Origin of the sequence: Parashewanella tropica, from assembly GCF_004358445.1 — a bacterium.
GTDB classification, from domain to species: Bacteria; Pseudomonadota; Gammaproteobacteria; order Enterobacterales; family Shewanellaceae; genus Parashewanella; species Parashewanella tropica.
This window is the reverse complement of sequence record NZ_CP037951.1, coordinates 643,318-700,988: the sequence shown is the minus strand read 5'-3', so window position 1 is coordinate 700,988 and position 57,671 is coordinate 643,318. Positions and strand designations below refer to the sequence as shown.

The 57,671-nt window shown below is 41.7% G+C and carries 46 protein-coding genes (2 of these 46 only partly in view); 32 read left to right on the top strand and 14 right to left on the bottom strand.

The genetic code is table 11. The annotated features are described in order from the left end of the window. The 4 genes from E2H97_RS02920 to E2H97_RS02905 all read right to left on the bottom strand — a co-directional run. Nucleotides 1-382, bottom strand: the 5' portion of a protein-coding gene (locus tag E2H97_RS02920) for an RDD family protein (protein WP_133405743.1). It extends 125 nt beyond the left edge of the window; only the first 382 of its 507 coding nucleotides appear in the window; the start codon lies at nucleotides 380-382; its stop codon lies beyond the left edge, outside the window. Beyond that, a complete protein-coding gene (locus tag E2H97_RS02915) occupies nucleotides 383-637 on the bottom strand; it encodes a DUF2960 domain-containing protein (RefSeq protein ID WP_133405742.1) in 255 nt (84 codons plus the stop codon). It lies immediately after the preceding gene. 116 nt (nucleotides 638-753) lie between these two features. Next, complete coding sequence (locus E2H97_RS02910; RefSeq protein WP_170308234.1) at nucleotides 754-2,277, bottom strand: hypothetical protein; 1,524 nt, start codon at nucleotides 2,275-2,277, stop codon at nucleotides 754-756. Between the two features lie 183 nt (nucleotides 2,278-2,460). After that, nucleotides 2,461-3,936, bottom strand: a complete 1,476-nt coding sequence (locus E2H97_RS02905; protein WP_133405740.1) for an NAD(P)H-hydrate dehydratase — start codon at nucleotides 3,934-3,936, stop codon at nucleotides 2,461-2,463. Between the two features lie 56 nt (nucleotides 3,937-3,992). On the opposite strand from E2H97_RS02905, the gene E2H97_RS18770 reads away from it, so the two are divergent. From E2H97_RS18770 to E2H97_RS02845, 13 genes are all read left to right on the top strand, one after another. Continuing rightward, a complete protein-coding gene (locus E2H97_RS18770) occupies nucleotides 3,993-4,157 on the top strand; it encodes a hypothetical protein (RefSeq protein ID WP_170308233.1) in 165 nt (54 codons plus the stop codon). Then, a complete protein-coding gene (locus E2H97_RS02900; RefSeq protein WP_133405739.1) occupies nucleotides 4,121-5,140 on the top strand; it encodes a formimidoylglutamase in 1,020 nt (339 codons plus the stop codon). The genes E2H97_RS18770 and E2H97_RS02900 overlap by 37 nt, the downstream gene beginning before the upstream one ends. Before the next feature lie 101 nt (nucleotides 5,141-5,241). Next, entirely contained in the window at nucleotides 5,242-5,997 is a 756-nt protein-coding gene (ubiE, locus tag E2H97_RS02895; protein WP_133405738.1) for a bifunctional demethylmenaquinone methyltransferase/2-methoxy-6-polyprenyl-1,4-benzoquinol methylase UbiE, read from the top strand. Then, the gene (locus tag E2H97_RS02890; protein ID WP_133405737.1) at nucleotides 5,997-6,614 is read left to right on the top strand and encodes a ubiquinone biosynthesis accessory factor UbiJ; all 618 of its coding nucleotides are present in this window, start codon (nucleotides 5,997-5,999) and stop codon (nucleotides 6,612-6,614) included. Before ubiE ends, E2H97_RS02890 begins: the two co-directional genes overlap by 1 nt. Then, nucleotides 6,614-8,254: a ubiquinone biosynthesis regulatory protein kinase UbiB gene (gene ubiB, locus E2H97_RS02885; RefSeq protein WP_133405736.1), complete on the top strand. Its 1,641-nt coding sequence runs from the start codon at nucleotides 6,614-6,616 to the stop codon at nucleotides 8,252-8,254. The genes E2H97_RS02890 and ubiB overlap by 1 nt, the downstream gene beginning before the upstream one ends. Before the next feature lie 29 nt (nucleotides 8,255-8,283). Continuing rightward, the gene (gene tatA / locus E2H97_RS02880; RefSeq protein WP_133405735.1) at nucleotides 8,284-8,517 is read left to right on the top strand and encodes a Sec-independent protein translocase subunit TatA; all 234 of its coding nucleotides are present in this window, start codon (nucleotides 8,284-8,286) and stop codon (nucleotides 8,515-8,517) included. Nucleotides 8,518-8,523: 6 nt separating this feature from the next. Continuing rightward, on the top strand, nucleotides 8,524-8,943 hold the full coding sequence (gene tatB, locus E2H97_RS02875; RefSeq protein WP_133405734.1) for a Sec-independent protein translocase protein TatB: 420 nt from the start codon (nucleotides 8,524-8,526) through the stop codon (nucleotides 8,941-8,943). A gap of 3 nt (nucleotides 8,944-8,946) precedes the next feature. Then, nucleotides 8,947-9,720, top strand: a complete 774-nt coding sequence (gene tatC, locus E2H97_RS02870; protein WP_133405733.1) for a twin-arginine translocase subunit TatC — start codon at nucleotides 8,947-8,949, stop codon at nucleotides 9,718-9,720. Nucleotides 9,721-9,829: 109 nt separating this feature from the next. Then, nucleotides 9,830-10,315, top strand: coding sequence for a hypothetical protein (locus tag E2H97_RS02865; RefSeq protein ID WP_133405732.1), 486 nt, complete (start codon nucleotides 9,830-9,832; stop codon nucleotides 10,313-10,315). Between the two features lie 3 nt (nucleotides 10,316-10,318). Next, the gene (locus E2H97_RS02860; RefSeq protein ID WP_133405731.1) at nucleotides 10,319-11,119 is read left to right on the top strand and encodes a TatD family hydrolase; all 801 of its coding nucleotides are present in this window, start codon (nucleotides 10,319-10,321) and stop codon (nucleotides 11,117-11,119) included. Continuing rightward, nucleotides 11,119-13,002 (top strand): diguanylate cyclase, encoded by a 1,884-nt coding sequence (locus E2H97_RS02855; RefSeq protein ID WP_133405730.1) that lies wholly within the window; start codon nucleotides 11,119-11,121, stop codon nucleotides 13,000-13,002. Before E2H97_RS02860 ends, E2H97_RS02855 begins: the two co-directional genes overlap by 1 nt. A gap of 9 nt (nucleotides 13,003-13,011) precedes the next feature. Continuing rightward, nucleotides 13,012-14,025 carry a porphobilinogen synthase gene (gene hemB, locus E2H97_RS02850; RefSeq protein WP_133405729.1) on the top strand — a complete coding sequence of 338 codons (1,014 nt, stop codon included), beginning with the start codon at nucleotides 13,012-13,014 and terminating at the stop codon, nucleotides 14,023-14,025. Between the two features lie 136 nt (nucleotides 14,026-14,161). After that, nucleotides 14,162-15,262 carry a hypothetical protein gene (locus E2H97_RS02845; protein WP_133405728.1) on the top strand — a complete coding sequence of 367 codons (1,101 nt, stop codon included), beginning with the start codon at nucleotides 14,162-14,164 and terminating at the stop codon, nucleotides 15,260-15,262. A 189-nt stretch (nucleotides 15,263-15,451) separates the two neighbouring features. Here E2H97_RS02845 and metK read toward each other — a convergent pair whose 3' ends face one another. Continuing rightward, entirely contained in the window at nucleotides 15,452-16,603 is a 1,152-nt protein-coding gene (metK, locus tag E2H97_RS02840; RefSeq protein ID WP_133405727.1) for a methionine adenosyltransferase, read from the bottom strand. Nucleotides 16,604-16,845: 242 nt separating this feature from the next. On the opposite strand from metK, the gene E2H97_RS02835 reads away from it, so the two are divergent. Continuing rightward, a complete protein-coding gene (locus E2H97_RS02835; protein WP_133405726.1) occupies nucleotides 16,846-20,370 on the top strand; it encodes a hypothetical protein in 3,525 nt (1,174 codons plus the stop codon). A gap of 18 nt (nucleotides 20,371-20,388) precedes the next feature. On the opposite strand, the gene E2H97_RS02830 is transcribed toward E2H97_RS02835, so the two are convergent. Then, nucleotides 20,389-21,756 carry a serine/threonine-protein kinase gene (locus tag E2H97_RS02830; RefSeq protein ID WP_133405725.1) on the bottom strand — a complete coding sequence of 456 codons (1,368 nt, stop codon included), beginning with the start codon at nucleotides 21,754-21,756 and terminating at the stop codon, nucleotides 20,389-20,391. A gap of 207 nt (nucleotides 21,757-21,963) precedes the next feature. On the opposite strand from E2H97_RS02830, the gene tkt reads away from it, so the two are divergent. After that, complete coding sequence (gene tkt, locus E2H97_RS02825) at nucleotides 21,964-23,958, top strand: transketolase (RefSeq protein ID WP_133405724.1); 1,995 nt, start codon at nucleotides 21,964-21,966, stop codon at nucleotides 23,956-23,958. Between the two features lie 75 nt (nucleotides 23,959-24,033). On the opposite strand, the gene E2H97_RS02820 is transcribed toward tkt, so the two are convergent. Next, nucleotides 24,034-25,653: a hypothetical protein gene (locus E2H97_RS02820; RefSeq protein ID WP_133405723.1), complete on the bottom strand. Its 1,620-nt coding sequence runs from the start codon at nucleotides 25,651-25,653 to the stop codon at nucleotides 24,034-24,036. 232 nt (nucleotides 25,654-25,885) lie between these two features. On the opposite strand from E2H97_RS02820, the gene epd reads away from it, so the two are divergent. The 6 genes from epd (at nucleotide 25,886) to E2H97_RS02790 (ending at nucleotide 32,839) form a co-directional block, all read left to right on the top strand. Beyond that, on the top strand, nucleotides 25,886-26,908 hold the full coding sequence (gene epd, locus E2H97_RS02815) for an erythrose-4-phosphate dehydrogenase (RefSeq protein ID WP_133405722.1): 1,023 nt from the start codon (nucleotides 25,886-25,888) through the stop codon (nucleotides 26,906-26,908). 29 nt (nucleotides 26,909-26,937) lie between these two features. Further along, entirely contained in the window at nucleotides 26,938-28,113 is a 1,176-nt protein-coding gene (locus E2H97_RS02810) for a phosphoglycerate kinase (protein WP_133405721.1), read from the top strand. 213 nt (nucleotides 28,114-28,326) lie between these two features. Then, entirely contained in the window at nucleotides 28,327-29,394 is a 1,068-nt protein-coding gene (gene fba, locus E2H97_RS02805; RefSeq protein WP_133405720.1) for a class II fructose-bisphosphate aldolase, read from the top strand. A gap of 185 nt (nucleotides 29,395-29,579) precedes the next feature. Continuing rightward, nucleotides 29,580-30,959: a hypothetical protein gene (locus tag E2H97_RS02800; RefSeq protein WP_133405719.1), complete on the top strand. Its 1,380-nt coding sequence runs from the start codon at nucleotides 29,580-29,582 to the stop codon at nucleotides 30,957-30,959. A 192-nt stretch (nucleotides 30,960-31,151) separates the two neighbouring features. Next, on the top strand, nucleotides 31,152-31,961 hold the full coding sequence (locus tag E2H97_RS02795; protein WP_133405718.1) for an ion transporter: 810 nt from the start codon (nucleotides 31,152-31,154) through the stop codon (nucleotides 31,959-31,961). Between the two features lie 131 nt (nucleotides 31,962-32,092). Further along, a complete protein-coding gene (locus E2H97_RS02790; protein ID WP_133405717.1) occupies nucleotides 32,093-32,839 on the top strand; it encodes a DUF481 domain-containing protein in 747 nt (248 codons plus the stop codon). A 62-nt stretch (nucleotides 32,840-32,901) separates the two neighbouring features. On the opposite strand, the gene E2H97_RS02785 is transcribed toward E2H97_RS02790, so the two are convergent. From E2H97_RS02785 to E2H97_RS02770, 4 genes are all read right to left on the bottom strand, one after another. Further along, entirely contained in the window at nucleotides 32,902-34,164 is a 1,263-nt protein-coding gene (locus E2H97_RS02785; RefSeq protein ID WP_133405716.1) for an alkaline phosphatase, read from the bottom strand. Nucleotides 34,165-34,174: 10 nt separating this feature from the next. Continuing rightward, the gene (gshB, locus tag E2H97_RS02780; protein ID WP_133405715.1) at nucleotides 34,175-35,125 is read right to left on the bottom strand and encodes a glutathione synthase; all 951 of its coding nucleotides are present in this window, start codon (nucleotides 35,123-35,125) and stop codon (nucleotides 34,175-34,177) included. A gap of 70 nt (nucleotides 35,126-35,195) precedes the next feature. After that, nucleotides 35,196-35,924 (bottom strand): 16S rRNA (uracil(1498)-N(3))-methyltransferase, encoded by a 729-nt coding sequence (gene rsmE, locus E2H97_RS02775; RefSeq protein ID WP_133405714.1) that lies wholly within the window; start codon nucleotides 35,922-35,924, stop codon nucleotides 35,196-35,198. Nucleotides 35,925-36,227: 303 nt separating this feature from the next. Then, entirely contained in the window at nucleotides 36,228-36,953 is a 726-nt protein-coding gene (locus E2H97_RS02770) for an endonuclease (protein ID WP_133405713.1), read from the bottom strand. Nucleotides 36,954-37,614: 661 nt separating this feature from the next. Here E2H97_RS02770 and E2H97_RS02765 point away from each other — a divergent pair. From E2H97_RS02765 to E2H97_RS02750, 4 genes are all read left to right on the top strand, one after another. Beyond that, a complete protein-coding gene (locus E2H97_RS02765; RefSeq protein ID WP_133405712.1) occupies nucleotides 37,615-38,667 on the top strand; it encodes a TonB-dependent receptor in 1,053 nt (350 codons plus the stop codon). A gap of 33 nt (nucleotides 38,668-38,700) precedes the next feature. After that, a complete protein-coding gene (locus E2H97_RS02760) occupies nucleotides 38,701-41,916 on the top strand; it encodes an ExeM/NucH family extracellular endonuclease (RefSeq protein WP_133405711.1) in 3,216 nt (1,071 codons plus the stop codon). 70 nt (nucleotides 41,917-41,986) lie between these two features. Then, nucleotides 41,987-42,676: a lamin tail domain-containing protein gene (locus E2H97_RS18970; protein WP_246029046.1), complete on the top strand. Its 690-nt coding sequence runs from the start codon at nucleotides 41,987-41,989 to the stop codon at nucleotides 42,674-42,676. Continuing rightward, nucleotides 42,616-44,049 carry an endonuclease I family protein gene (locus E2H97_RS02750; protein ID WP_246029083.1) on the top strand — a complete coding sequence of 478 codons (1,434 nt, stop codon included), beginning with the start codon at nucleotides 42,616-42,618 and terminating at the stop codon, nucleotides 44,047-44,049. Before E2H97_RS18970 ends, E2H97_RS02750 begins: the two co-directional genes overlap by 61 nt. Nucleotides 44,050-44,361: 312 nt before the next feature. Here E2H97_RS02750 and E2H97_RS02745 read toward each other — a convergent pair whose 3' ends face one another. After that, nucleotides 44,362-45,384 carry an IS110 family RNA-guided transposase gene (locus E2H97_RS02745; protein WP_133405709.1) on the bottom strand — a complete coding sequence of 341 codons (1,023 nt, stop codon included), beginning with the start codon at nucleotides 45,382-45,384 and terminating at the stop codon, nucleotides 44,362-44,364. 203 nt (nucleotides 45,385-45,587) lie between these two features. Next, nucleotides 45,588-47,099 carry a leucyl aminopeptidase gene (gene pepA / locus E2H97_RS02740; protein ID WP_133405708.1) on the bottom strand — a complete coding sequence of 504 codons (1,512 nt, stop codon included), beginning with the start codon at nucleotides 47,097-47,099 and terminating at the stop codon, nucleotides 45,588-45,590. 233 nt (nucleotides 47,100-47,332) lie between these two features. Here pepA and lptF point away from each other — a divergent pair, with 233 nt between their 5' ends. The 6 genes from lptF to E2H97_RS02710 all read left to right on the top strand — a co-directional run bounded on the left by lptF (nucleotide 47,333) and on the right by E2H97_RS02710 (nucleotide 57,118). Continuing rightward, nucleotides 47,333-48,445: an LPS export ABC transporter permease LptF gene (gene lptF, locus E2H97_RS02735; RefSeq protein WP_133405707.1), complete on the top strand. Its 1,113-nt coding sequence runs from the start codon at nucleotides 47,333-47,335 to the stop codon at nucleotides 48,443-48,445. After that, on the top strand, nucleotides 48,442-49,500 hold the full coding sequence (lptG, locus tag E2H97_RS02730) for an LPS export ABC transporter permease LptG (protein WP_133405706.1): 1,059 nt from the start codon (nucleotides 48,442-48,444) through the stop codon (nucleotides 49,498-49,500). The genes lptF and lptG overlap by 4 nt, the downstream gene beginning before the upstream one ends. Nucleotides 49,501-49,650: 150 nt before the next feature. Beyond that, complete coding sequence (locus E2H97_RS02725) at nucleotides 49,651-50,856, top strand: endonuclease/exonuclease/phosphatase family protein (RefSeq protein WP_246029045.1); 1,206 nt, start codon at nucleotides 49,651-49,653, stop codon at nucleotides 50,854-50,856. A 186-nt stretch (nucleotides 50,857-51,042) separates the two neighbouring features. Further along, a complete protein-coding gene (locus E2H97_RS02720) occupies nucleotides 51,043-52,308 on the top strand; it encodes an endonuclease/exonuclease/phosphatase family protein (protein WP_170308231.1) in 1,266 nt (421 codons plus the stop codon). A gap of 343 nt (nucleotides 52,309-52,651) precedes the next feature. Next, nucleotides 52,652-54,775: a bifunctional 2',3'-cyclic-nucleotide 2'-phosphodiesterase/3'-nucleotidase gene (locus E2H97_RS02715; RefSeq protein WP_246029044.1), complete on the top strand. Its 2,124-nt coding sequence runs from the start codon at nucleotides 52,652-52,654 to the stop codon at nucleotides 54,773-54,775. 213 nt (nucleotides 54,776-54,988) lie between these two features. Beyond that, complete coding sequence (locus E2H97_RS02710) at nucleotides 54,989-57,118, top strand: bifunctional 2',3'-cyclic-nucleotide 2'-phosphodiesterase/3'-nucleotidase (protein ID WP_133405704.1); 2,130 nt, start codon at nucleotides 54,989-54,991, stop codon at nucleotides 57,116-57,118. A 43-nt stretch (nucleotides 57,119-57,161) separates the two neighbouring features. Here E2H97_RS02710 and E2H97_RS02705 read toward each other — a convergent pair whose 3' ends face one another. Beyond that, nucleotides 57,162-57,419 (bottom strand): hypothetical protein, encoded by a 258-nt coding sequence (locus E2H97_RS02705; RefSeq protein WP_170308230.1) that lies wholly within the window; start codon nucleotides 57,417-57,419, stop codon nucleotides 57,162-57,164. A gap of 166 nt (nucleotides 57,420-57,585) precedes the next feature. Between E2H97_RS02705 and E2H97_RS02700 the strand changes: the two genes are divergently transcribed. Next, nucleotides 57,586-57,671: the start of a YifB family Mg chelatase-like AAA ATPase gene (locus tag E2H97_RS02700; RefSeq protein WP_133405702.1), read on the top strand. Its footprint extends 1,441 nt past the window's final position; the window shows 86 of its 1,527 coding nt (coding positions 1-86); its start codon is at nucleotides 57,586-57,588; the stop codon falls past the right edge of the window.

Below are 57,671 nucleotides of genomic sequence, written 5' to 3'. Positions count from 1 at the left end.
ACCAAACCACTCGCGCATAAGCGGTGATCAAACTGATGCGTTGACCGTTTGGATGCTGAACTTTAAGACGCCAAGCACGCATACCTAAAGTTTGCCCGCCTTTACTCCAAAATATCGCATAAAAGCTAGCAACTGTGATGGCTAACCACAGTTGATACGTACCTTTATAAGCGGGGACATTATGTAATGAATCTGAAGCAATTTCATAGCCGTGAGAATTCAACACTCCGGTAGAAAATAAAACCGCAAAGACGCCAAAGCCTATGGCACCAGCAAACATATAAATCGCTACCGCCAATAACAAGTCATAAATTATTGCACCTAGACGTCGTAAGAAACTGGCTCTGGGAAAATTAGCGTGTTCGGCATTAATTACCGGCATTTAAGACTCCTCGTCATCCTGAACAAAATGAATATTGGCAAATCCCATACGCGAAAACTCGCTGCGCCTGAAATCTCGTTCCGCTTTCGCCCCTTTTTTTGAGGTCATGGCGATTTGTTGCTCCATTTGCAAAAAACGGGTTAAATCAATTCCTTCTTCAGCCGCGACAGCTTCATAAGGATCATGGTGCTGACTAAAACTGAATGGAATAACTTTGGTTTCACCCTTAAAGGTGTACTGCACTTGGCGCGGCATGATGTTTTCCTAGAGCCGTATTAATGTTGGGTATTATCTGAAAAATCAACTCAAAATGCGAGTGTATATACTCGTGATAGTTGAAGATGCAACTTTCAGGTATCACGAGTATAAATTTACTTCTTCACCAAATCTAACAAGCTTTGCCTCTTTAACGCCCTCATTAACTCGACTACGGTTTGACCTTTTATATTCTTAGCCTCGCATAATTTATGCTTTAAATCAGTATCTCGGCATTTACCAGAATGCTTGCCTAAACCATCAAAGCCCATAATGTTAGCGGCCTCCGTAATTTTACACTCCCTGACTGCTGTATGTAACACTGTATCTCCTAGACCATTTTTCATATCTATTGGAAAATTGGGCAATTTAAGTATGGCGCAAAGTGCTTCCATTTTTTGAGTGTGTAGAGCATGATGTAAAATAGAATCGCCATCGGGAGTCAGTAGATGCCAATTCACCTTAAATGGCGGTGCCGTTTTTACAGCCACCACTCTTTCCCCCCTACCAACTTTTTCTTCTTTGTTGTCACATGCAGATGAACCAACCGAAACAATTTCTTCAAAAGCACTACCAGAACGTTCGAATCTTTGCTGACCCCCTACTTGACTATATGTTTGCCATTGAAACCTAACTGTTTCGGTTGAAGCTAGCCAAGGCTGTTGTATTCTTTGTTCAACTTCAGTTATGGCCTTAAAAAATCGACCAACATTCGCACCTTTTTTTACAAGTGAATGCAAAAACGGAACACCATAACAATCTAAGCTATATAGTTCTTCTGGAGCTCTTGCGACCATTTCTTTAAACACATTCAGATCATCCATAGAGCTAGATCGCCCTACTAGTGACGAGCCAAATGGATTCTTTTTTGTAATATATTCTTTAGGCAAATGTTCGATCAGAGTTTTAGTAAACTCAAGCGCTGAAGCACTTGAGTCATAATGCGTTACTAGGGTGAAAAGTATATGGTTATCAAAATCTTCTTGTCTCTTCGGTTCAGCGAACATCTGAAATGCTTTATAACCGCTTCGAGTAAAACAATAACTAGCCAAAATCCAGCAGCGATGACAAATGGCTATTTCTATGGTCTTCTCTAAATCTAGAGCTATTTGCTCGCCAACTAGATCAATAGCCGTTTCTTGAGCTTTTATTGCAATTACTATTTGAAAAATACCGTCATTAGGTTTTGATTGTAGAATTGAAGCTGTTTTTTCTGGTGAATCCTTTGAAAGACGAGTTTCAGCTTCAAGATGCTCAGTAAAATCTAAAAAAGCCCGGTGAAACTTCGGAATGTCTGATTCAGACAGTTCACTAGCCTGAAGTTCAACAATAGTGCTTATCAATTGGACGAGTAATTCTCGCTTCGCGTGTAACCCTTGTAAATCGTTTGTTTTAGAAAGTGAGGTGTTAACTTCTGAAAGATGACAATAAGTCTGCTCTTCTTCTCCTGGGTACTTATCTACAAAAGCGCTAACCTGCTCTGTAAATTTTACCCATAATACAGCTGTCATTGGATCATCTTTAAAGCAATTGTTGAACGCTTGTTCTGTATTGTTAATACTGTCCTTTACCTTTCCACCAGAAACAAAACAAGTATTATCGAATCCATTGACCATAACCCAAGAAGATGCCGATGCCACTATACCTTCCTCAACCAACTCAAATAGCTGTTCAGTATAACCACCTCCCATTTTAATCTTATCGAAATGAAAAAAGATTAACCGAAGGTTCACACTTCTTGTAACTTAGCGAGGGGCGTAAAGTAGTCAAAAAACAGAGTTGTTATAACACTATTAATGGCATATTTCGGTCAAAACAAGGTATTAGCCAAGGCTGTTTACGACTTGGCGAATAGGCTCCATTAAGTCACTGGCGAGCATGCCTCGCTCTCCTTTTTCAGCGGCTTTATCTGCTGCACAGCCATGAACAATAACGCCAGTATAAGCGGCTTGCATCGGTGATAACCCCTGCGCCATCATGGCACCAATAATCCCTGATAGAACATCACCACAACCACCACTGGATAAGCCCGGATTACCCACGGTTGCGACTATGGTTTGCTTACCATCGCAAATTAAGGTTCCGGCTCCTTTTAGAACAGCCACTCCGCCATACTTTTGTTGTAGTTGTTTTACAGCAGTAAAACGGTCACGTTCAATTTCTTCGACGCTACAATCCAGTAATCTTGCCGCCTCACCCGAGTGTGGAGTCAGTACCCAATCGTCCTGCTTTACAGGGTCTTTACTCAAGATATTCAGGGCATCGGCATCAATCACACTTGGTTTTCCACTTAAGCTGGTCGCTTTAAATAAATTCTGTCCCCAATCTTGCCTTCCAAGTCCCGGTCCCAACACTAAAACATCAGCCCACCCTAAACGGTGATAAACATCCATATCGATAAATTCTGCTGAACAAAACATTAACTCAGGGCAGCCTGTCAAAACGATATGCTGATGCTCAGGTCTACTCACTACAGCAACCAAGCCACTTCCAGCTCTAAAGCAGGCTTCTGCGCTGAGTCGAACCGCACCGGGCATACCAAGATCACCGCCTACTACATTCACCCGCCCAAAGTCACCTTTATGTGCATGACGAGCACGCTTACCTAAAATCCCCTGAATATCATGACAATCAAACCTGAATGTGTCGGTTTCTGGCAAAAATTCAGCTAATCCGATGTCAGCAAAAAAGATTTGTCCACAAAAATGGCGCGCTTGATAAGTAAATAGCCCTCTTTTTAAGGCTCCAAATACAATGGTAGCATCCGCAGCCACGGCAAAAACACCGACACCAGAATTGGCATTAATGCCTGAAGGCACATCCAGTGACAAACGAAAAGCTGAACTTCGATTAATGCCTTTGATTAGGCTCTGAAACTCTTCTGATAACGGGCGGGATAACCCAGTTCCAAACAAAGCATCAATAATCACATCAACTTTGTCGAAAATATCAAGATCAATAGACTGTACTTGTACATTTACAGCTTGCAAAGCTTGTAAGGCTTGCCCATATTCACTGGAATTCACAGGGCGCAACAGTCCCATCACATCGACTTGATAACCATGCTCGACTAACAAACGAGCCAATACCAATCCATCTGCACCGTTATTACCACTACCCACTAAAATCAAGACGCGCTTTGCCGATGCTTGGTGTTGCTGTAGCCATTGAAATGCTGCTGCTCCCGCTTTTTCAACTAATTGATATAAGCCACCATTTATCGTTTGGCTCGCATCGATTTCTGCTTGACGAACTTGCTCAACATTGTATAGCTCATTAGGCAATCTCTTGTTCGTCATGGTGTTCTTCTCCATAATAATGTGAGTAGTAATGTAGGTAGATAGGTCACCATTTTGTGACCAGAGGGCAAGCCTTGCCAGACGGTTTAGCTCACAGGTTAGCAAACGCTTTTACCGCAGAGCATGACCTAAATCAGAAAAAGCGCAAAAATGCGATAATCACCACCCTAATGGATAAAAAAATATGCAATGGTTTATTCCGTATTCAGCTTCAACAATAAAACCATGGTTAGCAGTACGAGAAGGAGAGACTCGTATTGGGAACCAAATCCATTTTGTTAGCCAAGCCAGCCAGCTAATCGAACTAAAACAACAAGGCATCCAATTTGTCCTTATTGGTGTTAACGAAGATATTGGCCCACAAGGTAATTTAGGTCGTGGTGGCAGTGGTGACGGTTTTAAAGCGGCCATTAGCCAATGGATCAATTTGCAAAGTAATGATTATCTTAATGGCTCTGAATGTGCCATTTGGGGTGAAATTGATTGTAGTGATCTTGTTGTTGAAAACGCTTCAACTGAACAGCTCCGAGCCAATGCAGAAGTTATCGATCAACGAGTCATCGAGATAGCTAAAGCTATTTTTGAAACAGGGCTTGAGCCAATAGTTATCGGTGGCGGTCACAACAACGCTTATGGACTATTAACCGCAGCAAAACAGAGTTTTGACTCTCCAATGGCGGCGGTCAACCTCGATCCTCATTCTGATTTTCGTCTAAAAGAAGGTCGCCACAGTGGTAATGGCTTTAGTTATGCGGCATCGGAAGGAACACTGGCTTGTTATCATGTGCTGGGTTTACACGAACTTAAAAACAGTGCCGCTAACCTTAAGCAACTCAAAGACTTTGGTGGCAGCTGGCACAGCTTGCAACAAATTTGGGTAAGACGAGAAATCTCCCTCGCTGATGCCTTAGCTCAAATTGCCGACAAACTTGTTCAATGTAAACTGCCCGTAGGATTAGAACTTGATGTCGACGCCATTGCGACATTTCCTTCTAGTGCCGTCACTTATGCAGGTATTCCACTGATGGATGCCGCCCATTATATCCATTACATGGCTAAGCATAGCGATTGTCGCTATGTGCATTTTGCGGAGCCTGCTGCCAAAACTCATCCTATTTCAAGCGATGAAGGAATGAAACAAGTGGGGCAAAGCTTAGCTGAATTGATCTATGCCTATATCCAAGGTCGATTGCACAAAGATTAATCTCCCAATAAAGAGTAACTCTTTTACAAAGATACACTTTTGAACTTTGGTGGGTATAATGCTCGTTAGAAAGATGTGAAACAATACAGGATACCAAGACCATGTCTGATGGTGGCTCAAAACAAACCCATTTTGGTTACAAGACCGTTGATGCCGACAAAAAAGCCGATTTAGTGGCTGATGTTTTTCATTCGGTTGCCGCTAAATACGACATCATGAATGATGTCATGTCATTGGGTATCCACCGCTTTTGGAAGCGCTTTACCATTGAAACAGCTGCTGCACGTCCGGGGATGAAAATCCTAGATTTAGCAGGAGGTACCGGCGATCTTACTGCTAAGTTTTCACAAATTGTCGGGCCTACAGGCTCGGTAACCTTGGCTGATATTAATGACTCTATGCTCAAAGTTGGTCGCGATAAACTACGCGATAGAGGCATTGTCGGCAATGTCAGTTACGTTCAGGCCAATGCCGAAGCCCTACCATTCCCTGATAATCATTTCGACATCATCACCATTGCTTTTGGTCTTCGAAATGTGACCGATAAAGACGCAGCGCTCCGCTCAATGCAGCGCGTGTTAAAACCCGGCGGCAAGTTATTGGTGCTGGAGTTCTCGAAACCACAGCATGACATCATGAAAAAAGTGTATGACTTATACAGTTTCAAAGTCATTCCTCAAATGGGCAAACTGATCACCAATGATGCTGACAGCTACGAATACCTCGCTGAATCGATTCGTATGCATCCCGATCAAGACACGCTAAAACAGATGATGATTGATGCCGGACTTGAGCAAGTTGACTATACCAATATGACTGACGGTATCGTCGCTCTACACCGCGGATACAAGTTCTAATGTCTTCGCATCAACTGGCCTTAGTGTGTGTGAGTGTCGTTGAAACGGCACTTACTCAACTCGCTAAATTAAACCCTCACCTTAATGCCGAGCAAAGTAAGCTTAAAGGCAAAGTCATTAAGATCCAGCTGAAGCAATTACCGTTTCCACTGTATTTTATCGGCGGTGAGCAAATCTTAGTGATGAGCCAATATCCTGATGAGGCTGATGTTAGTGTCCATGCGGATGCCACTACCTTATATCGCTTAACGGAAGGCGCTAACCTTACCGAGCTTATCAAAGCCGATAAACTTCAACTCGATGGCGATTTAACATTGCTGCAGAACTTTAATCACTATCTGCAACAGTTATCGTTTGATTGGGCAGAAGTAATGGCGAAGGTGATTGGCGATGCGCCCGCTCACTGGCTACAAACAGGCTTGAAACAATTAAAAGCCGATGTTACCAAGGTGATGTCTCGCACTAAAGATCACCTTGCCGAATTAGCCCTTGAAGAATATAAGCTGGCGCCCCACAAGATTGAATTTATTCATTTCCAAGATAGGCTAGAAACACTTGAAACCGAAGCTGAGCAATTAGCTCAGCGGATTGCAACCTTAAGGAAGCAAGTTAACTAATGAGCATCACAGGGATCCGACGTGGATATCACATCATCAAGGTACTACTGCAATTCGGTCTTGATGAACTCTTACCCAAAAAGCTTAAGCCTTGGTACTTTCGTCTGCTTCGCAGTAGCTTTTTCTGGATCCGAAACAAACACAAATCCTTAGCCGGTGGTGAACGTTTCAGGCTTGCGATGCTGGAACTGGGTCCGGTCTACATTAAACTCGGACAAATGTTGTCTACTCGCCGTGATTTACTCAGTGACGAATGGGCGCAAGAGCTGGCGAAATTACAAGACAGAGTGCCACCGTTTGCATCAGAGCTTGCAAGAAAAGCCATTGAAGCTGAACTTGGGACAAGCATTGATACTCACTTTGATGATTTTGACGATACGCCACTCGCCTCAGCTTCGATTGCGCAAGTACATTGCGCCACATTGAAGTCCAATGGCGCTCCCGTGGTATTGAAAGTACTGCGTCCGAATATTGAGCAACAAATCCATGCTGATATTACCTTGATGGAGCAAGTCAGCCAGACACTTGAAAAACTGCTTGGTAACAGCCGCCGCTTTCGCCCTGCCGATGTCATCGCGGATTATAAAAATACCATTCTTGGCGAGCTGGATTTAAAGTTAGAAGCTCATAACGCCACAAAACTTAGAAACAACTTTCTAAATTCTGATTCACTTTATATTCCATTCGTTTATGAAGAATTATGCCATCGTCGCTTAATGGTAATGGAACGTATCGACGGTATTCCCGTTGCTAATATTGAAGAGCTCACCGCCCAAGGTACTAATTTTAAACTGCTGGCAGAGCGCGGCGTTGAAATCTTTTTTACTCAAGTGTTTCGAGATAATTTTTTCCATGCCGACATGCATCCGGGCAATATTTTTATCTCCAAAGAGCATCCTGACAATCCTTATTATATCGGCTTAGATTGCGGGATCATGGGCGTGTTAAGTGAATCTGATAAACGCTATTTAGCTGAAAACTTTTTGGCGTTTTTCAATCGAGATTATCAACGCATCGCCCATCTTTATATTGAGTCAGGTTGGATTTCTGGAGACACAGATGTGGTTGCTTTTGAACAAGCGGTTAAAGCCATGTGTGAGCCCATGTTCAATAAACCGCTTCACGAAATTTCATTTGGGCATGTACTGCTTGAGCTATTTAGAACAGCAAGACGTTTCGAATTAATTGTACAGCCACAATTAATTCTTCTTCAGAAAACATTGCTTTATATTGAGGGATTAGGAAGACAGTTGTATCCTCAACTCGATTTGTGGCAAACGGCTAAGCCCTTTTTAGAAAACTGGATGTCAGAGCAAGTGGGGCCTAAGGCCTTTTATCAAAAGGCAAAATCGAACTTGCCATTTTGGTCAGAAAAGTTACCCGAATTGCCAGAGTTGGTGTACGACAACTTAAAACTCGGCAGAAAGATGTTAGGTTCACAGCAAGATATGCTAAATAAATACCTTAAACATCAACAACAGTTACATAAAAGTCACTATTTATTGATAAGTTCGGCCGTTTTATTGATTTGTGGCACCTTTTTGTTTACACAAAGTGCGTATCCTATGTTGGCACAAGGTTGTATAGGTTTAGGTGTCGGAGTCTGGTTAATTGGTTGGTTCACACGACCTAAATCGTAGATTTTAATTGAGAAAATTAGGAGTATTTCATGGCTGGTATTAGCATTTGGCAACTACTTATTATTGCCGTCATCGTGGTTTTACTGTTTGGAACGAAAAAACTGCGTAACATTGGTAGCGACTTAGGCGGTGCTGTAAAAGGCTTTAAAAACGCCATGTCAGAAGAAGACAAAAAGTCTTTGACCGATGAAACCGCAGCAAACAAAACGGCTGACGTTGACACCAAAACCACCACTGAAACAAAAGACAAAGAACAGGCGTAACCAGCTATGTTTGATGGCATCGGCTTTATGGAGCTGTTGCTGATAGGTATTATTGGTCTCGTTGTACTTGGACCTGAGCGCCTGCCAGTCGCAGTTCGTACAGTAGCAAGCTGGATCAAAGCAATTAAGCGCATGGTTAACTCAGTGAAAGATGAACTGGAACAAGAGTTAAACATTGAGCAACTGCATAAAGATCTGAAAGAAGCAGAAAGCAAAGGGCTAGCGAATTTGTCTCCTGAATTACAAGAGTCAATTGACAAGCTCAAGCAAGCGGCTGAATCCGTCAACCGACCTTATAAGGTCGATGACGATGCTCCTTCTTCTGAAAAAGTTGAAAAGCCAGCGATTTCAGAGGAAGAACCTAAAGAGGCTCCTGCTGTTAAAGCAGAAACAGCGTCTAAGCCGTCGACAGATCACAACGGATAAACTATGGCAGAGCAACAACCTTTGATCAGCCACTTGCTGGAACTTCGTAATAAGGTTCTAAAAGCAGTTGGTAGTATACTCTTTGTATTTATGTGCTTAGTGTATTGGGCAAGAGACATTTATCACTTTGTGTCCGTTCCTTTAATGAGCACGCTTCCAGCCGGTGGTAGCATGATTGCCACCGAAGTCGCTGCGCCTTTTTTTGCTCCCTTTAAGCTGACCTTGATCTTATCCTTCTTTATTGCCATTCCTTATGTGCTTTATCAGATATGGTCATTCGTTGCCCCAGGGTTGTATAAACACGAAAAGCGCCTGATCGCACCTTTACTATTCAGCAGTACCTTGCTGTTTTATTTAGGGATTGCTTTTGCCTACTTTGTCGTCTTTCCCGTGGTCTTTGGCTTCTTTACTAGTGTTGCACCAGAAGGCGTACAAATTGCTACCGACATAAATAGCTACTTAACCTTTGTGTTAAAGTTATTTTTTGCGTTTGGGTTAGCGTTTGAAATCCCAATTGCTGTGGTGCTGTTATGTTGGGCGGGTGTCACTTCTGTCGAAGATTTAAGTGCCAAGCGACCTTATATTGTCGTTGCAGCATTTGTCATTGGTATGCTGTTAACGCCACCAGACATCATCTCGCAAACCATGTTGGCCGTTCCTATGCTGTTGCTGTTTGAAGGTGGTTTAATTGCGGCACGTTTTTATCGTCCGAAATCCACTGGGGACAAAGCTGAAGCGAAAGACGATTCAGAAAATAGCATCATTCCAAAAGATTAACGCATTTTTCGTGCATGTTCCCCCATTCTCGTTGTAGTATCTGTCTTCAACGAGAATAGTTCTAGTTCTAGTTCTAGTACTAATACTTATAACGAAAAGGATACAGACTATGCGATACGGATGGTTAGCTCTCGCAGCAATCGTATTTTCAGCTCCGAGTTTTGCGAGCATTGAAGCCAAACTTTCACAATGTCAAAACATCAACGACAAATTAGATAGATTAATTTGCTACGATAACTTAGCCAAATCTGTCAATTCGTCGTCTAGTCACTCTAGCGATTCATCCCCAGTAGTTAGATCAAATATAGTGCAGCCTACAGTGTCAGTCGTTGCACCAGAAGATGATTTTGGTCGCGTAAAACCTAAACCTGATGCCATTGAACGTTTAACCTTAACGGTCGCAAGAGTTACTAAAAACCCTTATGGTGCAATGAAAATTAGCTTTACCAATAATCAAACTTGGAAACAAATCGATTCACGCCGTTTTCGAATCAAAAAAGGCGATACGGTTTACATCAAAAAAGGCGCTCTAGGCTCATTTTTATTAGGAATGGAAGGTCGCAACAGTACCATTCGAGTAAAAAGGGAAAAGTAAGTTTTGCCTGAAAAGTATATTGATATCGGAGTTAATCTCGTCGGCAGTAAACTTGAACACCGACTCGATACTGTTTTACAAGAAGCCAATCAACATCACGTAGAGGCAATGGTGATCATAGGAAGTGATCTCGATGAATCTGCTGATGTTATCAACACTTGTAGCCATTATCCGAATCAATTATTTGCCACTGCTGGCGTGCATCCACACCATGCCAGCAGCTGGAATAGTCATAGCCGGAACCGCCTGATAGAACTTGCAAAGCACCCTCAGGTTGTAGCCATAGGTGAATGTGGACTCGACTTCAATCGCAATTACTCTCCTAAGCAAGATCAGCTCTATGCGTTCGAGCAACAATTACACATTGCCGCTGAGCTCAATAAACCTATCTATATGCATTGTCGTGACGCACATGATGAGTTTATTGAATTGCTTAGCAAGTACCGTTCAGCTATTCCGAAAGCGGTTTTACATTGCTTTACTGGCGACACCAAGCAATTACAAGATTGCCTAGCAATGGATTTATATATTGGAGTCACGGGCTGGATTTGTGATGAACGCCGAGGGCAAGAACTTGCTGAAGCAGTAAAACATATACCAGATAACAGAATTTTACTCGAAACTGACAGCCCTTACCTAATACCAAGGAATCTAAAACCCAAACCTAAATCGGGTACTAATTACCCGAAATATTTACCAAATATCGCAGCGACAATTGCAGACCTTAGAGGTCAGCCATTAAAGGATTTGGCTGAGCAATGCTATAAAAACACGCTGAATTTTTTCGACATGGATGTAACCTAATGAAGCGACTTTGCTTATTAACCTGCTGTTTCTTTTTGTGGTTTACCACCCAAGCTATCGCTGCTTCAGGTATCCCTGCTGCTACAGTGACCAGTTTACCTAAAGTGGATCTCACTCCTTATATTTATGTACTGCATGATCATGAAAGTGCTACGGCTCACTCAATAATCAAAGTGCCTGATAATCAGTGGGTCAAGTTTAAAGATGCCAATAAACGTACAGTTAGCGAACACAATTTTTGGTTCCAAGTAAAACTTGAAACCAAACTAGACACAGTACAACGTGCCATTGAAATCAATAATCCATTATTGGATAAAATCACAATCTACCACCTTATTGACGGTGTATTAATTGATTCCAAATCGTTAGGCGATACCCTGCCATTTTCAAGCAGAGATATCCAACACAACGACTTCATTTACCAAATTGATCTGAAAAAAGGACAACAACACAGTCTGCTATTCCATGTTGAAACCATAGGAAGTGCCGCTGTTCCTATGACTCTTTGGAGTAATAAAGCACTATTTCAGTCAGATCAAAACAAGCTAATGATGACGGGTGTTTTGATCGGTATGTTATTTGGCGTTGGCATTTTCAGTCTGTTCTTTGCACTTGCCACAGGCTCGTTCAGTTATGGTTACTTCTCGGGCTATGTATTTGCCATGACCTTATTAGTTGCCAGCCTTTCTGGTTATGGTTATCAATTCCTTTGGCCAAACTCCCCATACTTGCAAGGTTTAATCATGCCACTGATCATTCCGATCAGTATGACTTTTGCCTTAATGCTGACGGAGAAAATCTTAGATTTAAAACGTAACAGCGCATATTTAGTAAAATTTTGCCGTTTAGGGGCGATATTTACCTTAGTATTGAGCTTATTAGCCTTTGTTGTTCGTTATGATTGGTTGTTGCTAGTGCAAATCAATATGGCGATGCTACTGGTCTGTATGCTGATCATGATCACCTTTCTTCTGGTCATCAAAGGGCATAAACTGGCGCGTTTGTATGCCTTGGGCTGGGGAGCAATTCTGTTCGGTGCAGGAACCAGTGCTCTGAGCTATTTAGGCGTAATTTCGTTTAACACTGAACCTCAATTCCCAATCATGATAGGGCTTGGCGTCGAAGTGATCATGATCAGCTCAATTCTAGCCATACGCTATAACAATGAACGTAAAGCCAAGTCACGCATTCAGCAAAAAGCCTTAATGCAAGCTGAGCGAATAAGACAAGTGAAAGAAGAAGCCCTTAAAGCCGAAACCCAGAGCAACGAACTGTTAGGCTCTATGGTGCAAGAGCGCACTTTAGAGCTTGAAATCGCCTATCGTGAACTGAATGAGGCACATCATAGACTCAAAGAACAATCTACGATTGATACCCTGACTGGAGTAAAAAATCGCAGCACCTTTGATAAACGTCTCACCGCTGAAGCCAAACTCAGTCGCCGCCAACAAACACCACTGGCGGTGATGATGTTGGATATCGATAAATTCAAATTGATAAATGACACCTATGGACACTTAGCCGGTGATGAAGCACTCAAATTTATTGCAAATGCCATTGCTTCGCAACTTAAACGCCCAACCGATTTAGTCTCTCGATATGGCGGAGAAGAATTCGCCATTATCCTTCCTGCAACCGATCGTGTAGGTGCACTTAAAGTGGCTGAAAATATTAGGCAGTTCATTAATCAAAACACCATAAAATGGAAAGATCAAAGCATCTCTTTAACCGTCAGTATTGGGGTTGCTGCGGATGTGATCTTTAATGAAGAACAAGCCGTTAAGCTACTCGAACAAGCTGACAAAGCGTTATACTACGCCAAAGACACAGGCCGAGATCAAGTTCAGCCTTATTCACTTCATCTCGAAGTACAAGAAAGTTAGAGGTATCCCGTGAGTTTAGTAACTGGAGCATTTCCACAGCGCAGAATGCGCCGTATGCGTAAACATGATTTTAGCCGTCGCCTTATGGCAGAAAATCAACTAACCGTAAATGATTTGATTTACCCTATGTTTGTTTTGGAAGGTGAAAACCGTACTGAAGATGTCGCTTCAATGCCGGGGATCAAACGCTACTCACTCGATCTCCTTATTAAAGAAGCTGGAGAGTTGGTTGAGTTAGGTATTCCACTTATTGCCCTATTCCCTGTTACTCCTGCTGATAAAAAGTCATTGATGGCTGAAGAAGCTTACAACCCCGAAGGGTTAGTGCAGCGTAGCGTTCGCGCATTAAAAGCGGCCTATCCTGAGCTTGGGATCATGACTGACGTAGCCTTAGATCCATTCACCACTCATGGTCAAGATGGGATCATCGATGATGAAGGTTACATCATTAACGATGTCACCACTGAAGTGTTGATCAAACAAGCCCTATCTCACGCTGAAGCCGGTGCTGATATGGTAGGCCCATCTGACATGATGGACGGTCGCATTGGTGCGATTCGTAACGCTCTAGAGCAGGCTGGTCATGTAAACACCCAAATCATGGCTTACTCTGCGAAGTACTCTTCAAACTATTATGGTCCATTTCGTGATGCGGTCGGCTCGGCAGGCAACCTTAAAGGTGGCAATAAGCATTCTTACCAAATGGATCCAGCCAATATTGATGAAGCCTTGCATGAAGTGGCATTGGATATTCAAGAAGGTGCAGATATGGTGATGGTTAAGCCGGGTATGCCATATTTAGACGTAGTACGTCGAGTGAAGTCCGAACTGGCAGTACCAACCTTTGCTTACCAAGTCAGTGGCGAATACGCCATGCACATGGCCGCCATTCAAAACGGTTGGTTGGCAGAAAAACCAATCGTGATGGAATCACTGCTTTGCTTTAAGCGCGCGGGTGCCGATGGCATTTTAACTTACTTTGCCAAGCGCGTAGCACAGTGGCTGAAAGAAGACGCTAAATAAAGTCCTACTTAAATGAGGATAGGTGGTCATCCAAGCCACCTATCAAATTTAAGCACTCATCAAAAAAACTGATATACACCATTCCTTAAAATTTACCTTTGAGCTAACATCCCTTAAGCATTAACAAGGGAAGTTTATGAAAGAGTTAGTTTCAGCGGTATCACAAACTGCCGCCAATCGTTTAAAGTCACCCATTATTGGTTCATTTGTATTATCTTGGTTAGCCATTAATCATAAAGCTGTTCTGACATTCTTTTTTAGTTCTACAGAGAAAAAACTAGAACAACTTCAACATAGTACTGAATTCTTCATAGCTGAACCATCATGGTATTTATCTCCTCCTCTGATGGTTATCGTGTATCCATTTACGCTAGCAATAGCCTACACATTTTTGTTGCCATTAATTCAGCATATTGTTGATTCTTTAAAGTTTGATCTTATTGATTTAAGAAGACTCGAAAAGAAGCATGAGAATGATCTTAAGAAATTCAAGAGCCTACAAACTGTAAGTAAAGCTCAGGCTGAATCGAGTATTGATTACTGGAAAGAAAAGCTAAATCGCGATTTAGATAATTGGGATAAAAAGCGGGAAGAGTTTGAAAGTGACTTAGCTTACCTTAGAAGCGAAAAACATAATTTACAAACTTCTTTATCATCAGTAAGCGAAATTCGTGAAAGTCATGAAAAAAAAATTAAAAGCTTAGAACTTGAATTAAAAGAAACTAAGTCAAGACTCTCAAAAGAAAAGGAAAGGTATATTAGCGACATTGAGGAATACAGTTCCAATATGGCCTCTCTTGTATCATCTAATAAAAAATTAGAAGATGAGTTTAAAGCTCAAACGCTGATTACAGATAATTATGAAAAATTACTGCAATCACTTGATAAAGCAGAAATACAAATTGAAGAAGAAAAAAAGGTAACACAGTCTAAGCAAGAAAAAATAGAGAAAGTTATACTTGATAGCTCTAGGTTAATTACAATTTTAGAGGAAGCAAATTTCCTTAACAATTTAGGCTCTAATTACACCCATATATATAAAAGCGTTATATTTCCTCAACTTGAGAGAACAATTCTCCCAATTAAACAAAGACTAAAAGAAGAAGAAAATACTCTCAAAGCGGCAAGACTGAAAGAATCAATAGCTATAAAAGAATCAGAAAAAAATAAAGAAATTACAAAATTAAAAAATAACCTTCAACAACTAGATTCTCAATCGGTTTCGCTTTGGGATTAAAACCTACTTTTAGATTACAGATATAGCAATACATGTGGATGAGAGTGATAGTGTAATAAGACAACCGTCCGTGACAGGATGTCACGGTCGTCAGCACATGGATGTGCGTTTCTGTTGTCGCTTACACTATTACTCTTTAACTATGACTTAATTAGTTAAAAATTAGGTAAATAAATTTTGAACTAACGTTTACAAACCAGCATCAGCCTTTAACGCTTCAGCTTTATCCGTTGCTTCCCATGGGAAGATGTCACGACCAAAGTGACCGTAAGCGGCGGTTTGTTGGTAGATTGGACGTTCTAGGTTCAACATTTGTGTTAAACCATAAGGACGAAGGTCAAAGTGACGACGTACTAGGTCGATAAGTAACTCTTCTGAAACCTTAGCAGTTCCAAAAGTTTCAACGCTAATAGACGTTGGCTCTGCGACACCAATCGCATAAGATACTTGGATCTCGCAACGATCTGCAAGACCAGCTGCAACGATGTTTTTCGCCACATAACGCGCTGCATAAGCTGCACTACGGTCTACCTTCGATGGGTCTTTACCAGAGAATGCACCACCACCGTGACGCGCCATACCACCATAAGTATCAACAATGATTTTACGACCCGTTAAACCACAGTCACCCATTGGACCACCAATCACAAAACGACCGGTTGGGTTAATGAAATACTTAGTATCTTGATTTAACCATTTTGCAGGAAGAACTGGCTTAACGATGGTTTCCATCACAGCTTCGACCAAGTCATCTTGTGCAATATCTTCACTGTGCTGAGTGGAAAGCACAACCGCATCAATACCAACGATTTTGCCTTGGTCATAAGCGAAGGTCACTTGGCTTTTCGCATCTGGACGTAACCAAGGCAAAGTGCCGTCTTTACGTACTTCTGACTGACGCTTAACCAAAGCATGTGAATAGGTAATTGGCGCTGGCATCAGCACGTCAGTTTCATTACTAGCGTAACCAAACATTAGACCTTGATCACCGGCACCTTGCTCAGCAGGATCGGCACGATCAACACCTTGGTTAATATCAGGCGATTGCTTACCAATGGTATTTAGAATGGCGCAAGAATCTGCATCAAATCCCATATCAGAATGGGTATAACCGATTTCGCGTACGGTTTTACGGGTTAACTCTTCAATATCAACCCAAGCAGAGGTAGTGATTTCACCGCCAACCATAACCATACCTGTCTTAACGTAAGTTTCACAGGCAACGCGTGCTTTGGGATCTTGCTCTAAAATCGCATCAAGTACGGCATCAGAAATTTGATCCGCAATTTTATCTGGATGACCTTCTGAAACCGATTCAGAAGTAAATAAATGTTTTGCCATTATTTTTGTGCTCTCAGTCACTAAAAGAAGCTTCCACAACAATTAATTAACAACTGGAAGCGTTGACATCTAGACGGCTATTCTAAATGATTTGCAAGTAACTTTCACCCTAAAAGGCAAGGTTTTCACCATTTTCTCGATGAATGTGATCTAAAACGATGTACTTTTAATTTTACGCTTTAATAATTGAGCCGTATTCAAGTCAGCCAGTATTCAGTACAGCTCACATATAGTGCAATTCTGTGCAAATTTCTTTGGATATTATGCAAGTATCTAGTGACACTAACCCTACTCTTCAAGCTACCGACTCTTTCGACCTACAAGAACAACACAATGATAAGTGGCGTTTTCAGCAACAATACCTTGAGATTAAAACCCAATTTGAGCAAGCGCAATCACTCGTAGCGAAACCTAAATCAGTCCAACAATATCAAGTCGTATTTTTACCCTCTAATCCATTTCTGATCCGGCACTTTGCCGATCCTTCAACACCTACCCCCTGCTTTCCTAAGTATTCCGATTCTACATCTATAAAGTCTAAATATGCATTAGCTCAAATTAATCAGAAATTGATGCGACTGGAAGGCGAATACCAAAATCTATTCGGGATAAAAGACCAAATTCCCATTGAAAAAGTAAAGGATAAAGCGGCTGAACTCGCCCAACGCTATTTTATGGTAAGTAAAGAGTACAGTGACTATTTAAATAATCACCCAGAGGTCACTCAGTGGCTAAAATCGATGCCCAAAACTGAATTCAATAGTCAATCTGAATTCGGGCTCTATGTACTTCATACCCATATTTGCTATGGACTGTTCAGCAAAGTACTCTTTCTTGAGCATGAGTTTAATGTGGGCAATGAAATAAGAATTTGTTTTATTTGTTTATACTGTTCGTCTCATCTAGAAAGCGTTGAGCTAGCGAATGATAGAGAGAAGTTAATCTATCAGGGACTAGGGCAATTCACAGCTATTGCATGGCTAAAATTTCAATTTGATATGATTTCGATCCTTCATGGATCTCTCACCGTGAATTTAATCCCACAACAAAAGACTGATGGAACAATGCCTACCAATCTAGATGCGGGCGCTGTTTATCGTACAATTCACCAATTTATGATTCAACAACCCCCCCTTATAAGGGAGAGTTATAAAAAGTTACTTCAAGATAGGCCGACAATTGCCCCACTTTTAATGGAAGATCTAGAGGAAGTAAAAGACTACGTTGCAACACATACTTCTTTAACTTTGATGTTCCAACATTTTCAACAGCACCGACTCAAACACGAACTCCCACAAAATCAGATACTATTCATTCAAGACTGCTTATGGTTCATGTACTTTTTTTCAGAGACTAGTCAAAGTATTCCAGTACTTCATGCGTTATGCCGGCAACCCGTCGAAACCCAATACCAACTTGAGATTCTTTTTTCGGGGCTTGCTCAGCACATTGAATCCCTAAGTAAACAACGACATTGGCCTCAACAACACAAACAACTCGCTGCCACCATTCATCATTTGAAACAAAAAGTCATGACAGGACCAGCCCCAAGATATTCGAGTTTGGTACGGCTTCGTACTCACTTCACAACGTTGTGTGAAGCTCATCCTCAATTCAGCAAAAAAGACAAATTACTCACACTTCATGAACCTGAACTAAAGCCATTAAAGCGGCAAAAGAAACCTTTTCCAGAAACCCCGACTGATGTAGCACCAAAAACAAAATCACTGGAATTTAGGTCTGACACAGCCCTACAACATTTACTAAAAACCATTGCTATTTTCGAGAAAAAAGTAACCTTCAAGGAGAAAGAAATAACGGAAGAGCTCACGAAGCTTGGTAAGCACGACCCACTATATATAAGAAGTCATCAAGCCACACTTAACAAATCCAAAAAGAGCACGGATTCCGATCATGTAAAGTGGTATATGGAACACCTAGATACTCATCCATTTGCGCGTTTTGTTCTAACTGAGCCTCACATAAAGGTTCAAGCTGCTCAGCAAAAAGTATTAACTAAATACATGAAGAGTCACTTGGTATTTTTACAAACACGATTCCAAGTGTTATTGGCAGAATACAATCCAGCTAAGAACCCAGCAGAATTAGTTCACCTCAGTACGCAATTGTATAACGACCACGTTTCCCCGCTCGCCCCCATGGAGTTAGCTCAAAAGCGGCAAGAGTTACTCAGTCACCTAAAGCAACGTAATCATCATTTAACGCAGCTTATTCAAACCCAGTTAATGGTTGCTCACTGCAATACTTTTGTGAGTAACCCCAAGGAAACAGATGATGAAATTTTTGTTGTAGGTGCTGAGCAATATATTCAAGCCGTACAACAAAGGCTCAGTGCCTTTGAACTACTTTCAGCAGCCAAGCTGAAAGTAACGGATAAACAATATGCTGCATTTGTCGATGAGTTTGCTCAGCTAGTCTTTCACGGTGAACACTGCCAGCTGAACTATTTAATCTTTGAAGTCTGGCCTAATTCAAAACGATTTAATCCTGAAAATCATCAACAATTATTATTGATGAAAGTGTTGTTCGAACCTGATAATTTTCTAGCTCATTTACAAGCACTGGATGCAATTGAGTACCAGCAATACAGCTTACCTTCTTTAACTTTTCGCCTATGCTTGCTTTTGGCTGAACAGTATCAAGTCCACACTAGCGCCATAAGACAATGTCAGACCTTAGCTGAATTTAAGCAGCATCAACAAAAGTTACATGCCATTGAATTTACAATAAGCGAAGGTTGGCTACATCGCCATATCTACGCCTGTACCGAGACTGAAGCGTTAAACGTCGAAACCAGTAATACATTATTACAACTGATTATCCACTTTCCTCGCTTTGAAGTACTGAGCAAGCAACAACGCATGGAACAAGAGGCACAGAAAAGCCGCGCCTATATAGAGTCGTTACCACCAGCTCAAGTTAAACCAACAGCTGTAGTCAAACCGAAAGTTGCTCAGCAAATAAAAAGAAAGCCAACTTCAGAGTCAGCGACTGATAAAACTCCTACGCCAGAACCAGTAGTAACAGAGGAAGATAAGCTGTTACTTGGCATTGAAAAAATGAGTCAATCAGACCCACAATTGGCCATTGAGCGATTTACAGAAGTATTGACTACACACTCAGGCAATACTCAGTTGTGTATTCGTGCTCGAATTGGAAAGGCAAATGCTGCCATGCAGCAACTTAATCCGGTGTTAGATATATTACTTGATTTTTATGAAAATACGCTCAAATTTAATGAAGGTTTTCGTCAAGCATTAAATGATCATGAACTTGACCCAGACACAAAAATTGTCCATCCGACGCCTAAGTTATTCACCTATATGGTTAATCATTGCATATCTAAAATGCCTACATTAGCCAATCAATTACTTGAAGGAGTTAGACAAGCTCAACTGCATGTAGCCGATATTGATGCAGTCCCTTCCGATATCACCCTAGAGCCTAAAAGCCTAGATTTCTGCCGCCATGAAATTCAACTAATGGAACATAAAATTGTTAAATGCCTACAGCTACTCCAAGAATTTGAAACGCTTCAACAGCTACGAAAAGAATTTAACGTAAAATTAAGGGCTTACCATCAAACAAACCCAGGTAAAGATAAAGGTAAAACAGTAGGTGATATCCAAAAAACAACGCAAAAATATGAAGTATTTTCTAAAAAAGTCCAAGAAATGCGGCAATCGTTTTCAGAATTACAACACACTTGCCAAGTCATGAAAGGGAACACTGAACAAAAGGCATAATTTATCTACAGTAGGCAACTACCACCTAACCATTCGATACAGCGGAACATCAAGTGGATTTTTCGCAGGGTCTTTTAACAACAGCCTCACTTGACTCTGATATTCCGGTTTAATGTTATTCTCCACCCAATATCGAATATTTTCAGCACATTGTCGGGTAGCATTGCCCGGCTCAAGTATTCCTCGGTAGGTCAGCCGATGAAAATAATCTATGTGCTCTCGCTTATCAAAAGGTACTTGTATTGGTCTGTTTCTGTGACAGGTAGATTCCATCATTGATAATAATAAAGCATACTCATCGGTAGCCTTGTTCATTTTTTTCATTCGACTTTTATCTTGAGGCTCTAATGATTTCAAGTCTCGACTTAAAACCAGCTTTTTTGTTGTATAACCCAGAGTGTAATTCCTATCGAGATTTTGATTTTTATAGACCTTAGGGTGTACATGAGCATCTTTTAATAAATCAAACGTTGTCACGCTATCCAAATCAATCAGCACAACAGGTTCACCGTCATTAGCTATCACAAAGTTATCTGGCTTTATATCGCCAAAATAAATACCACGATGATGAGCCTCCATCATTTGCCGACAAAAAGGTTCAAACTGAGAAACAGATAGCTTTTTGTGTTTTGCAATGACATCCCTAAACACTTCTTTACCACCATCTGGTGCTAGTACAGTATTTCGATCGATGATGACGCATGGGCAAATCGACTTATAAGGACTAAGAAGTCTTAACACATAACGATTAAGTCTTATTTCAGCATCGGTAAATATCCTTTTTCCCTTAAGAATAACCAATTGAATCGTTTGCCCATCTCTATTATCGACAAATTTTCGACCACCCATAATAGGAATCACACTTTCATCCTGAGGATTATCATCAAAATCTGATTTTTCCCAACTTGTTGGTCTTGCAACGGGCTTAAACATATCTAATGGATCTTCAAATTTACTTTGCTCTGGGGTTTGTTCTGTTTTTGGTACTAGATGTTTCTTCAAGCGAGTGTCGGCAGGTAACGAGGTTCTTTTGTAGTATCTATCTCTTTTTTTTCTTGGGGGCGTTTTCCCTTCCGTTTTGGTGTGTGACTCTAAATGATCATACATTTCATTAGGCTTTAACCACCCAAGCATGGCTGCACCTATAATGCTTCGGTTATGTTCATCCTGTTTAGTCCAAAAGTACTCCAGCGGCTTAAACCATGTTCGCCAGCCAAAATCTTCACGTTGTATTTTTTTTAATCGCCACAAGCCTTCAACATGTTTATCTTCTGTAAAGTAAACGCTATATATCTTCTTGCCATTGGTAACAGTGAACTTACCAGCCTCTTCTGTTTTTATGATTCCATATTCACCAATCGGAGTGGTTCTAAATAATCGCTCCATGAATAAAGGCACCTTTACAATTAGCCATCCTTTATCCATAAGATTAGTCAAACAATCAACAAGCTTCCCGTTAACTCATCTGTTCACTTTATCTATATAGAATTTACATTTGCTTCAAAACCGCGAGTAAGGGAAAATATGCGCAAAATCTTCTGCCATAAACCAAAAATATGGCAGTACCCCCACACAAATGCAGCAGGAGAGAGCATGTCTTCCCGTAAAGAACTCGCTAACGCTATTCGTGTCCTGAGTATGGATGCGGTTCAAAAAGCAAAATCTGGTCACCCAGGCGCACCGCTTGGTATGGCTGATATTGCGGAAGTGCTTTGGAATGATTTTCTAAAACATAATCCAAGCAATCCAAACTGGGTAGACAGAGACCGTTTTATCCTTTCGAACGGTCATGGTTCAATGTTGATTTACTCATTACTTCACCTAAGTGGCTATGAGTTACCAATGTCTGAACTACAACAGTTCCGTCAGCTTCACTCTAAAACCCCTGGTCATCCTGAGTATGGCTACACGCCAGGTGTTGAAACCACTACAGGTCCTCTAGGCGCTGGTATCAGTAACGCTGTTGGTATGGCCATTGCCGAGAAAACACTAGCGGCACAATTCAACCGTGACGGTCTTGATGTAGTTGACCACTACACTTACTGCTTCTTAGGTGATGGCTGCATGATGGAAGGTATTTCACATGAAGCTTGTTCACTAGCGGGTACATTAAAGCTAGGTAAGTTAATCGCATTTTGGGATGACAACGGCATCTCAATCGACGGTGAAGTTGAAGGTTGGTTTACTGATGATACTTCTAAGCGTTTTGATTCTTATGGCTGGCACGTAATTTCAAACGTTGATGGTCACGATCCAGAAGCGATCCGCAAAGCAATCGAGGAAGCGAAGTCTGTGACTGACAAGCCAACCATGATTTGCTGTAAAACCGTTATTGGTTATGGCTCTCCAAACAAGTCTGGTTCTCACGACTGTCATGGCGCACCACTGGGTGATGAAGAAATCGCAGCTGCACGTGAATTCCTAGGTTGGGAAGCCGCGCCATTTGAAATTCCAGCTAATGTTTACCTAGGTTGGGACGCTAAAGAAGCGGGCAGCCAAAACGAACAAGCTTGGAATGCAAAATTTGACGCGTATAAAGCCGCACACCCTGAACTTGCCGCTGAATTTGAGCGCCGCGTGATCAAAGGCGAACTGCCTGCTGACTTTGAAGCTAAAGCTCAAGCTTACATTCAAGAGTGTCAAGACAAAGGCGAGTCTATCGCTTCACGTAAAGCGTCACAAAACGCTATTGGTGCATTTGGTGCACTACTACCAGAATTAATGGGCGGCTCAGCTGACCTTGCAGGTTCTAACCTAACGCTTTGGTCTGGTTCTAAAGGTATTCAAGAACATGCTGATGGTAACTACATCTTCTACGGTGTACGTGAATTCGGTATGGGCGGCATCATGAACGGTCTGTCTCTGCACGGCGGTTTCATCAACTATGGTGCAACTTTCTTAATGTTCATGGAGTACATGCGTAATGCCACTCGTATGTCTGCGCTAATGGGCATTCAAAACATTTTTGTTTATACCCATGACTCGATTGGTCAAGGTGAAGACGGTCCAACCCACCAGCCAGTTGAGCAAATCGCTAACTTGCGTATGACCCCAAGAATGGCAGTATGGCGTCCATGTGATGCGACTGAAACTGCAGTTGCTTGGAAAGCCGCGATTGAGCGTCAAGACGCACCGACATCATTGATCTTCAGCCGCCAAGGTCTGCCAGCGCAAGCACGTAGTGCTGAGCAAGTAGCTGATATCGCTAAAGGTGGTTACATCATCAAAGATTCTGAGCAAACGCCAGAAATCATTTTGATTGCGACAGGCTCTGAAGTACAACTGGCATTAGATGCAGCTGCTGAGCTAACGGCTCAAGGTAAGCAAGTTCGAGTGGTTTCTATGCCATCTACGACTGAGTTTGATAAGCAATCGGCTGAATACAAAGAGCACGTTCTTCCAGCTGCTATCACTAAACGCGTAGCAATTGAAGCAGCTCACACTGACTTCTGGTACAAGTACGTTGGCATGAATGGTGGCGTTGTTGGTATGCAGACCTTTGGTGAATCTGCACCGGGCGGCACACTGATGAAGCACTTTGGCTTCACTGTGGAAAACGTAGTGAACACGGTAGATTCTTTGAACTAACAATCAGTCATTGAGAAAGTAAAGGCGCATTTTATTTGCGCCTTTACTTTTACACCTTTCAGAATGCAGTCAAATTTACGACATTGATTGCAACACCTTAGATAAGTTAGAGCAAAGATTGCTTCTACTACCATCCGATGTCCTAACCATATGAACAAAATCTCTAGCTTCTTTTTCAGGGGTATCGGAAGCTTCTATCTTATTACGAATACTGGCAAGAACTTTATTGGTTGCATCTAGATTACTTCCGGAACCCATCACCTCTCTCCAAAGCGCTGAAGGAATGAGTTTAGAGCGCATGGCTCCCATAATCCATTGCTTATCAAGCTGAAGTACTAAAGTAACATTCTGCAAGTCTTGATCAAATGCATCTAGAATGGACTGTTTAGGAGATGACTCTAAATCAATATCAACTGCTGCCATGGCTTGTGTCATCCTAACAATCGGAGCCCTACGCTTAGGTATGAAGCCAACCCCAGTGAGCTGAATGAGTGTTTCCATAAGCTCATGTTTATCAAATAAGTTCAAACTCTGAATTTTTGACCTCATAGAACTAATAAAGTTAGTACGCAAAGTTGGATCAAAGTCCTCGCCGCTGCGTAAGATGCCAGAATTCAAGAAAGCATGAAATACAGTAGCCTGCGCTTCTTCCATTGGAATTCTCTTTTCAGTGGCGATTGTTTGGTAGATAAACGCAAGTAAGGATTTTAATGACTTTGAATTGCCGTTCATTTGAACGTAAAGATCAGTCACCCTCCTAGCGATAATATAAGAGGTCGCTAATTCTGGAGTTAATCCTCCGCCGAATGCGTCATTATTTTGCTCGATGAATTCCTGTAACTCTTCTTCACTCGGCTGCAAAAAATAACCAGAAATAGGCTCTACAAGTGGTTGAATGACATCACTCACGTCATCACAAGACAAGCAATTACCAATGGTAGCTGGTAATAATACTGTCGCCACTATTATTTGAAGGTGTGAAATTTGTGCAGAGACATCAATTTGCTCCGTTTGCATAACAGGTACTTTCGAAGCAATCCTCTCTAATTTAGTAGCACATGTCGCTAGTACATTTGACATGGATGGGTCATGAGAAGGTAGACCTTGTTGTTTCATAGCCTCTTCCGAGTGTTTTAGAGCATAAAAAACATAGCGTTTAACAGAAGCTGGGTCAGCCCCTGTTTCCTCTACTAATATAGAAACAATGCCTGTAAATACCTCATCCACAGGAGAACTTTCATTCAAGCCTTTAAAAAAGAACGTATACAGTTTCTTTGTGATTTGTTTTTGTTGAGGCAAATCATTTAGCCTCTCTCCCGGCGAAGAAGAGAAGTTTCGTAAAAGTACTATTGAGTACAACCAAGGCAAATAATCCCAGGACTTCCCTTTAGTTTTTAGATATGCTTGTAATTCGTTAATTTGCTCTCGAAGTGATACTTCTAGTGCTTCGGCGTTAATTTGCCACTGGGCTAAAGGGGCTTGAGTACTTGAGTGAGTATGTTGCCTAATTGTTTTGTCAGTCTTCAAAGCAGAAAGTTTAGGTCGTCCACTTCTGGACGCACTCACCTGATAATTTGGGCCATGCGGCGAGTGAAACTCTGGCTGTGGCTGACTTGAACCAGCACTGCTTGCTGATAACCCAGACCATTGACTTGCACTTGACGCACTGCTCGCCATACTGCTGTCTGTACTCATTAGATTATTCCTCACGCTGTAATGTAAAACGCCAACTTTACCTAAGCGGCTATAAAATAGACATCAAACTGAATTAAACTTTCTTCATTTAACTTTTTTCATCTGATTGAATTATGAGAAAACTTTGAGTCAAAAGTCATTGAACGCTATAATCCAGCTTCTTTTTTTGATCATTGCCTCCACGGTAATTTGAGTGCAATTGGTCTGCTTTGAATCACAAAGGAAAGCTGATTTGAAAACCCGTGTCGCTATCAATGGTTATGGCCGAATTGGTCGCTCTATTCTTCGTGCTCTTTACGAATCTGACAAACACCAACACATCGAAATTGTCGCCATTAACGAACTTGCCAATACCGATGCTATTGTTCACCTCACCAAATACGACACCACTCACGGTCGCTTTCAAGGCAATGTTAGCCAACAGCAAAACACTCTGATCATCAATAACGATAATATCCAGTTACTGCAAGAGTCCGATCCCAGTAAATTACCTTGGAAAGATCTCGATATTGATGTTGTATTTGAGGCAACAGGTCAGCTCAAAACCCGTGAAGAGTGTGAAATTCACTTAAAGGCGGGAGCTAAGCAGGTATTGATCAGTCACCCATCAACCCCAGATGTCGATGCCACCATTGTTTTTGGTGTGAATGAACAGCAACTTAAAAATACAGATAAAGTGGTTTCCAACGCTTCATGCACCACCAACTGTTTAGTCCCTGTGATTGATTTACTCGATAAAGAATTTGACGTTAAAAGTGGCGCAATCACCACCATTCATTCCGCGATGCACGATCAACCGGTTATTGATGCTTATCACGATGACTTACGCCGAACTCGTGCGGCTGGACAATCGATTATTCCTGTCGACACAAAGCTAGCCCGTGGTATCGAGCGCATTTTGCCGCACCTCAAAGACAAATTTGAGGCGATTTCTGTACGAGTTCCCACCATCAATGTGACCGCAATTGACTTATCGGTCACAGTTGCGAAACGTGTCGATATTGCAAGCGTAAATAATGTTTTAGAATCGGCAGCATTAGGACATTTCTCTGCCGTGCTGGGTTATACCGATGAGCCACTTGTTTCTTGTGATTTCAATCACGATCCTCGCTCTAGTATTGTCGACGGCACCCAAACTCGTGTCAGTGACGGTCATTTGATCAAGTTGCTACTTTGGTGTGATAACGAGTGGGGCTTTGCTAACCGTATGCTTGATACCACGCTTGTCATGGCAAAGGCGCAGAAGAACTGCTAACAGAATAACTGCTTAAATAGGAAAAACTTATGACAATCATTCGTATGTCAGATCTTGATCTTCAAGGTAAACGCGTACTTATTCGTGAAGATCTTAACGTGCCAGTTGCCGATGGCAAAGTGACCAGTGATGCTCGCTTACGTGCAGCACTTCCTACCATCAAGCTTGCCCTTGAAAAAGGCGCGGCGGTTATGGTGATGTCTCACCTTGGCCGTCCAATCGAAGGCGAGTTCAACGCTGAGTTTTCTTTAAAACCTGTGGTTGATTACCTAAACGATGCACTAGATCGCAATGTAACCTTAGCTTCTGACTACCTTGACGGTGTTGAAGCCAATGCAGGTGAAGTCGTTGTATTCGAAAACGTACGTTTCAACGTAGGTGAGAAAAAGAACGAAGAAGCACTAAGCAAAAAACTTGCAGCACTGTGCGATGTCTATGTAATGGATGCATTTGGTACGGCTCACCGCGCTCAAGCATCGACTCATGGTGTTGGTCAACACGCTCCTATCGCGTGTGCAGGTCCTCTGCTTGTTGGTGAACTAGAAGCACTGGGTAAAGCATTAGATAACCCTGCTCGCCCTATGGTTGCAATTGTTGGTGGCTCTAAAGTGTCAACCAAGCTGACAGTACTTGAAAGCCTATCAACTAAAGTTGACCAACTTGTGGTTGGTGGTGGTATCGCTAACACCTTTATTGCCGCAGCGGGCAATGGTGTAGGTAAATCACTGTATGAAGCAGACTTAATGGAAGAGGCGACTCGCCTTGTGAATAACGCGCAAAGCCGTGGCGGTGATATTCCTGTCCCAACGGATGTTATTACAGGTAAAGAATTCAGCCCAACCGCAGAAGCCACATTAAAACCAGTAGCGGACGTTGCTGAAGATGATATGATCTTCGACATTGGTCCAGACAGCGCAGAAGCATTGGCTGAGATTTTGAAAAATGCGGGTACCATCGTTTGGAACGGTCCTGTTGGCGTATTCGAGTTCGATCAATTTGGTGAAGGCACTAAGCGCATTGCCCAAGCGATTGCCGAATCTGATGCATTCTCAATTGCAGGTGGCGGTGACACTCTAGCGGCCGTTGATAAATACGATATTGCTGACAAAGTATCTTACATTTCAACCGGTGGCGGTGCTTTCTTAGAATTCCTAGAAGGCAAAAAACTTCCAGCGGTAGAAATGCTAGAAGCGCGCGGTAAATAATATCGCATAGCGGCTCCCGTTCTTACTTTCCAGTAAGGTCGGGAGTTCAAGTAAAGCCGCTGACTTTAATTGATTAAACAGCCAATCAGCAGAATAAGAATAAAATGCAGACTCAAGAAGAAACTGCAATTTGCCAAAAGGCAGAAAAAAGAATTTAAAAGACATCAATTACCCATGCTAATCAGTATGGTGCCCTAACAATGGAGCAATCTCATGGCACTTATCTCATTAAGACAAATGCTAGATCACGCAGCAGAACACAACTACGGTGTTCCAGCGTTCAACGTAAACAACCTAGAACAAATGCGCGCTATTATGCAGGCAGCGGAAGCCACTGACAGCCCTGTGATTGTGCAAGCTTCTGCGGGTGCACGTAAATATGCTCGCCCTCAGTTCTTAAAATATTTGATGAATGCCGCGCTTGAGCAATACCCTGATATCCCAGTGTGTATTCACCAAGACCACGGTACTCACCCTGACGTTTGTCAGCGCTCCATCCAATTAGGTATGTCATCAGTAATGATGGACGGTTCACTCATGGCTGATGGTAAAACCCCAGCAAGCTATGAATACAACGTAGACGTAACGCGTAAAACCGTTGCTTTTGCTCACGCATGTGGTGTGTCGGTAGAAGGTGAAATCGGCTGTCTAGGTAGCTTAGAAACGGGTCAAGCGGGTGAAGAAGACGGTATTGGTGCTGAAGGCATTTTAAGTATGGATCAAATGCTGACTACGCCTGATGAAGCGGCTCGTTTTGTTGCTGACACTCACGTAGATGCATTGGCGATTGCGATTGGTACCAGCCACGGTGCTTATAAGTTCACTAAAAAGCCTACGGGTGATGTGCTACGTATCGACCGCATCAAAGAAATCCACGCACGCATTCCAAACACTCACTTGGTGATGCACGGTTCATCTTCTGTACCACAAGAGTGGCTAGAAGTGATCAACCAATACGGCGGTGAGATCCCTGAAACTTATGGTGTTCCAGTTGAGGAAATCGTTGAAGGCATCAAGCACGGTGTACGTAAAGTTAACATCGATACGGATTTACGTTTGGCTTCTACTGGTGCGGTACGTAAGTTCCTTGCTGAAAACCCAAGCGAATTTGACCCACGTAAATTCTTAAAAGCATCTATGGAAGCGATGGCTCAAATCTGTGTTGACCGTTACGAAGCGTTCGGTTGTGCGGGCATGGCATCGAAAATCAAGCCAAAATCATTACAAGCCATGTACAAGTCTTACCAAGCGGGTGAGCTTGATCCAAAGATCAATCTTTAATTAAGCACTGCTTACTCTATCCAAAAGCCTGCATCATGCAGGCTTTTTTGTTAACAAAATTTAACCTCTCAACTGATCACCCTTGTATAAAATTTATTTAGAAATACAACTTTAACGTGATCACTCTTAGATTTTTCAGATATATGATTCGTGCTGATCACCTAAAATAGAAGTGGAACATCATCATGGCATCAGCATATCAACCAACGACTCTGACAGGTTCAGGATGGACGATCAACTTTGAAAAAATAGATATCTCTAAGCTTGCCGAACTTTCAAATGGTGAGCAAGTTTCTCTTGAGCTCCAGCATGAAAGTGGTAAAACCTGTCAATACGACTTAAATGTTGTATCACCGCACTTGGTTACCGTGTATTTCCACGATAGAAATGAATCTCCAGACAATGCACCATCAACTCAGACTGTTAAAGATGCAGTTTTGTCGTTACAAAAAGATCAAAACAGTCTAATCGTCGAATGTGGCTCTGACGATTATCCGGCAGATTTTGCTCAGAAAATACACTTACTACCGATTAAAACAGCAGCTTCACATCTAGTAAGACTTTACCAAAGGCAATCAACCTGCCCAGACTTAAACAAAAAAAAGGCAATAGAAAATATTGAAGATGTATGTAAAACACTTTTTGAACTGGATGCGACAAAGGCTGAGACAGTTTTTTTGTTGTTTGCAGAGCAAGTCGGTAATGATTATTTTGGCTACACCAAAGATCATAAAGCAGCATGGGAGCTGGGACTCAAACAGCTAGAACAGCACCCCCAATTACAAACGCAATCCTCAACCCAAGCTGAGGCCACAAATGCCTTACCACAACCTTTTAGAAAAATCGTTTCTGATATCACGAAGAGTACAGACCGTGAAAAAGTAAAACAACTCAAACAGAAATTTATAACGCAATGTACTTTACTAGCCAAAAAAGAACTCTCAGAACAAAGAACTATTAGCCCTTATTTACAAAACAAACTTCGAGAAGCACTCTGCGCTATTATTGCTCATGAGGTCACTCTCCACAGTTTAAAGAGTGCGAGGTTTCATTTTAATGTCCCAATCCAAATTCAATTTCAAGCCAAACAAACGATAAAAGCCCAAGTTAGTGAGTTTGAGAAAGCCGATATACTTGAACTCCACCGTTGCATTGTTCCAAGACTTCGAGTAAGTAGCTCGGAAGCCGTATTTCATCGTTTGAATTTCCTCCCATCTTCTACTGACTCTGAGTTAAGTGAATTCACTCACCTCTTTAATTCTGCAGTGTTAATCGAAGTTTTCGGTATAGAGCTTAGGTCTACAGCATTATTAGAATCTGACCTAGAAGAGCTGACAAAATCACGAGGTAAAACGGCGACGGCGATCGAAAATACGAGAAGCAACACAGAAGAAAGTATCATCCTCGCTAAGTTAAATTTTAAACAAGCAAAAATAAAAGCAATGACATCACTTAAAGCCAAAACACTCGAACAATTAAGAAGCTCACCGTCTGGTACCAGCTTTGATGACATGGCCCATAAAGTTAGGACTCAAGTTGTTACAAATCTAAAAAAACACATTTAATACCCGATATTTCTCAATATTAGAGAAGGTTCCAAATTAAATTTTTAATTTACTGACATGCACAACGGTGATTACCTCTTTTTAACACGAGCATTCGGCAAACAAATTTACCATTTGCTATTTTTGATTTGGCTCACAGTCGTTAAACTATGCAATTAGATTAAACTAATATCGCTACGCAGCCGTCAAAATATGAATACCCTTAGACTCCAAGCCCGTTTTTATAAACTGCGCTCTAACAAAGCCTTTGAGCTTTTTGTGATCAGCGTCATTATTCTCTCTGCCATGATGATTGGTGTAAAAACCTATGAGCTCCCAGTTCAGGTTGAAGGTGCCATTCGAGTATTAGATTTTGCCATCACCCTATTCTTCCTTTGCGAAATTAGCGTCAGGTTTATAGGTGAAAAACGCAAACTCAAGTTTTTCAAATCGGCTTGGAACGTCTTTGATACCGCCATTGTCATTTTGAGCTTAGTGCCAATTGAAAACAGTGAAATGGCGATGATCGGTCGTTTGATCCGTGTATTCCGAGTTCTGAGAATGGTATCAATCATCCCAGAATTACGTATGCTACTGAACTCACTACTTAAGGCTTTACCACAACTGGGTTATATCGGCCTGCTGATGTTCATCATTTTCTACATTTACGCAGCCATTGGCACGACATTTTTTGCCACAATTAACCCTGCGCTGTGGGACAATATTTCCATCAGTATGCTGACTTTATTCCGTGTCATGACCTTTGAAGATTGGACGGATGTGATGTATGAAACCATGGCTCACTATCCGTTAAGCTGGATTTACTATTTAAGCTTCATCTTCTTAACGGCATTCGCGTTCTTAAATATGATCATTGGTATTGTGGTCAATGTACTGGAAGACGAGCGTCAAAAGATTACAGCTTTAAAAGCCAAAAAAGAAGCACAATCACAACCAAGCTTAACGGACTTACAAGAACAGCTTGATGAGATTAAAGCCTTAATAAGCAAACAACAAAAGTAGAGCATAAGCCCATTCTGAAAATGGGCTTAATTTTTTAGTGAAATAAAGTCAAATTTAACTGTTAACATTGACAAATATCATTGAAAAACTACTCTATGCAGATCTTGCGCACACTTTGGATAATTGACTCTATGAAATACATCATCGGTTCTTTGTTTATTTTGCTACCTTGCAGTGCCTTTGCTGATAGCAATTGGGTACCTGGTCCAGCTACTTTTGGCGGCACGACTGAATTTGGTGGCACTCTTACTACAGGTAACACCAAAACCTCGTCGATTAAAGGTAAGGTTGACCTTAAACATGAACTTGGCAACTGGGAAAATGAATACATTCTCGAAGGCCTATATAAGAAAGATGAATCCGATGGTGAGAGTAAAACTACCGCATCCCGTTACCAAATAGGTGCCCAAGGTAACTATCGCTTTGACGAAGATAATTACGTCTTTGCCAATGGTACCTATGAAGATGATAGATTTAGGGGTTTTGACTTTCGAATCTCAACCGCTGGCGGTTATGGTCATAAGTTCTTTGATGAAGGCGGCGACCTTCTAAAGGCTGAGTTTGGTCCTGGTTATGTTTACACCAGACCTTTAGATAAAGACACGGATACAGCAGATAAAAAGAATAACAATAACTTAGTACTGCATGTTAATGCCGAATACCAAAAGAAAATCAGTGAAAGCGCCACCTTCTCGCAAAAAGTAACTGCTGACTGGGGTACACGTTTAGATGCCGTTTCAGAATCGGCGTTGAGCACCAAAGTGATTGGCGCATTAGCGATGAAGTTTGGAGTAACGATTCGTTACACAAGTAAGCCTTTAGATAATAAAAAAAGTACAGATACAGAAACTACTCTGACTTTATTGTACTCTTTCTAAATTTTCCCTTAATGATCAAAAAAGGAAGCAATTGCTTCCTTTTTTAATATTATTAATACCAATTACAGCAAGCTTGCCAGCTTCTTAGCTAATTCAGTATTGTCTTGCGAACCAATAAAACTCTGATATCCTTGGCCAGTAGCAAATACTTGCACATCCACAGCAGTATGGCTTCCCGTCGTCCAGCCAGTATTACTGCGAACATCAATCAAATGCTTAATTGCCGTAGTGAAGGCATCGTCATCCTTTTTCCGCGCATTTTTTAGTTCAATCCACTCTTTCTTTTTGGGTTCAAAACCAAGCTGAGTAACCAGTTGTGATTTCCAGCTCTTAATATCTTTAAGCTCAGCAACTATGCGATCGGGGGATGCTTTGACGTTTCGAAGTACCTCTGGATACCAAGCTTTGGTACCATTTGCCCCCACAGTAAGACCACCTGTTGAGTGATCAGCTGTCACCACCAATAAGGTATCTGGGTTTTGTTTTACAAACTGCTCAGCTACTTTTATTGAACGAGCAAACTCATCCATTTCCCCCATAGCTGTTACAATGTCGTTATTATGACCAGCCCAATCAATCAACGAACCTTCAACTAACAACACAAAACCTTTATTATCTTGAGACAAAAGATCTAAGGCTTTTTGCGTCATACGACTGAGTTCATGGGCTTTAGGTTCATTCACCACCCAAGGCAATTGAACTTCAGCAAACAAGCCTAAAACTTTGCCTGATTTGATTTCATTAAGCTTGTTGATGTTATTTAGATATTGGTAGCCTTTACGTTTAAATTTACTAACCAATTCTTTTGAAAAGTATTTTTGCCCGCCACCTAAAATCACATCAGCATCTGAATCCAAATATTCTCTTGCTATCTCAACATAATTACGACGATATTCATTGTGGGCTAAAAAACTCGCTGGAGTGGCATGATTAACTTGCGAAGTCACTGCAACGCCCGTTGCCTTACCTTTTGCTTTCGCTTTTTCAAATAAGGTTTCAACTGAGTACTTATGTTCATCTACCCCAACCGCGCCATTATAGGTTTTTACTCCAGTCGCCATCGCGGTAGCGGCAGCCGCTGAGTCTGTAATGTAACCATCAACCTTAGCTGGAGAAGTTCGAGACATACCGACCAATATCCTGTCGAAAACCGTCGTTTCGATTTCTTTGGTAGCAGGATCATCCTTATAAAAACGATAAGCTGTAGTGTAGGCTGGGCCCATGCCATCGCCAATCATAAAAATGATGTTTTTAGGTTTCTCTGCCGCTTGCCCTACAAGTGGCAAGCATAAACTTAGCGCAATAAGAGTAGATTTAATTTTCATTAAGAGATCTCTAATTCTTTTTTAATTTTTGCTCAATGGCCTCGTACATCATACCTGTAATATCCACATCATAAGCCGCTTCAATCTGAACAATACAGGTTGGGCAAGTTACATTGATTTCAGTTAATTTGTCGCCAATCACATCAATGCCAACAAACAGCAATCCGCGCTTTTTAAGTTCAGGGCCTAAGGTATTGGCAATCTTCCAATCTGATTCAGATAGTGGCTGAGCAACACCTCGTCCACCAGCAGCCAAATTACCACGTGTTTCGCCTTTAGCAGGAATACGTGCTAATGAATATGGCACAGGCTCACCATCCACAATCAGAATCCGCTTGTCACCTTCAGTGATTTCAGGAATATATGCCTGAGCCATCGCATAAGTTTGACCATGATTGGTCAAGGTTTCGGTGATCACACCAAGGTTTGGATCGCCTGCTTTCACTCTAAAAATAGAAGCACCACCCATGCCATCCAGTGGCTTCATGATCAAATCACCTTCTTGATCATGAAACGCTTTAATTCGAGCTGCATCACGGGTCACAATCGTCTTTGGTGTAAACTCACTGAACCAAGCAGTAAAGAGCTTTTCATTTGCATCACGCAGACTTTGTGGCTTGTTGACAACAAGTACCCCTTCCATTTCAGCGCGCTCAAGCATGTAAGTCGCGTAAATAAACTCAGTATCAAATGGCGGCTCTTTACGCATTAAGATCACATCAAGATCGGCAAGAGGAGCTTCGACCGCAGCCCCTAATTCATACCACTTATCATCATTTTGCTCCACCGACAGCGGAAACATACGAGCGACCGCTTTGCCATTTTCTAAGGCTAAATGTTGCATTTCCATATAAAACAGCTGATAACCACGCGCTTGCGCCGCTAACAACATTGCAAAGCTAGAATCTTTTTTAATGTTAATGTCTTGGATGGGATCCATCACGATGCCGAGTTTGATCATTGGTATATCCTTGTTGGCATCCAACGGCATGACCGCTGGGAGAATAATGAGGTTTTATTACAATTTGATGTTACAAATCGCCAAATTTAAGCTGAAGTGCGCTAATTACCGTTAATGCCGCTGTTTCAGTTCTAAGTACGCGTGGACCAAGCAAAATATCAGTGAATTGATACTGCTCTGTCATTGCAATTTCTGTGGCAGACAAACCGCCTTCAGGTCCAATTAATAGACGCACTTTTTTATCATTTAATTTCAAACCGCTGATGCCATGGCTCGCTCTTGGATGCAGATTGAGTTTAACCGCATTTGATTGCTCAGCACACCAAGCTTCGAGTGATATCGCTGGTCGAACTTGTGGCACAACACTTCTTCCTGATTGCTCACAAGCACTAATGACTATCTTCTGCCACTGCTGAATTTTCTTTTCTAATCGCTCACCACTAAGCTTGACTCCACAACGTTCTGAAAACAGTGGAGTAATCGTATTCACGCCAAGCTCTACTGATTTTTGTAAAGTAAAATCCATTCGATCGCCGCGAGAGATCACCTGCCCCAAATGAATATTTAAGGGCGATTCAGAATCATTTTCCGTTTTTGATTGAACGGTAACCGTGACATTTTTTTTATTTGCTGCAGTAATCTGGCACAAATAGTCGTTACCATCACCATTAAATAATGCAATTGATTCGCCTTCTCCCATGCGTAATACACGACCAATATGGGCTGCACCATCTTCATCTAATGGGGTTTGCTGCCCAACGACCAAGTCACTAGGCTGATAAATTCTTGGAATTCTCATTCTACTTTAATTCTTAACTTTATATACTCGTGATACTTGAAGACGCAACTTTCAGGGCTTGTTCAGCGTTGCATTATTCGAGGCGTGAAAGTGCAGAACTAGCGGGCTAATTCAAGCTTTCACAACAAAGAAGAATCAATGCTGAAAAGCCCACGAAGTGCGAGTTTAATTGCCATTTATACTGCATTACTTACCCTTGAAATAGAAACGAAGTAACGACAGTATTGTATGTCGGTAATAGCTATTACTGCGGGTAAGTGCCTTGCCTAAATGGCAATTAATTCTCGCTGAAATCCTGCATCTTCAGGTATCACGAGTATAACAATACTTTGCTACAAAGGGGTTATGGTTGCCTTGTTTCTTGGCAATGAGTGTATCTCGTTGACACTCAAATCGAGTCACAGGATAACTGGTATTCCATGCCTGAAACAACCTTAACTGTTGTTTGGCAAGGCGAAAGCCATACTGCTTTTGCATATACAGATAAGTACGAGCAATCTGCCCGCGAGTTTCTGATGGCGGTTGGACTTTTCTGCCCTTAAAATCTACCAGCATTTGGCATTGCCCATATTGATTCGGGCGACCATTCCATTGACTGAATCGGTAATTATTACGATCACCATTTACTTCACCAATGGCAGGCACAAGGTTATGTAAATCCGATTCCATCACTTTAAATTCAGCACTATTTCGCTTACAGTTTTTACGCCCACCATTTTGCCAGCACTGCAATTGATGCCCCATTTCCCAAGCTGGAACAATATGCTCCCACTCTATACGGCTTGCACGTCGCTGTTGTTTTCGAACCTGATAACCGCAGGAAGATAAATTAGGCGACCACTTTTTACCTTTAATTTGAATATCACAACCACAGTAAAAGCTCTGTTGAACCGGTAAGGCTTGATACACCTGCCGAGCCATTTTTTTTGCTTGATTAAAACTCGAGGGATGCTTGGGAGTGGCTTGAGCATTGATAGTTAGAAATAGCCCACATAAAAACAGACTACTTAAGAGTTTTCGATACCACATCTACAACAATAACCAGATGACTACAGGTAAAATAATGGTAGAGCTAAATCAATGTAATGTGAAGCCGTCTACAAAACCCATTAAGAGCGAAATGAATTGTAAGATATTTGACTTATAACAAGTTTATAAAAGTAAAGTTTTTTATACTGTACGGTTGCTCAATTACCAACCAAGTTAAATTATATTTAAAAGTTTGATAATACACCTCCTACCTCTTTTAATTACGTTATATCTCTGTAAAATGATGCGCGCGCTAGTTAAAAAAATGACGCAATAATTAAATAAAATAATGGGGTTGATAATATGAAGCATTTAAATCTATTGGCATTCTCGCCACCTAATCCTCTATCCACTCGTGTAACTAGCAGTTAAATCTATTTGCAGGACGTGTTGATTTTTCAAGATTAAATCGAGTACTTAAGCATTAAAGACTATATGCACTGTTTATTTTGACAGGGGTGTCGTGCGTTTCGATACAAACAAGGTAACAACAGTTTCCATGACTGTAACACCTCACGATGCGAAGTCTGCTTACTTAAGATACGCCAGGTTTTTACTTTAAATCACATCGCGAAAAATCAGCACGCCCTTAAATACACATTTAATTGTGAGTTTTTTCATCAGTTTTAAACTGTCAAATTAGTAATTGGAAGTAACTGTAATGTTAAACAAATCAACAACTGCAATCGCTATCGCCGCGATGCTTAGTGCTGGTTCTGCGAGCGCTGTAATTCTTCACGGTGATAAAAATGGAGATCACGTTCGCTTGTTTGGTGAAGTCGGCGTAGGTGGTCACTTTGCTACTAATGCAAAATACAACCATGACGAATTTTTTGATACCAAAGGTTATGTCGATGATAGCTTCGCTACTTTAGGTGTTACAGGTAAGCGTCAACAATTTACTTATCGTCTTGAGCTAGATTACCAACGTCGTAACTGGCTAGGTGGAGACGGTGAGTTTGAACTTGCTATCGACAAAATGTATGTCGGTTATAACATCACCGATCAACAGTGGGTAGAGTTTGGTTTAACCGACACCGCATTCGATGATTACGATCACTTCGGTGACTTCACGTTCAACAAAGCCGTTGAAACAGGTGAAGCGGGTGACCAAGAGAACACCGTAAAATATCAAGCTAAATTCGAAAACCTAATCGCTGGTGCTTCATACTCTTATGACGGTGAGCACAAGAGTGGCAAGCTGCAAGGTGACATCATCAATGGTTATGTTGGTTGGATGTCAGACACCATATCTGTTGTTATTGGTTTAGAAACTCGTGGCGGCTCAGACGGTATCTCTAAATACGGTAAGCAAAAACAAATCGGTTTAGGTGCTCGCTATAAAGCGATGTCAAATTTATCATTTGGTGTCAATGCCTTCTTAGAAGATGAAGACTTATCAACTCGTAAGAGCGGCAAGGTTTTCCTAGATTATCAAACATTCCGCAACAAAGGTCTTACGGTCAGCGCTAAGTATGATCTGAATGACCGTTGGGAAATCATCAGCTCTGTAAATCACGAAGAGTATGAAGGCTGGGATTTGATCAGCCCGAACTATGACTATACGAAACTGCCTCCACAGCACGGTAAAGACCGCCGCTGGGCAAGCTTAGGTTTCAACTTCCGTCCTGCAAAAGACATCGTATTGTCTGTAGAAGGTCGAGCAGGTGAAGCGCCTGAAGCCGCTTACGCTTATGCGCGTATGTATTTCTAATCCGAATCTAACCGAATTTTTATAGAGTTGATTATGAAAAAAAGTTTCTTATCGCTAGCGATTGCTAGCACCATCAGCATGACCGCCCACGCTGGCGTTGAAGATCTGCTGATCACCGAAATGACCCAAAAAGACAGAGCTGGTGCAGTTGGTTCTGTAGAAATTACCAACACTCACGCTACAGAGGCATTTACCTTTACCAATGCGACGAAGGCGGTTCTTCGCGGTAACGGTAGATTTAACAATACCCTGCAAAAAGCAGATGGTTCGTTATTGCTTACAGGCGTTAAACTTGAGCCAGGCAAATCAGTCGTTATTATTAATAAAAGTGCTAGTGACGAATTCAAAAAAGCGATCACTGACAACGGTGGCACTTATGTCATTGGCACTGGTAAAGCGCAATATACAAATTTTTATCTCAGCGGTAATGATGGCTTTTATCTAACGCATGATAATAATGTTATTGATCGTGTTGGCGAAGAAAGTGATGGTTCTGTCTGGGCAAAAGACACCACATTGGTTCGTCGTTATGCAAAAGATGATGAAGTGCCTGCAGCTTCACCGAGCTTTGATGCTTCTCAATGGCAAGCGATTTCTCCCTTAACCACTGCAACTTTAGGTAAAGCCAATTACGCTGAATACATTGAGCCTTTTACTTGTGAAAACTTAACAAAGATTAGCGAAATTCAAGGTACAGGCTTTACTTCACCTTTAGTTGGCAAGAAAGTCGCTGTGGAAGGTATTGTTACAGCAGTCGTTTCAATTCCATACAAAGGCTTTTACCTACGTGATGTTCAAGTCGATGGTAACCCAGAAACATCTGATGGTATCTTTGTTAAAAGTGGTAACGCTAGTGCTTCAATGATTGGACACACAGTTTGTCTTGGCAGTGAAATAACCGAAGCTGAAGGTCAAACCACACTAAGTGCAAGTCGATGGGAAGTTAAAAGCACCAATGTAATTCCAACTCAACCTACCGATATCCAAGTAATCGCTTCTGATAACGGTTCTTTCGATAAAACGCTAGAACGTTACGAAGGTATGCTTGTTAATTTGCCAAAAGATATTGATCCTGAAGTTGAAGGCAACCAAGATATGCGTATTACGCGTAGCTTCAGCTATAACTTCCTGCAGAATAGTCATCGCCGTAACAATATGGTCGCAGCTTATAAGCGTCCTAACTTGCAGCCTAACCACTTACATGAAGCTGGTAGCCCTGAGTCTAAAGCCGCATATGATCAAAACAACGACTATCGTTTAGTGATTGAGAGTGCGACCAAGTCAAACGGAACTACATTGCCGTATTATGAAGGCTTTAACACTGACCCGCACAAAAACTACATTCGTATCGACGATAGCCTAGTTAATGCACAGGGTGTGATCAGTCAATATGAAACTGAGTTGATCCCGGGCACTAATCCTAGAAAGTACGATCAAGACTACAGTTTGACCATTACTAATGATTTGACCAGTGAAAACTTTATTCACAACTTGCCGCGTACTAAAAAACCAGATCTTAAAGATACGGTAACAGGTGATGACTTCGCTATCCGCGTTTCTAGTCAAAACTTGTTTAACTTCTTTAACTCTCCATTTGGTGGCGATAACAACAGATTTGGTCAAAGCCGTGGTGCTGACAGTCACGATGAATACCTAAACCAAAGAGCGAAACTGGTCGAGATCATCCGTGCGCAAGACGCTGATGTTATGGCGTTGATGGAAATCGAAAACAACGGTTTCGGCGATGACAGTGCGATTGCAGAAATCGTGAACCAAGTTAACGTTAAGTATGTAGATGAGCGCGCGCGTGACTATAATGGCCCTAACTCTACTGAAAACCGTTACGTATTCGTTGGTTTTGACAACAATGGTAACCAAAGACTGGATAAACTAGACGCGATTGGTTCTGACGCTATCGCAACAGGTATCATCTACCGTCCAAGTAAGTTGAGCATTGAACGTACTCGCGTTATCAAGATGCCTCAGCAAAAAGCACCGACTATCGTTAACGACTTAGGCGAAGTGATCAAGGACCAAAACCAAGAAATTCTTGAAAACGGTCAAAACTATCACCGTGACGCCCTAGTGGTAACCTTTATTGTTAACCAAACCGGTAAGCGTCTAACCCTAGCCGTAAACCACCTTAAGTCTAAAGGCTCAACCTGTTGGGAAGAGTGGCAAGGTGTTGAGTTCGGCAATGCAACAACTTGGAATAACCGTACTGCACCAGATCTTGATTACCAAGGTTCTTGTGCTGAGTTCCGTGTTGCCGGTGCCGTACACTTAGGTGAAGAAATGGAAGACATTCCTGGCGACAAGATCATCCTTGGTGACTTGAATGCCTACGGAAAAGAAGATCCGGTTCTAGTTCTTACCGAAAACCCACGTAACAAAACTATTGTTACGGCTAGCCACACGTTCCTTGGACCTAAGCCTCAGTTTAATAAAGATGGCTCACCAGCCACTATCACTAAAACATACGGCTACATCGATATTGTTGGTGAAAAGTTCAAAGAAAAAGGCAAGACGCCTTGGAGTTACTCGTTCAGTGACGAAATTGGTTCACTTGACCATATCTTAGTTTCACCTTCTCTAAAAGATCGCGTAATCGATGCTACTGACTGGCATGTGAATGCAGCGGAGACGGGGTTGTATGATTATCAAACTCGCTTTAAAGGTAAAACTGACATTGCGACTGACATTGGTACCTTGAGCCATAAGTTCTACAAAAACGACATCTATCGCGCGTCAGATCACGACCCAGCACTGATCAGCCTTCGCTATAAGCCAGGTGATGCAGATAAAGATGTTGCTCTTAAGCTTCCAAAACTAAGAAAGCTAATCAGAGTTCCTTATCAAATCCCTGCTGGTGTTAAGACTGAAAAAGGTGATGTCGCGGTTATCAGCATGAAGCCTGAGGATGATGAACAACGTTTAGATCTAAGCCAAATGGTACTTCCAAACGTGGTGATCTCTAAGGACAACACAGCTCTAATTAACTTTGAAGTGTTTGGTGCACCATCAGCTACCTTCAACGTAACTGTAAGCATTAAGCGTAACGGAAAGATTCTAGAGGGTTCTAAACAGTCATTCAAAGCAGATGTATCTAGCCGTGATTCTTTGATTGCAGACATTATCAAAGAAAAGCCAGATCACACAGGCGGAAATGGTAAAGCGGGCAGCGCTGGCTTTATCAGCTTGCTATCTCTGTTCGGACTAGCAGCACTGCGCCGTCGTCTTCGCAAATAAACGACGTTCTCGAATATAAATGCCAGCTCAAACGCTGGCATTTTTTCAAAAATTCAAAAGGAATATGATTATGAGAATTAAAATGAACGCGGTGGCAGCAGCAACTGCAATGGCTTTGGGCGCTTTTTCGACTGCGGCTAATGCTGACTTACTTATTACGGAATATGTAGAAGGTAGTGGATTTAATAAAGCAGTAGAAATCTATAACTCAACCGATGCTGCCGTATCTTTAAAAGGCTATAAAGTAGTTCGTTATAAAGATGGTGCAACCACAACTTCATCAGTAGTTGCTTTGCCTGATCAAGAAATTCCAGCCAAAGGCATCTTAATTGTTAGACATAAAGACGCAAAATTAAACCTCCCATCTAATGTCGCTTCTTTCATTGGCAAATTAGACCATAATGGTGGTGACGCTGTTGCTTTGCTTAATAGCTCTGATGCTGTCATTGACAGAGTTGGTGAAGTGCCTACGCCGAAAAGCTGGGGAAAAGACGTTACCCTAAGACGTAAAAACACAAGTAGCTCCATGGTAGCGAAAGAAACCTTTGATGCAAATGATTGGATTTCTAAGCCTAAAAACACTGTCGACGGTCTTGGTTGTATTGGAGAAGATACTTGTTCAGGTACAACACCTCCACCAGAGCCAACCCCCCCCCAACTCCAACTCCGAACCCTGATCCATGTAATAATTGTGCAGACATCACTCCTGTTAAAGATCCCACTACTTTTAACAGTGAAATCTACTACAACGACGTATTAATTGGTGATTCTAAATATGGCGAAGAACTGAGAAATGCTCTATCGGACATAATTAAAGAGGGTCATGTTCAACTTAGTTATAGCCAAGTATGGACTGTATTGACCCACGCTGATCAAGATACTAGCAATGAAAAGAATGTGATCCAACTTTATACAGGGGCTTCAGTAGCGAAGAACAGTAATCCTAACGGTTGGAACCGCGAGCATGTTTGGTCTAGTAGTCATGGTTTAGGGGACAAAAATGATGGAAGATGGGGCTACACCGATGCTCATCATCTACGCCCTTCTAAGCCAAACGTCAATTCTACACGCAGCAATTACGATTTCGGAGAGTGTGGAGATAACGGTAAAGATCAAGCTGACAAAGGCGCAGTAGGTAACTGTTTAGATACCACTAAAGGCGTTTGGGAGCCACGTGATGGGGTAAAAGGTGATGTTGCCCGTATGATGTTCTATATGGACACGCGTTATCAGGGAAAAGAAGACGGTGGTACTCCAAATCTTGAGCTAATTGACCGTGTTACAACAAGTGATGATGAAAGTCGTAAGTTTGGTACCTTGTGTACTTTATACAAATGGCATAGTGCAGACCCTGTTGATTCCATCGAGCAAAACCGTAACAACGAGGTTTACAAATACCAAGGTAACCGTAACCCGTTCATTGACCGTCCGGAGTTAGTGCGTGATGTTTATGGTGCACAGTGTAATGACGATCCAAACCCAGGTTTAGAAGTCGAGGGTGATATTGCTGTTCCCCCAAGTGTGAAAGAAGGCAAAGCTTATACCTTAGATGCTTCTAAAATCAAAGCAGGAAAAGATGATACTCTTACTTATAAGTGGGAACAAATTGTTGGCGAAAAGAAAACAGTGGTAGGCGATAAGGCTACACTGTCTCTAACGGCACCAAAAGTTAAAGCTGACCAAACGTTGAGCTTTGTACTCACTATCAGTAACGGTACTTTGGATACAACCAAAACAGTAAATCTGAAAGTAATGAACGTACCTTTAAACCTAAACGTTGCGTTTTCTGGTAACACTGACATCAAAGAAGGTGAAAAAACCTCCATTACTGCGACTGTTACAGATGCTCCAGAAGGAGTCACATACAGCTGGAAACAAATATCAGGACAAACTGCGACTCATACCGCTAATGGATTGAAGCTTGATGTGACTTCACCGACTGTCAATATCGACCAAGTTTTGGTATTCCAGCTTACAGCAACTGTTGACGGCGAAAGTGTCAACAAAACTGTTAGTATTAAAGTGAAAAACATGGAAGAAGCAGGTTGGACTAAGCCTAAAAGCTCAGGTAGCTTAGGTGGGCTTATCGCACTGCTACTACCTCTAGTTTGGGTGCGTCGCCGCCAAAGCTAAGCATTAATTAATTGCTAATATAAAACAGCCCCTAGAGGAATCTAGGGGCTGTATATGGTCTCCTCCAATATTGCAACATAAAAAATAGTTTTTGACAGGGATAGGTTTGCGTTCGTATATCCGACTTCTCTGTTGAAACACTTGGGTTTCGAGCCTTGATGAACTTCGCACATATCGTCCTTATCGTTGACACGAGTTATGAACTCATCAGCCCTATCAGGTTTTCGATATGTCGGTCTTACCTGTTTGTCATCGGTTACTTTTTATTGAGCAATCCTTTGGAATGATTATAGTTAATATTGTTTCTTGTTATCAGGCTGCGTAATCGGCCTGATAACTACTGTCATTTATCATTAAAGCCCAACCCACACGAGCCATCTTATTCGCTAACGCAACAGCAGCTTTATTTCGGCCGCGAGTGCTTTCTAATTTCTTTATCCATTGAGCCAACTTGGTCTCTTTACCCACATTGGCTCTTATCACGGCTCTCGCTCCGTGTATTAACAAGGTTCGTAAATAACCATCACCCCGTTTACTTATCCCAAGAAGCTTATCTTTGCCACCAGAACTATGTTGCTTTGGAACCAAACCTAGTGAAGCTGAGACGCAGCGCCCATTTTTAAATTCACTACCGTTACCCACATGTTGATAAAACGCACTAGCTGTAATTGGCCCTATACCTGGAATGCTCTGTAATTTTACACAGGCTTCTACTTTGCTAAGCTCTTTGATTTTTTGAGTGTAAACATCCAAATGCTCTTGTAGCTGTTCCAATTTTTTATAATGCTGTTTTAGTAATTCTTTGAATAAGTTGCTGAGTCCGTTTTCTACATTTGCATCGAACAGCTCTGGTAACCTCTTATAAACGTTATGAATACCTTGTGGAATAACAATGCCGTATTCCATGAGTAATCCTCTAATTTCATTGGTATTCGCTGTTCTATCACGTTCACATTTTTTTCGCATAACATGAAGTGCTTGAATATCTTGTTGAGTGCGAGTTTTAGTTCGAATAAATCGCATCTCTGGTCGCACAACAGCCTCAGCTATGGCTAAAGCATCGTTGTAATCATTCTTATTGCCACGAACATAAGCTTTTACAAATTGAGGTGCGATTTGCTTGACGATATGTCCAAGCTTCTCAATCTCTCTTGCCCAATAATGAGCACTGGCACAAGATTCTAACCCCACTAAACATTTGGGTAACTGAGCAAAGAAAGGCAAAATGTCTTTCCTACTAAGCATTTTCTTTTTAACGATTTTTCCAGCTTGATTACAACCAACAAAGTGGCTTACGTTTTTTGCTAAATCCAGGCCTACTGTAGTAATCTTCATAGTGGTCTCCTCACTCTGTTAACTTGAATAATCTATTTCCAAGTCTGGCACATTGTGATGCCGATAAGAGGAGGAGACCATCTCATCGTTTTTTTTGCCTTTTCAAACTCGATTAAATTACCAAGTGTTTCTTGTGTTCAATAGGCAAAAAAAATACCCGATAGTAATATCGGGCATTTAATTCAAATGCTAATCAAGTCAGCTTACTCGCCGCTTTGCTCCACACCAGAACGATTCAATAAGAACTGAGCTAAGATTGGCACTGGACGACCTGTAGAACCTTTGTTCTTTCCGCTGTTCCAAGCACTGCCTGCAACATCTAAATGCGCCCAGTTGTACTTCTTAGTGAAACGAGATAAGAAACATGCCGCAGTGATAGAACCCGCTGGACGACCACCTAAGTTAGTGAAGTCCGCAAATGGGCTGTCTAGCATATCTTGGTATTCATCCCACAATGGCATACGCCATGCACGGTCACCCGACTGCTCACCCGCATTTAAAATCTCGTGCGCCAGTGGGTTATGTGATGAAAACAAACCAGAAGCATGCTTACCTAGCGCAATAACACACGCACCAGTTAGGGTTGCAGTATCGATCACAAGCTCTGGATCAAAACGCTCAACATACGTTAGTGCATCACACAATACTAAACGACCTTCAGCATCGGTATTTAACACTTCAACAGTTTGACCTGACATCGTAGTTAGAATGTCACCCGGACGATATGCATTACCCGCAGGCATGTTTTCACAACCAGCCAGAACACCAATCACATTGATAGGAAGGTTCATTTCACACAGAGCACGCATAGTACCGATAACACCAGCAGCCCCGCCCATGTCATACTTCATTTCATCCATGCCTTCGCCCGGCTTCAATGAAATACCACCAGAGTCAAAGGTTAGACCTTTACCGACAAGCACAATTGGCTTTTCATCGGTTTTAGCAGCGCCTTTGTATTCCATAATGGTCATGATGGATTCGTTAGCACTACCACGGCCTACCGCTAGGTACGAATTCATACCTAGCTCAGCCATTTGCTCTTCACCTACGGTTGTTACGTTAAGTGAGTCATAGCTTTCAGCCATTTGGCGAGCTTGAGAGGCTAAGTAAGCGGGATTACAAATGTTTGGTGGCATATTCGCAACGTCACGGCATAAATGAGAACCTGCCGATACTGCGTTACCATGCTCAATCGCACGTTCGCCGATTGTTAACTCTTTACGTGTTGGTACGTTAAAGACTAACTTGCGAAGTGGACGACGCGTTTCACCTTTGTTCGACTTAAGCGCATCAAAGCTGTATAGCGTATCATTGGTGGTTTCAACCGCTTGGCGAACTTTCCAATAGATATCACGGCTTTTAACATGAAGCTCAGATAAAAAGCATACCGCTTCCATTGAACCTGTTTCGTTCAAGGTATTAATGGTTTTAGCAATGATTTGCTTATATTGGCGCTCATCAAGTTCACGTTCTTTACCGCAACCCACCAATAACACTCTTTCACTTAGTACGTTTGGTACATGGTGCAAAAGCAGCATTTGGCCCGGCTTACCTTCGAGATCGCCCTTACGAAGAAGGTTACTGATGTAACCGTCACTGATTTTATCAAGTTGCTCAGCGATACCTGATAAACGACGTGGTTCGTATACGCCAACCACAATGCAAGCTGAACGTTGCTTTTCAGGGCTACCGCTCTTTACGCTAAACTCCATGAGCACTCCTAGATTCTTAAAGACAAATATTTTTATTTATAAGATAATGTCGAACTGTAGCCTTTTCGGCTAGTATTACAGCGCGATATTAATGAATTTTATACTATTCACCCATGCTTCATAATAAAGACAGAATTATAGGGAATTCTAATAATGCGCACAGGTCAGAACACATTGGAAGTCGACAGTTTACATGATTCTTATTCCGATAACAGTAAAAAGACAAGCTTAACGTGATCGTATTTAAATATTTAATCCGAGAAGTTTCAAAGGCACAGCTGGCCGTTTTAACCGTACTTCTTACTATTTTTGTAAGCCAGCATTTCGTCCGCATTTTGGCGGATGCCTCAGACGGCGATTTTCCAGCTTCGTTGATCATGACGTTATTGGCGCTCAACCTCCCTGAGCTTGCCATGCTTATTCTTCCATTAAGTCTATTTTTGGGGATCATGCTGGCTCACGGTCGCATGTATGCCGAAAATGAAATGGTGATCTTTCACAGTGTGGGGATCAGTGAATGGTACGTCACTCGGGTCACTTTAGTGGTCACCTTGATCAACGTCATCATCACCGCCGCTTTAGCACTCTATGTCGCACCCTGGGCTGAAGAGCAACAAAACGTGGTCCTCGAAAAAGCACAATCAGAAGCAGGGCTTTCCGCGTTGATAAAAGGTCGCTTTCAAACCAGTGCTAACGGACAAGCGGTACTGTTTGTTGAAGACATCAATAAGAAAAACCACTTATCTAATGTATTCGTAGCTCAGATCCCTAAAGCCGATGACACCAGTGGCACCACCAACATAGTGGTCGCCAATAAAGGAAAAGTGGTTGAATCTGATGATGGACAACAGCAACTACAATTAGAGACCGGAACACGTTACCAAGTGTCGCCACAACGTCTGGATTACCAAGTTATCGAATTTGGTGGTTATCAGATGCAAATTAAAGATCAGGAAGTAGAAGCAAGACGTCGTAAATTATCCGCCATGCCAACCAGTCAGCTTATTTCCATTCCAGGCCCTGAAGCCGCAGCCGAATTTCACTGGCGACTGGCGATCCCTATTGCCATTCTCATGATGACCTTTATCGCTGTTCCTATGTCGCGAGTCAATGTACGCCAAGGCAAATTTGCCAAAATGTTCCCTGCGATTTTGTTATTCCTAGGGTACTTCGGAATGATGATCGCAGGCAGAAAAGCCATCGCCGATGAAGTGATTCCAAGCTATCTTGGCTTATGGTGGATCCATGCCTCCGCCTTCGTTATGGGTGTGTTGTTACTCAGTAAAGAACGACCGATTGGAGCTAAAATCAAAGGCATACTGGACGCGAAAGGGGACAAACAATGAAAATAATCGACCTCTATATCGCTCGGGTACTCGTTAGTTCTTCTGCACTATGCTTATTGGTGCTTACAGGGCTTTCAGGGATCATCAAATGGGTCGACCAACTGCGTTTGGTTGGACGCGGCAGTTATACCCTTGTCGATGCTGGCATCTACGTGCTGTTTCTTATCCCACGTGATATTGAAATGTTCTTCCCAATGGCGGTGCTGCTAGGTGGCTTGATTGGTCTTGGTATGCTGGCTTCTAATTCTGAATTAGTAGTCATGCAAGCTTCAGGGATGTCTCGTTTGCAGATCAGTGCATCGACCATGAAAACCGCCATTCCTCTAATGCTATTGGTGATGGCACTAGGCGAATGGGGCGCACCGATAGCCGAACAAAAAGCTAATGAGCTAAAAGCCACTAAGATTTCTGGCGGTAGCTTAATCAAATCACGCCAAGGGGTGTGGGCAAAAGACGGCGATTTGTTTGTGAATATTGGTCAAGTGGATGACATTAATCGACTCCGAAATATCACTCTGTACCGATTTGATGAGCAACAAAAGCTCACTGATTTAACCTTTGCCAAACGTGCCGATTTTGTTGATGGCGCATGGCGAATGCATCAAGTGACTCTTTCTCATATTGCTCCTAAACAGGTGACAAAGAAAGAATTGGTCGAATACGACTGGCACTCGTCACTCACCCCAGATAAATTAGGCGTGGTTTCAGTAAAGCCTGAATCTTTATCCATCCAAGGTTTGATTGGTTATTTGGATTATTTGAAAAATAATCGCCAAGATCCCAGCCGCTACGAATTAGCGTTATGGCGTAAAATCGTTCAGCCTGTAACCGTAGCCGTTATGTTATTGGTTGCCTTGTCATTCATCTTTGGACCGTTGCGTACCGTCACCATGGGTGCAAGAGTATTACTTGGCGTCATTGCAGGCTTTAGCTTTTACATCAGCAATCAGATTTTCGGTCCATTGAGTATTGTGTATTCCCTACCTCCAGTCATTGGGGCTATTGCACCGAGTATCTTGTTTACAGGTATTGCGATTTACTTTATCCGCAAGTAATTTCTAACACTAATCCGAGAGCTTCTAAGGAGCTTTCGGATTCCCCTCTTATTGTCAACTGTAAAGCCCATCATCAAACTGTTATAGTTGCTAGAGGCCGTATATGGCCTCGAATAAAATACCCTAAATTCAAATAATAAAATCAACCTCATGAAACTGAAAAATCTTGCTGCCGCTTGCTTTGCAATGGCTGCCATCACGGCTTGTAACCAAAAAGAAACTGAAACTAACGTGAATCAAACTACTTTGCGCTTTGCCACTTTTAACGCCTCATTTGATCGTAAGACCGCGACTCAACTTGCCGATGAAATGGCACAAGGCACACACCAACAAATCAAAAATGTGGCAGAAGTCATTCAACGTGTTCGCCCTGATGTTCTACTTCTTAATGAATTTGATCACGACGGCGTAGGCAAAGACGATAAAGCCGTTCGAAACTTCCTAAACAACTATTTGGCAAAATCTCACAATGGCTCAAAGCCTATTGAGTATCCTTACTTTTATATTGCCCCAACCAATACAGGTTTGGCAGAAGTCGACCTCAATGGTGATGGCAAGGTAACGGTTCCCGCTGACACTTATGGTTTTGGCATGTATCACGGTCAGTATGGTTTTATCGTGCTTTCCAAATATCCATTAAAAACTGACCAATTGCGTAGTTTCCAAACCTTCCATTGGAAAGATATGCCTAACGCCGCTCTGCCAGTGAAAGAAGACGGTTCCAATTATTATTCTGATAACACGCTAAAGTACATGCGCTTGTCATCTAAAAACCATATTGACTTACCTGTGCAGATTGGAGATGAAGCCATTCATGTGTTAGCCATGCACCCTACTCCACCTGTATTTGATGGACCAGAGGATCGCAACGGACGGCGTAACCATGATGAAATCCGCTTATTTAGTGATTACATCAGCACTGAGAACCATCAATACCTTGTTGATGATCAAGGCAACAAAGGCGGTTTAAAGCCGAATGAGGCCTTTGTGATTATGGGCGATCTTAATGCCGATCCTATTGATGGTGATTCTTATCAACGCTCAATACTTCAATTATTAAAGCATCCTAGAGTTCACCAAAAAGCGGCTCAATATGTGGACGTGCCATCATCGAAAGGTGGATCGACCTATAAAACCAAGAAAGAGACTAAAGGCAACCCTGCCTACTGGACTCACACTTTTCCTTTGCGTCTAGATTACGCTCTTCCATCGGCAAATTTAACTGTAACTGGATCAGGTGTATTCTGGCCCGAAAAAGACTCTAAGCTACGTTACTTAGTTGAAGATAAAAAAGGCAATCAAGGCAAATCAGTATCATCTGATCACCGCTTAGTTTGGGTTGATGTTACTTTTTAGCAATCATATTGTGAGCTAGACTCGATTCTAGCTCACACATTCTGCACTTTTATTCACCAAATAATCTCATTTATCACATTAGAATGATTTAAAAGCTACCTTGCTCACATAAATTCCATTAATGCCCGCTTATTATCCAGCTCTACTTTGCCGCCAATGAGCAAAGAATTAAACAAGGGGTTACTAATGAAATTAAAAATGAGTCTTGCTGCTGTAGCAATTGGTACAGCATTACTTACAGGCTGTGGTTCAGATAACCACAAAACACAAGAACCAACAGACACCACCGTTCGCTTTGCAACCTATAATGCCTCATTCGATCGTAAAGCCGCCGATCAATTACCAGCTGAAATGGCTGCAGGAAAAAATCAACAAATCAAAAATGTTGCGGAAGTAATTCAGCGTACTCGACCAGACGTTTTACTATTAAATGAGTTTGACCACGATGGCATTGGTGAAAACTCAAAAGCCATTAAAGACTTCCAAAAAAACTTCTTAGCTAAGGCTCAAAATGGTGCTAAACCTATCGAGTATCCGTATTTTTACATCGTTCCAACCAATACTGGATTAGCGGAATTCGATTTAAATGATGATGGTAAAGTCACGGTTCCAGCCGACACTTACGGTTTTGGTATGTATCACGGTCAGTATGGCTTTGTTGTTCTGTCTAAGTACGAAATAGATACTAAGAATTTGCGTAGTTTCCAAAAATTCCTTTGGAATAAAATGCCTAACGCAGCACTCCCAAACAAATTTGAAAATAAGAAGGACACAGGTAAACCTTATTATTCAGAAGCCACTCTGAAACACTTCCGTTTATCTTCAAAAAACCATATTGATCTACCTATCAAAGTTTCAAAAGACAAAACCGTACATTTACTTGCTATGCACCCAACTCCACCAGTGTTTGATGGTCCAGAAGATCGCAATGGTCGACGCAACTATGATGAAATTCGCCTATTTGCCGATTACGTTAGTGAAGATTACAGTCGTAATTCTTATTTGATTGACGATCAAGGCAACCGCGGCGGTTTGAAATCAGGAGAATCCTTTGTGATAGCAGGTGACTTAAATGCCGATCCTGTAGACGGTGACTCTTACAAAAGTGCAATCAAACAACTATTGAACCATCCTCGTGTTGCGCAAGAAGTGGCTGTTGGTAACAATGTACCAGCTTCTAAAGGTGGGGCTAACTTTGAACCCAAACCTAAAACAGTCTTTAATGGCACAAAAGACTACTGGACTCATGTGTACCCACTTCGTTTAGATTACGTTTTACCGTCATCGGATCTAACGGTAACGGACACCGGAGTATACTGGCAAGCTAAAGGTGAACCTTATCGTTATTTATTCGACAACAACGAAGAAAAGCAAGAGAACGATAGCAGATATGCCAAATCAGTATCATCTGATCACCGCTTAGTTTGGGTTGATATTAAGATCAGTAAATAGCAATATTTGAATCGTGGCTTCTTATATAGGAAGTCACGATTATTACCCCTAATAACCATCAATACACACTTCCTTTCTTTTCCTCACTTCCCCCTTTCATTCAAAATGCAGTGGGTAGCTTTTGTTCAAAACATAGATTTGTAACACTGAGCATTTATTTTAAATACATTACCAATTCATCTTCGTAACTTTTGAACAACCAATTGTTGAGTATTTATCCGATTGAATACAATATCCATAGTGTCATCCATAACTCGTGATATAAGTCTCAACTACAAAAAAAGTGATAGATAATAATCGCTAAGCAATTTGCATTATAAATACGATAAAACAGGGGTGTAACATGAAGGCAAAGAAACTGCCTATGAATTCAGGTAAAGCGCTACTCGCCTTAGCCATTTCAGCTTCATTGGGGTTAACCGCTTGCGGTAGTAATGATCATCATAAAGACATTGTTAAATTACGTGTACTAGAGACCACAGATCTTCACACCAACATCATGGATTACAACTACTACAGAGATGACGGTAAAAGTTCACACAGCGGCGACGATCCAACGATTGGTTTTGCACGTGTTTCCAATTTAGTTCTAGCTGCACGTAAAGAAGTCAAAAACTCAGTATTAGTCGATAATGGTGATTTACTTCAAGGTAGTCCAATGGGTGACTACATGGCTGATGAGTTTAAGAAAAATGGCAACACTCTGCCTGATACTCACCCAGCCTATAAGGCCATGAATTTACTGGATTACGATGTTGGTAACATTGGTAATCACGAATTCAACTTCGGTCTTGCGTTTCTGGATGCTTCATTAAAAGGGGCAGATTTCCCTTACATCAACTCCAATGTAGTTTGTGACGCTGAGTGTGAAAAAGAAGGAGCTAAAAAAGGCGAGAATCGCTTCACACCATACATAATTAAAGAAAAACAAGTGATGGATACCGATGGTGATATCCATACCATCAAAGTCGGCTACATTGGCTTTGTACCGCCACAAATCATGTTGTGGGACGCCAAAAACCTAACAGGTAAAGTGACCGCCAATGACATTTTAGAATCCGCTAAAAAATATGTACCTGAAATGAAGGCTAAAGGCGCAGATGTTATCGTTGCGATTCCGCATTCAGGTATTGGTGAAGAAGATACCACCAGTAAAGATGCAGAAAATGCGGTTTGGGCATTATCAACCGTTGAAGGTATTGATGCCATTATGTTTGGTCACAGCCACGCTGTTTTCCCAAGCACTAAATTTGAAAAAGTAAAAAATGCCGACATTGAAAAAGGCCAAATCAATGGTACTGCTGCGGTTATGCCTGGACGTTGGGGTAACAACTTAGGTATTGTTGACTTAACCCTAGAAAAAGATGGCGATAACTGGAAAGTCGTCGACTCTCAAAGCACAACCCGCCCAATTTTCGATGGCAGCAAAAAAGAATCACTGGTAGAAACCAACTATGAAGTGCGCGACACCATTTCATCTGAGCACGAAGGTACACGTCAGTATGTCAACGCTCCTATCGGCAAAGCCTCTGCCGATATGTACAGTTTCTTGTCAATGGCACAGGATGATCCTAGTGTTCAAATCGTGGCTGATGCACAAATGTGGTATGCCAAAAAGAACTTAGATGTACTAAAAGAGCACAAGGATCTTCCTATCCTATCTGCTGCGGCACCATTTAAAGCCGGTGGTCGTTACTCTTCAGCCGATGATTCTTATAGCTATGTTCAAGTGCCTGCGGGTAAGCTCGCCTTTAAGAACGCCGCCGATTTATACCTTTATCCAAATACCATGGTTGCAGTAAAAGTCACTGGCGCAGAACTAAAAGAGTGGCTTGAGTGTAGTGCGAATCAATTTAAGCAAATTGACCCTAACTCAACGGAACCACAAAGCCTTGTTGAGCGTGAAAAGCACCGCACATACAACTTTGATAGCATCGAAGGCGTTACCTATCAAATTGACGTAACCCAACCTTCCAATTACGACAATGATTGTAAAAAGCTAAATGTAGAGGGTGGTAGCCAGCGCATCGTTAATTTAACTTACACCAAAGGTGATACCAAACTCCAAGGTGAGAAACTCGCGGCACAAGACTTTATTGTCGTAACCAACAACTACAGAGCTTACGGCGCTAAGTTTGCTGGCACAGGTAAAGACCATATTGTTGCAGACTATGCGATCGAAAACCGCCAAGTATTGATTGATTACATCAAAGACACATCAGGTTATAACCCTGATACAGGTGAATCATCTGGCGAAGTTGTCACTTCTGCCGACAATAACTGGGATTTTAAAAACATCGATACTAACGTTGCATTAGATGTTCGCTTTGAAACGCAAGACAGCAAAAAAGCGGCTGACTTTGTAGAGCAAAACAAACGTCGTGCAATGAAAAAGTTAGATGCTAAAGCCAAGTTTCCAGGCTTTGCGGTATACAGCATCGATATGAAGAAAATCATAGAAAAGTAAATCTAGAACTTATATCTCCCTCCTCACTTCTGAGTGAGGGGGATACTTAAACATCCACGAATTCTCACTACCATTCAGTTACACCTCCTACCTTAAAATGTGATCTGCTTAATTAATCATTGTCGATATGTGATCTTTCCCTCTTTTTCAACTTGAACCAAGCCCAATAATTGTCCGATTCCTTTTTTCAATAAATAGCAAAAGGGTAAGGCAATGATAAAACCAAAAGTAACAACAGGATTATTGTTAGCTGTGGCTGTAACGACAGCATTAGGCCTATCAGGCTGTGGCGGTAAAAGCCATAAACATCACAATGACGTTGTTAAACTTAGAATTTTAGAAACCAGTGATCTACATACCAATATTATGGATTACAACTATTACAAAGATGATGGTAAAAGTGATCAGAGTGGGAATGACCCAACCATTGGGCTTGCACGTGTTTCTAACCTAATTAAAGCCGCAAGAAAAGAAGTAGATAACTCAGTTACTGTCGATAATGGTGACTTACTTCAAGGTAGCCCTATGGGCGATTACATGGCTGATGTCTACAAAAAAAATGATAACTCTTTGCCAGAAACCCACCCTGCTTACAAAGCGATGAATATCATCGACTACGACGTTGCAAATATAGGGAATCACGAATTCAACTACGGTCTTGGATTTTTGGATGCCGCTTTAAAAGGAGCCAAGTTTCCTTACATCAATTCAAACGTGATTTGCGATACCGACTGTGGCGTAAACGGTAAAAATAAGGGTGATAATCGCTTTACACCTTATATCATTGAAGACAAGCAAGTAAAAGATCAAAACGGAGATATGGAAACCCTAAAAATTGGCTATATCGGGTTTGTGCCTCCACAAATTATGCAATGGGATTCTGAAAATTTAACCGGTAAAGTCACCGCAAACAGCATTATTGATTCAGCGAACAAATATGTGCCTGAAATGAAACAAAAAGGCGCTGATATCATCATTGCCATTCCACATTCAGGCATGGGGACACCGAACGACGACAATAAAATGATGGAAAATGCCGTTTGGGCACTATCAAAAGTACCAGGGATCGATGCCATTGCTTTTGGTCACAGTCACGCGCTCTTCCCAAGTGATAAATATAAAGACGTCGATCAAGTCGATATAACTAAAGGCACTATCAACGGCGTAGCCGCGGTTATGCCAGGGCGTTGGGGAGATAACTTAGGAGTTATCGATCTCACGCTAGAAAAACAAAATGGGAAATGGAAAGTTACTGATTCAAAAAGCGCAACTCGACCAATTTATGATGGAAAGAATAAAAAAGCATTGGTGGAGACTGATCAACAAATTCGCGATGCAGTAGCCAAAGAACATGCGGGTACGCGTACATACGTGAATGCTCCGATTGGTAAAGGATCATCGGATATGTTCAGCTTCTTATCAATGGCGCAAGATGATCCAACCGTTCAAATTGTGGCGAATGCCGAAATGTGGTACGCCACAAACAATAAAGACGCAATCAAAAACGAAGCCGATAGAACCCTCCCCATTCTCGCAGCCGCGGCGCCATTTAAAGCAGGAGGTCGCTTTGAAACAAGCAATGATGCGGACCAATATGTGCAAGTAGCAGCTGGTGATTTAGCATTTAAAAATGCGGCCGATTTATACCTTTATCCAAACACAATGGTGGCGTTAAAAGTCACTGGCGCACAAGTTAAAGAGTGGCTAGAGTGTAGTGCTAACCAGTTTAATAAAATCGACCCTGCATCTACTGCGCCTCAAAACCTAATCAACAGAGCAGGCCACCCAACCTATAACTTCGATACCATTAAAGGGATTACTTACAAAATTGATGTCACTAAGCCTTCAAACTATGACAGAGACTGTAAAATCCAAAATGTCGCTGGCGGCAGTCAACGGATCCAAGATTTAACTTACACACCTACCAGTGGAGATCCCATTACTGGCGATGCCTTCGCTAAACAAAACTTTATCGTCGTTACTAACAACTACCGTGCTTTCGGCGGTAAATTTGCTGGAACAGGCAGAGATAATGTAGTTGCTGACTATGCCATTGAAAATCGTCAGGTTCTCATTGACTATATAAAAGATCAGTCTGGATTTGATCCTGCTACCGGAAAGTCATCAAAAACGATAAATACTCAAGCAGATAACAATTGGGATTTTGTCAACATTACCCCAGCATCAACGCTTGATGTTCGCTTTGAAACCCAAGATAGTGACAAAGCCGCTACGTACATTACAGCCAATCAACGCCGCACTATGAATAAACTGGATGTCACAAGTAGCGTTCCGAACTTTGCGATTTACAGTATTGATATGACTAAATTAAAAACTCAATAAGACTTTCTTCGAGTGCAGGCTAAACAGCCTGCACTATTAAAACTCATTTTTGTTTTAAAAAATCATTTACTGCTACAACCACTTGACCAATTTCTGAATTGAAGCGTAACTCTGGCAGTTTTTCACCTTTATTAATGCGTTCGATCATTCGTTGTTTTCGAGATTCAGAACAGGCATATATAGCTTCTCCGTCTTCAAAGAAGACTTCAAATTCTTTGTTCGTTGTTAACCTACAAGTCCACCATTTAGATGACAATTCATGAAGTTTATTACCGTCTTTAATTGCCTTCAAATCACTCACTGAAGTATCTGAAAGGCATACGTGAGGTATCATTTTTATCTCGCTTAAAATATGTTGGCCGAGTATAAGGTTTATTCACCTTAATAGAGACTGAATGGGCTTACTGTTTACAAACCTCCTCTTTTTCCATAACCTGTAACAAATTGAAAAACATAAGGATATGTTTATGGCGATCGCCTGTGTCCATACGCGAGCCAGCTGTGGAGTAGAAGCGCCAGCGGTGACGGTAGAAGTGCATTTAAGTAATGGATT

Bases quoted from the DNA above. Each gene is read 5' to 3' on its own strand.
- E2H97_RS02915 (WP_133405742.1), bottom strand. From the start codon at position 637: ATGCCGCGCCAAGTGCAGTACACCTTTAAGGGTGAAACCAAAGTTATT.
- E2H97_RS02905 (WP_133405740.1), bottom strand. From the start codon at position 3,936: ATGACGAACAAGAGATTGCCTAATGAGCTATACAATGTTGAGCAAGTT.
- E2H97_RS02900 (WP_133405739.1), top strand. From the start codon at position 4,121: ATGCAATGGTTTATTCCGTATTCAGCTTCAACAATAAAACCATGGTTA.
- ubiE (WP_133405738.1), top strand. From the start codon at position 5,242: ATGTCTGATGGTGGCTCAAAACAAACCCATTTTGGTTACAAGACCGTT.
- E2H97_RS02890 (WP_133405737.1), top strand. From the start codon at position 5,997: ATGTCTTCGCATCAACTGGCCTTAGTGTGTGTGAGTGTCGTTGAAACG.
- ubiB (WP_133405736.1), top strand. From the start codon at position 6,614: ATGAGCATCACAGGGATCCGACGTGGATATCACATCATCAAGGTACTA.
- tatA (WP_133405735.1), top strand. From the start codon at position 8,284: ATGGCTGGTATTAGCATTTGGCAACTACTTATTATTGCCGTCATCGTG.
- tatB (WP_133405734.1), top strand. From the start codon at position 8,524: ATGTTTGATGGCATCGGCTTTATGGAGCTGTTGCTGATAGGTATTATT.
- tatC (WP_133405733.1), top strand. From the start codon at position 8,947: ATGGCAGAGCAACAACCTTTGATCAGCCACTTGCTGGAACTTCGTAAT.
- E2H97_RS02865 (WP_133405732.1), top strand. From the start codon at position 9,830: ATGCGATACGGATGGTTAGCTCTCGCAGCAATCGTATTTTCAGCTCCG.
- E2H97_RS02855 (WP_133405730.1), top strand. From the start codon at position 11,119: ATGAAGCGACTTTGCTTATTAACCTGCTGTTTCTTTTTGTGGTTTACC.
- E2H97_RS02845 (WP_133405728.1), top strand. From the start codon at position 14,162: ATGAAAGAGTTAGTTTCAGCGGTATCACAAACTGCCGCCAATCGTTTA.
- metK (WP_133405727.1), bottom strand. From the start codon at position 16,603: ATGGCAAAACATTTATTTACTTCTGAATCGGTTTCAGAAGGTCATCCA.
- E2H97_RS02830 (WP_133405725.1), bottom strand. From the start codon at position 21,756: ATGGAGCGATTATTTAGAACCACTCCGATTGGTGAATATGGAATCATA.
- tkt (WP_133405724.1), top strand. From the start codon at position 21,964: ATGTCTTCCCGTAAAGAACTCGCTAACGCTATTCGTGTCCTGAGTATG.
- E2H97_RS02820 (WP_133405723.1), bottom strand. From the start codon at position 25,653: ATGAGTACAGACAGCAGTATGGCGAGCAGTGCGTCAAGTGCAAGTCAA.
- E2H97_RS02810 (WP_133405721.1), top strand. From the start codon at position 26,938: ATGACAATCATTCGTATGTCAGATCTTGATCTTCAAGGTAAACGCGTA.
- fba (WP_133405720.1), top strand. From the start codon at position 28,327: ATGGCACTTATCTCATTAAGACAAATGCTAGATCACGCAGCAGAACAC.
- E2H97_RS02800 (WP_133405719.1), top strand. From the start codon at position 29,580: ATGGCATCAGCATATCAACCAACGACTCTGACAGGTTCAGGATGGACG.
- E2H97_RS02795 (WP_133405718.1), top strand. From the start codon at position 31,152: ATGAATACCCTTAGACTCCAAGCCCGTTTTTATAAACTGCGCTCTAAC.
- E2H97_RS02790 (WP_133405717.1), top strand. From the start codon at position 32,093: ATGAAATACATCATCGGTTCTTTGTTTATTTTGCTACCTTGCAGTGCC.
- E2H97_RS02785 (WP_133405716.1), bottom strand. From the start codon at position 34,164: ATGAAAATTAAATCTACTCTTATTGCGCTAAGTTTATGCTTGCCACTT.
- gshB (WP_133405715.1), bottom strand. From the start codon at position 35,125: ATGATCAAACTCGGCATCGTGATGGATCCCATCCAAGACATTAACATT.
- rsmE (WP_133405714.1), bottom strand. From the start codon at position 35,924: ATGAGAATTCCAAGAATTTATCAGCCTAGTGACTTGGTCGTTGGGCAG.
- E2H97_RS02770 (WP_133405713.1), bottom strand. From the start codon at position 36,953: ATGTGGTATCGAAAACTCTTAAGTAGTCTGTTTTTATGTGGGCTATTT.
- E2H97_RS02765 (WP_133405712.1), top strand. From the start codon at position 37,615: ATGTTAAACAAATCAACAACTGCAATCGCTATCGCCGCGATGCTTAGT.
- E2H97_RS02760 (WP_133405711.1), top strand. From the start codon at position 38,701: ATGAAAAAAAGTTTCTTATCGCTAGCGATTGCTAGCACCATCAGCATG.
- E2H97_RS18970 (WP_246029046.1), top strand. From the start codon at position 41,987: ATGAGAATTAAAATGAACGCGGTGGCAGCAGCAACTGCAATGGCTTTG.
- E2H97_RS02745 (WP_133405709.1), bottom strand. From the start codon at position 45,384: ATGAAGATTACTACAGTAGGCCTGGATTTAGCAAAAAACGTAAGCCAC.
- pepA (WP_133405708.1), bottom strand. From the start codon at position 47,099: ATGGAGTTTAGCGTAAAGAGCGGTAGCCCTGAAAAGCAACGTTCAGCT.
- lptG (WP_133405706.1), top strand. From the start codon at position 48,442: ATGAAAATAATCGACCTCTATATCGCTCGGGTACTCGTTAGTTCTTCT.
- E2H97_RS02725 (WP_246029045.1), top strand. From the start codon at position 49,651: ATGAAACTGAAAAATCTTGCTGCCGCTTGCTTTGCAATGGCTGCCATC.
- E2H97_RS02720 (WP_170308231.1), top strand. From the start codon at position 51,043: ATGAAATTAAAAATGAGTCTTGCTGCTGTAGCAATTGGTACAGCATTA.
- E2H97_RS02715 (WP_246029044.1), top strand. From the start codon at position 52,652: ATGAAGGCAAAGAAACTGCCTATGAATTCAGGTAAAGCGCTACTCGCC.
- E2H97_RS02710 (WP_133405704.1), top strand. From the start codon at position 54,989: ATGATAAAACCAAAAGTAACAACAGGATTATTGTTAGCTGTGGCTGTA.